Origin of the sequence: Nocardia mikamii NBRC 108933 (assembly GCF_001613505.1) — a bacterium.
Classification (GTDB): domain Bacteria; phylum Actinomycetota; class Actinomycetes; order Mycobacteriales; family Mycobacteriaceae; genus Nocardia; species Nocardia mikamii.
This window is the reverse complement of the sequence record NZ_BDCM01000012.1, coordinates 56,656-114,326: the sequence shown is the minus strand read 5'-3', so window position 1 is coordinate 114,326 and position 57,671 is coordinate 56,656. Positions and strand designations below refer to the sequence as shown.

The 57,671-nt window shown below is 69.1% G+C and carries 50 protein-coding genes (2 of these 50 only partly in view); 38 read left to right on the top strand and 12 right to left on the bottom strand.

What is annotated here, in order from left to right:
- From secF to NMI01S_RS15360, 4 genes are all read left to right on the top strand, one after another.
- Positions 1–760, top strand: partial view of a protein translocase subunit SecF gene (gene secF, locus NMI01S_RS15375; protein WP_062997810.1) — the 3' portion only. 443 nt of this gene lie to the left of the window's left edge; only the last 760 of its 1,203 coding nucleotides appear in the window; the start codon falls outside the window, past its left edge; the stop codon is at positions 758–760.
- Positions 760–2,496 (top strand): ABC transporter substrate-binding protein, encoded by a 1,737-nt coding sequence (locus NMI01S_RS15370; protein WP_062997808.1) that lies wholly within the window; start codon positions 760–762, stop codon positions 2,494–2,496. Before secF ends, NMI01S_RS15370 begins: the two co-directional genes overlap by 1 nt.
- Before the next feature lie 50 nt (positions 2,497–2,546).
- Positions 2,547–3,104 (top strand): adenine phosphoribosyltransferase, encoded by a 558-nt coding sequence (locus NMI01S_RS15365; RefSeq protein ID WP_373282197.1) that lies wholly within the window; start codon positions 2,547–2,549, stop codon positions 3,102–3,104.
- A 149-nt stretch (positions 3,105–3,253) separates the two neighbouring features.
- Positions 3,254–3,667, top strand: coding sequence for a hypothetical protein (locus NMI01S_RS15360; RefSeq protein WP_157126191.1), 414 nt, complete (start codon positions 3,254–3,256; stop codon positions 3,665–3,667).
- A 36-nt stretch (positions 3,668–3,703) separates the two neighbouring features.
- On the opposite strand, the gene NMI01S_RS15355 is transcribed toward NMI01S_RS15360, so the two are convergent.
- Positions 3,704–4,006 carry a hypothetical protein gene (locus NMI01S_RS15355; protein WP_051024720.1) on the bottom strand — a complete coding sequence of 101 codons (303 nt, stop codon included), beginning with the start codon at positions 4,004–4,006 and terminating at the stop codon, positions 3,704–3,706.
- A gap of 156 nt (positions 4,007–4,162) precedes the next feature.
- Here NMI01S_RS15355 and NMI01S_RS15350 point away from each other — a divergent pair, with 156 nt between their 5' ends.
- The 3 genes from NMI01S_RS15350 (at position 4,163) to NMI01S_RS15340 (ending at position 8,985) form a co-directional block, all read left to right on the top strand.
- Positions 4,163–4,606 carry a nitroreductase/quinone reductase family protein gene (locus tag NMI01S_RS15350; RefSeq protein ID WP_062997804.1) on the top strand — a complete coding sequence of 148 codons (444 nt, stop codon included), beginning with the start codon at positions 4,163–4,165 and terminating at the stop codon, positions 4,604–4,606.
- Between the two features lie 187 nt (positions 4,607–4,793).
- Positions 4,794–6,398 carry an ABC-F family ATP-binding cassette domain-containing protein gene (locus tag NMI01S_RS15345; RefSeq protein ID WP_062997802.1) on the top strand — a complete coding sequence of 535 codons (1,605 nt, stop codon included), beginning with the start codon at positions 4,794–4,796 and terminating at the stop codon, positions 6,396–6,398.
- Between the two features lie 295 nt (positions 6,399–6,693).
- Entirely contained in the window at positions 6,694–8,985 is a 2,292-nt protein-coding gene (locus NMI01S_RS15340) for a RelA/SpoT family protein (RefSeq protein ID WP_281186721.1), read from the top strand.
- Here NMI01S_RS15340 and NMI01S_RS15335 read toward each other — a convergent pair.
- Positions 8,961–9,839, bottom strand: a complete 879-nt coding sequence (locus NMI01S_RS15335; protein ID WP_062997798.1) for a DMT family transporter — start codon at positions 9,837–9,839, stop codon at positions 8,961–8,963. The genes NMI01S_RS15340 and NMI01S_RS15335 overlap by 25 nt on opposite strands.
- Positions 9,840–10,756: 917 nt before the next feature.
- Between NMI01S_RS15335 and NMI01S_RS35325 the strand changes: the two genes are divergently transcribed.
- The 14 genes from NMI01S_RS35325 (at position 10,757) to NMI01S_RS15255 (ending at position 26,208) form a co-directional block, all read left to right on the top strand.
- Complete coding sequence (locus NMI01S_RS35325; protein ID WP_062997792.1) at positions 10,757–11,881, top strand: DUF8176 domain-containing protein; 1,125 nt, start codon at positions 10,757–10,759, stop codon at positions 11,879–11,881.
- Between the two features lie 13 nt (positions 11,882–11,894).
- On the top strand, positions 11,895–12,767 hold the full coding sequence (locus NMI01S_RS15315; RefSeq protein ID WP_062997790.1) for a hypothetical protein: 873 nt from the start codon (positions 11,895–11,897) through the stop codon (positions 12,765–12,767).
- Positions 12,764–13,408: a P-loop NTPase family protein gene (locus NMI01S_RS15310; RefSeq protein WP_062997788.1), complete on the top strand. Its 645-nt coding sequence runs from the start codon at positions 12,764–12,766 to the stop codon at positions 13,406–13,408. Before NMI01S_RS15315 ends, NMI01S_RS15310 begins: the two co-directional genes overlap by 4 nt.
- 106 nt (positions 13,409–13,514) lie before the next feature.
- Positions 13,515–13,811 carry a hypothetical protein gene (locus NMI01S_RS15305; protein WP_030513931.1) on the top strand — a complete coding sequence of 99 codons (297 nt, stop codon included), beginning with the start codon at positions 13,515–13,517 and terminating at the stop codon, positions 13,809–13,811.
- The gene (locus tag NMI01S_RS15300) at positions 13,808–14,071 is read left to right on the top strand and encodes a hypothetical protein (protein ID WP_306304678.1); all 264 of its coding nucleotides are present in this window, start codon (positions 13,808–13,810) and stop codon (positions 14,069–14,071) included. The genes NMI01S_RS15305 and NMI01S_RS15300 overlap by 4 nt, the downstream gene beginning before the upstream one ends.
- A 99-nt stretch (positions 14,072–14,170) precedes the next feature.
- Complete coding sequence (locus NMI01S_RS15295) at positions 14,171–15,004, top strand: DUF8175 domain-containg protein (RefSeq protein WP_062997786.1); 834 nt, start codon at positions 14,171–14,173, stop codon at positions 15,002–15,004.
- 80 nt (positions 15,005–15,084) lie between these two features.
- Entirely contained in the window at positions 15,085–16,560 is a 1,476-nt protein-coding gene (locus NMI01S_RS15290; RefSeq protein WP_062998617.1) for a hypothetical protein, read from the top strand.
- The gene (locus NMI01S_RS15285) at positions 16,557–18,047 is read left to right on the top strand and encodes an SCO6880 family protein (protein ID WP_036502826.1); all 1,491 of its coding nucleotides are present in this window, start codon (positions 16,557–16,559) and stop codon (positions 18,045–18,047) included. Before NMI01S_RS15290 ends, NMI01S_RS15285 begins: the two co-directional genes overlap by 4 nt.
- 6 nt (positions 18,048–18,053) lie before the next feature.
- Positions 18,054–21,320 carry a hypothetical protein gene (locus NMI01S_RS35890; RefSeq protein WP_245716876.1) on the top strand — a complete coding sequence of 1,089 codons (3,267 nt, stop codon included), beginning with the start codon at positions 18,054–18,056 and terminating at the stop codon, positions 21,318–21,320.
- Positions 21,321–21,355: 35 nt separating this feature from the next.
- Positions 21,356–21,625 carry a transposase gene (locus NMI01S_RS15275; protein WP_227463133.1) on the top strand — a complete coding sequence of 90 codons (270 nt, stop codon included), beginning with the start codon at positions 21,356–21,358 and terminating at the stop codon, positions 21,623–21,625.
- Positions 21,626–21,635: 10 nt separating this feature from the next.
- A complete protein-coding gene (locus NMI01S_RS15270) occupies positions 21,636–23,339 on the top strand; it encodes a peptidoglycan DD-metalloendopeptidase family protein (RefSeq protein ID WP_062997784.1) in 1,704 nt (567 codons plus the stop codon).
- Positions 23,336–23,956 carry a hypothetical protein gene (locus NMI01S_RS15265; RefSeq protein WP_245716875.1) on the top strand — a complete coding sequence of 207 codons (621 nt, stop codon included), beginning with the start codon at positions 23,336–23,338 and terminating at the stop codon, positions 23,954–23,956. Before NMI01S_RS15270 ends, NMI01S_RS15265 begins: the two co-directional genes overlap by 4 nt.
- 36 nt (positions 23,957–23,992) lie before the next feature.
- Positions 23,993–25,825 (top strand): type IV secretory system conjugative DNA transfer family protein, encoded by a 1,833-nt coding sequence (locus NMI01S_RS15260; protein WP_062997780.1) that lies wholly within the window; start codon positions 23,993–23,995, stop codon positions 25,823–25,825.
- Complete coding sequence (locus NMI01S_RS15255) at positions 25,822–26,208, top strand: DUF4913 domain-containing protein (protein WP_245716874.1); 387 nt, start codon at positions 25,822–25,824, stop codon at positions 26,206–26,208. The genes NMI01S_RS15260 and NMI01S_RS15255 overlap by 4 nt, the downstream gene beginning before the upstream one ends.
- 91 nt (positions 26,209–26,299) lie before the next feature.
- Here NMI01S_RS15255 and NMI01S_RS15250 read toward each other — a convergent pair whose 3' ends face one another.
- Positions 26,300–26,869 carry a hypothetical protein gene (locus tag NMI01S_RS15250; protein ID WP_062997778.1) on the bottom strand — a complete coding sequence of 190 codons (570 nt, stop codon included), beginning with the start codon at positions 26,867–26,869 and terminating at the stop codon, positions 26,300–26,302.
- 199 nt (positions 26,870–27,068) lie between these two features.
- On the bottom strand, positions 27,069–27,935 hold the full coding sequence (locus NMI01S_RS15245; protein ID WP_062997776.1) for a peptidylprolyl isomerase: 867 nt from the start codon (positions 27,933–27,935) through the stop codon (positions 27,069–27,071).
- Between the two features lie 165 nt (positions 27,936–28,100).
- Between NMI01S_RS15245 and hisS the strand changes: the two genes are divergently transcribed.
- The 3 genes from hisS to NMI01S_RS15225 all read left to right on the top strand — a co-directional run bounded on the left by hisS (position 28,101) and on the right by NMI01S_RS15225 (position 31,838).
- Entirely contained in the window at positions 28,101–29,378 is a 1,278-nt protein-coding gene (gene hisS / locus NMI01S_RS15240; protein ID WP_062997774.1) for a histidine--tRNA ligase, read from the top strand.
- A 91-nt stretch (positions 29,379–29,469) separates the two neighbouring features.
- A complete protein-coding gene (locus tag NMI01S_RS15235) occupies positions 29,470–30,126 on the top strand; it encodes a hypothetical protein (protein WP_062997772.1) in 657 nt (218 codons plus the stop codon).
- A gap of 704 nt (positions 30,127–30,830) precedes the next feature.
- Positions 30,831–31,838 (top strand): malate dehydrogenase, encoded by a 1,008-nt coding sequence (locus NMI01S_RS15225; RefSeq protein WP_062997768.1) that lies wholly within the window; start codon positions 30,831–30,833, stop codon positions 31,836–31,838.
- Between the two features lie 25 nt (positions 31,839–31,863).
- On the opposite strand, the gene NMI01S_RS15220 is transcribed toward NMI01S_RS15225, so the two are convergent.
- The 3 genes from NMI01S_RS15220 to NMI01S_RS15210 all read right to left on the bottom strand — a co-directional run bounded on the left by NMI01S_RS15220 (position 31,864) and on the right by NMI01S_RS15210 (position 34,938).
- Positions 31,864–32,733: a TIGR03619 family F420-dependent LLM class oxidoreductase gene (locus NMI01S_RS15220; protein WP_062997766.1), complete on the bottom strand. Its 870-nt coding sequence runs from the start codon at positions 32,731–32,733 to the stop codon at positions 31,864–31,866.
- 207 nt (positions 32,734–32,940) lie between these two features.
- Positions 32,941–34,611 (bottom strand): hypothetical protein, encoded by a 1,671-nt coding sequence (locus tag NMI01S_RS15215; protein WP_062997764.1) that lies wholly within the window; start codon positions 34,609–34,611, stop codon positions 32,941–32,943.
- 3 nt (positions 34,612–34,614) lie between these two features.
- On the bottom strand, positions 34,615–34,938 hold the full coding sequence (locus NMI01S_RS15210) for a type VII secretion target (protein ID WP_062997762.1): 324 nt from the start codon (positions 34,936–34,938) through the stop codon (positions 34,615–34,617).
- Positions 34,939–35,111: 173 nt separating this feature from the next.
- On the opposite strand from NMI01S_RS15210, the gene NMI01S_RS15205 reads away from it, so the two are divergent.
- The 4 genes from NMI01S_RS15205 (at position 35,112) to NMI01S_RS15190 (ending at position 40,437) form a co-directional block, all read left to right on the top strand.
- Positions 35,112–36,104 (top strand): NAD-dependent epimerase/dehydratase family protein, encoded by a 993-nt coding sequence (locus NMI01S_RS15205; protein ID WP_062997760.1) that lies wholly within the window; start codon positions 35,112–35,114, stop codon positions 36,102–36,104.
- Positions 36,105–36,194: 90 nt separating this feature from the next.
- On the top strand, positions 36,195–37,238 hold the full coding sequence (locus NMI01S_RS15200) for an Rv2578c family radical SAM protein (RefSeq protein WP_062997758.1): 1,044 nt from the start codon (positions 36,195–36,197) through the stop codon (positions 37,236–37,238).
- 170 nt (positions 37,239–37,408) lie between these two features.
- Positions 37,409–39,361 (top strand): 2-oxoacid:acceptor oxidoreductase subunit alpha, encoded by a 1,953-nt coding sequence (locus tag NMI01S_RS15195; protein ID WP_062997756.1) that lies wholly within the window; start codon positions 37,409–37,411, stop codon positions 39,359–39,361.
- Positions 39,358–40,437, top strand: coding sequence for a 2-oxoacid:ferredoxin oxidoreductase subunit beta (locus tag NMI01S_RS15190; RefSeq protein WP_062997754.1), 1,080 nt, complete (start codon positions 39,358–39,360; stop codon positions 40,435–40,437). The genes NMI01S_RS15195 and NMI01S_RS15190 overlap by 4 nt, the downstream gene beginning before the upstream one ends.
- Positions 40,438–40,526: 89 nt before the next feature.
- Here NMI01S_RS15190 and NMI01S_RS15185 read toward each other — a convergent pair whose 3' ends face one another.
- Entirely contained in the window at positions 40,527–41,075 is a 549-nt protein-coding gene (locus tag NMI01S_RS15185; RefSeq protein WP_157126190.1) for a hypothetical protein, read from the bottom strand.
- 97 nt (positions 41,076–41,172) lie between these two features.
- Entirely contained in the window at positions 41,173–42,072 is a 900-nt protein-coding gene (ypfJ, locus tag NMI01S_RS15180) for a KPN_02809 family neutral zinc metallopeptidase (RefSeq protein ID WP_039779223.1), read from the bottom strand.
- 305 nt (positions 42,073–42,377) lie between these two features.
- Between ypfJ and aspS the strand changes: the two genes are divergently transcribed.
- On the top strand, positions 42,378–44,168 hold the full coding sequence (aspS, locus tag NMI01S_RS15175; protein WP_062998611.1) for an aspartate--tRNA ligase: 1,791 nt from the start codon (positions 42,378–42,380) through the stop codon (positions 44,166–44,168).
- Positions 44,169–44,284: 116 nt separating this feature from the next.
- The gene (locus NMI01S_RS15170) at positions 44,285–45,259 is read left to right on the top strand and encodes a DUF389 domain-containing protein (protein ID WP_062997750.1); all 975 of its coding nucleotides are present in this window, start codon (positions 44,285–44,287) and stop codon (positions 45,257–45,259) included.
- Positions 45,260–45,266: 7 nt separating this feature from the next.
- Here NMI01S_RS15170 and NMI01S_RS33740 read toward each other — a convergent pair whose 3' ends face one another.
- The gene (locus tag NMI01S_RS33740) at positions 45,267–46,322 is read right to left on the bottom strand and encodes a DUF2189 domain-containing protein (RefSeq protein WP_063920743.1); all 1,056 of its coding nucleotides are present in this window, start codon (positions 46,320–46,322) and stop codon (positions 45,267–45,269) included.
- A 249-nt stretch (positions 46,323–46,571) separates the two neighbouring features.
- Between NMI01S_RS33740 and NMI01S_RS15160 the strand changes: the two genes are divergently transcribed.
- Complete coding sequence (locus tag NMI01S_RS15160) at positions 46,572–47,741, top strand: phosphotransferase family protein (protein WP_062963788.1); 1,170 nt, start codon at positions 46,572–46,574, stop codon at positions 47,739–47,741.
- Between the two features lies 1 nt (position 47,742).
- Here NMI01S_RS15160 and NMI01S_RS15155 read toward each other — a convergent pair whose 3' ends face one another.
- Positions 47,743–48,702 (bottom strand): TauD/TfdA dioxygenase family protein, encoded by a 960-nt coding sequence (locus tag NMI01S_RS15155; RefSeq protein ID WP_084512989.1) that lies wholly within the window; start codon positions 48,700–48,702, stop codon positions 47,743–47,745.
- 67 nt (positions 48,703–48,769) lie between these two features.
- On the opposite strand from NMI01S_RS15155, the gene NMI01S_RS15150 reads away from it, so the two are divergent.
- From NMI01S_RS15150 to NMI01S_RS15120, 7 genes are all read left to right on the top strand, one after another.
- The gene (locus tag NMI01S_RS15150) at positions 48,770–49,360 is read left to right on the top strand and encodes a helix-turn-helix domain-containing protein (RefSeq protein ID WP_062997748.1); all 591 of its coding nucleotides are present in this window, start codon (positions 48,770–48,772) and stop codon (positions 49,358–49,360) included.
- A gap of 29 nt (positions 49,361–49,389) precedes the next feature.
- Positions 49,390–50,733, top strand: coding sequence for a replication-associated recombination protein A (locus NMI01S_RS15145; protein WP_157126189.1), 1,344 nt, complete (start codon positions 49,390–49,392; stop codon positions 50,731–50,733).
- A 63-nt stretch (positions 50,734–50,796) separates the two neighbouring features.
- On the top strand, positions 50,797–53,463 hold the full coding sequence (alaS, locus tag NMI01S_RS15140; protein WP_062997744.1) for an alanine--tRNA ligase: 2,667 nt from the start codon (positions 50,797–50,799) through the stop codon (positions 53,461–53,463).
- Positions 53,463–54,071 (top strand): Holliday junction resolvase RuvX, encoded by a 609-nt coding sequence (gene ruvX, locus NMI01S_RS15135; protein WP_084512988.1) that lies wholly within the window; start codon positions 53,463–53,465, stop codon positions 54,069–54,071. The genes alaS and ruvX overlap by 1 nt, the downstream gene beginning before the upstream one ends.
- A complete protein-coding gene (locus NMI01S_RS15130; protein ID WP_062997742.1) occupies positions 54,064–55,791 on the top strand; it encodes an endolytic transglycosylase MltG in 1,728 nt (575 codons plus the stop codon). Before ruvX ends, NMI01S_RS15130 begins: the two co-directional genes overlap by 8 nt.
- Positions 55,781–56,623, top strand: coding sequence for a shikimate dehydrogenase (locus NMI01S_RS15125; RefSeq protein ID WP_062997740.1), 843 nt, complete (start codon positions 55,781–55,783; stop codon positions 56,621–56,623). Before NMI01S_RS15130 ends, NMI01S_RS15125 begins: the two co-directional genes overlap by 11 nt.
- 48 nt (positions 56,624–56,671) lie before the next feature.
- Positions 56,672–57,145, top strand: a complete 474-nt coding sequence (locus tag NMI01S_RS15120; RefSeq protein ID WP_036502750.1) for a B-4DMT family transporter — start codon at positions 56,672–56,674, stop codon at positions 57,143–57,145.
- Positions 57,146–57,206: 61 nt separating this feature from the next.
- Here NMI01S_RS15120 and aroB read toward each other — a convergent pair whose 3' ends face one another.
- Positions 57,207–57,671 carry the 3' end of a 3-dehydroquinate synthase gene (gene aroB / locus NMI01S_RS15115; protein ID WP_062997738.1) on the bottom strand. It continues 672 nt past the right edge of the window, so only the last 465 of its 1,137 coding nucleotides appear in the window; the start codon falls outside the window, past its right edge; the stop codon is at positions 57,207–57,209.

Sequence of the window (57,671 nt, the reverse complement as noted above, 5' to 3'; positions counted from 1 at the left end):
CGGTACGGCCAGCCGCAGCGTCATCAGCGTCACCGAGATCAGCGAGACCTGGGGTGGGCAGATCACCCGCAAGGCGATCATCGCGCTGGTGGTGTTCGTCCTGTTGACGATGATCTACATCGCGATCCGATTCGAACGCGACATGTCGATCGCCGCGATCGGCTCGCTGTTCTTCAACCTGGTCGTCACCGCCGGCATCTATTCGATCGTCGGCTTCGAGGTGACGCCCGCCGCGGTGATCGGTCTGCTGACCATCCTGGGTTATGTGCTCTACGACAACGTCGTGGTGTTCGACAAGGTCGAGGAGAACACCCGCGGGGTGCTGCATCTGACCCGGCGCACCTACGGTGAACAGGCCAACCTCGCCGCCAATCAGACGCTGATGCGGTCGATCAACACCACGGTGATCGGCATCCTGCCCATCGTCGGCATGCTGGTGATCGCGGTTTGGCTGCTCGGTGTGGGCACGCTGAAGGATCTCGCGCTGGTGCAGCTGGTCGGCATGATCGTCGGCGCCTACTCGTCGATCTTCTTCGCCGTGCCGCTGCTGGTGTCGATCAAGGAGCGCTTCGGGCCGGTGGCCGCGCACACCCGCAAGGTGCTCGCCAAGCGCGCCGTCGGCGATTCCGGCCGCACGGGTGAGACGCTGGGTCGTCGCGCCCCCGGTGCCCCGGCCGCCACCCGCACCCGCGCCAGCGGTTCCGCCGCACCGAGACCCGGTGCCCGGCCCACCGGGAAGCGGCACAAGAGAACTCACTGATGAGGCGAAGGGGGTCGGATCGCGTGCGGCGGACGCTCCGGCGGACATTCGGTGTGATCGCGGCCGGTGCACTGCTCACCGGCGTGATCGCGGGTTGTTCCAGCAAGAACCAGGTGCCATCCATCGGATATGCCGTCGACGCGGTGCCGGCCACCTACAACGGCGGAAGTTCGGCCGGTGTCGCGGGCGGTTCCGCGGCACTGTTCTCCCGCGTGCTGACCGGGTTCTTCTACACCGGCCCGGACGGCCAGCCCGTCGCCGACACCGATGTCGGCACCGCGAACGAGGTGGCCGGCGAGGCACAGACCATCCGGTACCGGCTCAACCGCGACGCGGTGTACTCCGACGGGGTGCCCACCTCGTGCGACGATCTGGTGCTCGAATGGGCCGCGCGCAGTGGGCGGTTCACCAAACCCGGCCCGGGCGGCGCGATTCCGTTGTTCGACGCCGCCTCCACCACCGGCTATTCCGATATCGAGCGGGTCGAATGCCAGCCCGGCTCGAAGGACGCCACCGTGGTGTTCCGGCCCGACCATCACTTTCTGGCCTGGCAGACGCTGTTCAACGCCGGTGATCTGATGCCGGCGCACATCGCCGCCAAGGCGGCGGGCGTGCCGAACGTGGTGGCGGCCGTGCAGTCCGGCGACCAGGCCGCACTGGACCGGCTGGCGCAGTTCTGGAACACCGGCTGGAATCTGAAATCCGGTGACGTCAACGCCGACCTGCTGCCGTCGTCGGGGCCGTACCGCATCGAGTCCTACAGCGCCAGCGACGGCTTGGTGCTGGTGAAGAACGAGAAGTGGTGGGGCAACAAGCCCGCCACGCCCCGCATCGTGGTGTGGCCCAAGAACGCGGATCTGAAGAAGAAGATCTCCGACAACTCCGTCGAGGTGGTCGACATCGGGGCGGGCTCGGTGAAAGACCTGAGCTTGAACAAGTTCTCGGTGAATCAGGAACCGGGCCGCGGCGCCGAGCAGTTGGTGCTGTCCACCGCGGGTGTCTTCGCCTCCGACGACGCCCGGCGCGCGTTCGCGCTGTGTGTCCCGCGGCAGGCGTTGTTCGACACACTCGGGCATCCGGGTTTCGACAACAAATCCGGCCTGGGCTCGGGCCCGCTGAATTCTCGCACGGTACAGGCTGATTCGGTCTACTACCCGGCGATCACGGGACCGGCGGACAAATATCGTGCGGGCGACGCGCCGGGTGCGCGGCGGGCTCTCGCGGCGGCCGGGGTGGCCGATCCCACGATCCGGATCGGCTATCGCAGTCCCGACGACCGCCGTGCCCGCACCGTCGCGATGATCGCGGATGCCTGCAAGGCGGCGGGTGTGACCGTCGTCGACGCCGGTGCGGCGGACTTCACGTCCGCGCAACTGGGCGCCGGCAAGGTGGACGCCGTACTCGGCGGCACCGCGGCGGCCGTGGGCCCGGCCGGTTCGCTGCCGGGGATCGAGGCGACCGCGGCGCTGCGCACCGGTCAGGGCGTGAATTTCGGGCGCTTCGGCAACGGGCGTTACGATGCGATCGCGGATCAGCTTGCGGCGGACGACAATTCGGTGACGGTGTTGAATCTCGACACCGAGGCCGAGAATCTGCTGTGGAACGAGATGCCGTCGATCCCGCTGTTCAACACGCCTCGGACCGTCGCGTTCGGGAAGGGCCTGGAGAACGGGGTCGCGAGCCCCACCAAGGCCGGTGCGGGCTGGAATATGGACCGCTGGGTGTTGCGGCGGTGAGCGTCTTCGGACGCTGGATGAGGGAGCGGGTGTAGATGAGTAAGCACACGATGGTGGAAACGGCCGAGACCGCGGAGGAGAAGGTCGCGCGGACCGCCGAGGTGGTCGGGCGGCTGACGCGCTGGCACGACGATTTCCCCACCCCCGGTGTGCGTTTCGCGGACCTGACCCCGGTGTTCGCCGACGCCGAGGGCTTCCACGCGGTGATCGAATGCCTGGCCGCCTGTGCTCCCGACGCCGATCTGGTGGCCGGGGTGGACGCGCGCGGATTCCTGCTCGGCGCCGGTGTGGCGGCGCTGCTCGGGACCGGTGTGGTGGCGGTGCGCAAAGGCGGCAAGCTGCCCCCGCCGGTGCTCTCCCGCGAGTACACCCTCGAATACGGCTCTGCCGCATTGGAAATTCCGGCCGACGGCATCGACCTCACCGGCCGCAAGGTGTTGCTGCTCGACGACGTTCTCGCCACCGGCGGCACGCTGGCCGCCGCGGCGGAACTGTTCCGCACCGCCGGGGCGCAGGTGGCCGCGGCCGCGGTGGTACTCGAGATCGGCGAACTCGGCGGGCGCGCTCGTCAGGGCGACTATGCGCTGACCTCGATCGTGCAGGTGTGAGTCGCGTGTCGGTTGTGGGGCGCGCGCGGGGATCGTTATGCTGACGTGCGGCAAGGGGGCCCGGATGAACGACCGACGGACGATCGCATGAACGAGTACCGCAGTGCGCGCGACAGTGCCGGACCAGGACACGCAGACCGGTGGTGGCGATGAGCCGCAGCCGGCGTACCCGCATCGGGGCAGCGCTCGCCGGCGCGGTGGGCGTCGCCTTCGTCGTCGGCGCCGCGACCGCCGCGGCTACTCCTTCGGTGGCGCTGCGCGGCGGCGCCACCGTCACGGCCCGGGTCACGGGGGAGAAGGCCGGGCAGACCTGCCGGATCACCGGGTCGGGTATCGATATGCCGTGGCGTACGGTCGGTTCCGATGGTTCGGTTGAACTGGACAGCGGACCGGTTCCTTCGGGGCGGCACAACGCTCGCGTCGTATGCCAGGATCCGCGCACGGGCGCGGGCTCACAGCATGCGGTGGGTAAGGAAGAGGACGTCTTCACCGGGCATTGGGCTCCGGCCTTCGAATTCCTCCACCATCACCGGATGGAGTTCCTTACCCCGCACGAACGCTGATACCTTCCGACGCCGAGTCGATCCACTTCCGCGGCTCTAGATCCGCGCCAGCAGGCGGGCGATGATTCCGGTCACCACGAGCCAGAACACCGCTGCCAGACCGTAATTGATGATGACATCCCAATCGTGGGAGCCGGTGTTGAACAGGCCTGGGAAGAACAACGCCAGTGGTTCGGCCAGCCCCTTGATGAAGGTGAAGAACCGGTTGGTCTGGTTGGCGTCGAAGATCTGCAGCAGGATGTAGACGATCTCGATCAGTGCGAGGACACCGCCGATCGTGCTGACGATCGCCGCCAGCCCACCCGTGCGGTTTGTCCCATAGGTTCTATATCTGTACATGTCGGCCGAATACCCGCCTGACGGCGTTGAACGCAGCCGATTTTGTCCAGAGGTCTGGACTGCCAGAAATGTGAGCGCTGCTCTTGACAGGGGGGTGCCGGTGCGCAATGATCGAGTCATCGAAGAGAGCGCCGCTCACAAAAGCGAGGAGTAGTCATGAACACCACCCGATACATCGCGCCCACCGGTATCGACCCGATCATGAACCGGATGTTCAACGTCCTGCCGAAATGGGGCATCAGCGTGATGGGATCCCGGCTGCTGGCCGTGCGCGGTCGCACCTCCGGGGAGTGGCGGACCACGATGGTGAATGTCCTGCAGGATGCGGACGGGGCCAGATATCTGGTCGCTCCTCGTGGTCGCACCCAGTGGGTGCGCAATATCCGCGTCGCCGGCGGCGGGGAGCTGCGGCTGGGTCGTAAGACCGAGGCGTTCACGGTGACCGAGGTCGCCGACGCCGACAAGGTGCCGGTGCTGCGGCTGTACCTGAAGAAGTGGGGCTGGGAGGTCGGTAAATTCTTCGAGGGCGTGACCGCCGATGCCACCGACGCCGAACTCACCGCCATCGCGCCCGGCTTCCCCGTCTTCCGGATCAACTGAGTCACAACGACTTCCAGTGCCGGTGATGGATGTCACCGGCACTGTGATCTTGCGGCTCCTTCGCCGGTTCGCTAAAGTAGCCGAGTCTTGTTTCCGTTGATCGGAGTCGTGCCGTTGCTCTTCTGAGGTAGCCATCGCGTGGCCCGCACTTCTGCGCGCCATTCCCGCCACCCTCAGGAGCACGCATATGTCTATTTCGACGATTTCGCTGTCCGATCTCACCTTCGTCTGGCCCGACGGCACCCCGGTGTTCGACGGTCTCGACGCGGTCCTCGGACCCGGCCACATCGGTCTGGTGGGTAGTAACGGCGCCGGAAAATCCACCCTCTTGCGGCTGATCACCGGGGAATTGCGCCCTGTCCGCGGGTCGGTGACGGTCGCCGGGCGGCTCGGCTATCTGCGCCAGGACCTCGGATTGGCCGCAGGTCAGCGTGTCGATGCCGTCCTCGGTATCGGTGGCGTGCGGGCCGCGCTGCATCGCATCGAATCCGGCACGGGGACCGACGCCGATTTCGACCGGGTCGGAAACCGCTGGGATGTCGAGGAATCGGCGATCGCGCTGCTCGGGCGGCTGGGCCTGAACTACCTGGCCGACGATGTGGCACAACTGGATCGGCGCCTGGAGACCCTGTCCGGTGGTGAGACGGTACTGCTCGGACTGGTGGCCGAACTGCTGCGCGAGCCCGACGTGCTGTTGCTCGACGAACCCACCAACAATCTGGATTCCGCTGCCCGCCAACGGCTTTACGACGTGGTCGAAAGCTTCGCCGGCACCGTGCTCACCGTCAGCCACGACCGTGAACTGTTGCGGCGCGTCACCACCGTCGCCGAACTGCGCCGTGGGGAGATCCGCACGTTCGGCGGGAATTTCGACGACTACGAGCAGATCGTCGAGGCCGAACAGGAGGCCGCTCGCGCGGCGATCCGCGATGCCCGCAGCGATGTGCGCAAACAGTCGCGCGAACTGGTCGAGGCCAGGATCAAACTGGACCGGCGCCAGCGCTACGGGCAGAAGATGTGGGACACCAAACGCGAACCGAAGATCGTGATGGCCGAGCGCAAACGGCAGGCGCAGGTGTCGGCGGGCAAACTACGCAACAACCACATCGCCAAGGTGGAGGAGGCCCGGTCGACCCTGGAACAGGCCCAGGAACTGCTGCGCGACGATCGTGAGATCCGCGTCGACCTGCCCGGAACCAGGCTGTATCCCGGGCAGGACGTGGTGGCGATGGAAGGGGTGCGACTGGCCAACGGGCCGGTGGTCACGCTGCGGGTGAGCGGTCCCGAACGCATCGCGCTCACCGGGCGCAACGGCGCCGGCAAGACCACCCTGCTGCATCGGCTCGTCGCGGAACCGCCGAAGGTGCCGTGGCGGTTGCTGCCGCAGCGGCTCGACATCTTCGACGAGCGGCTGTCGGTCTTCGGCAACGTGTCCGCCGCCGCTCCGCACGCCGGTGCGGAACGGATTCGCGCACAGTTGGCGCGGTTCCTGTTCCGCGGCGGCGACGCCGATGTGGCGGCGGGCGCGCTCTCGGGTGGCGAGCGGTTGCGGGCCGCGCTGGCGATGCTGCTGCTCGCCGAACCGGCACCGAAACTGCTGCTGCTCGACGAGCCCACCAACAACCTGGACCTGCCCAGTCTCCGCCATCTCACCGAGGCGCTGACCAGCTTCGAGGGGGCGCTGATGGTGGTCAGCCACGACCCGCGCTTCCTCGACGAGATCGGCGTCACCCGCCGGCTGGAACTCACCCCGGACGGGTTGGTGGATGAATCGGGCTCCGGAACCGGTTGAACGAACGGGGTGCGTCGAGCCGGACCGGTGCGCCCATGGGAAAACACCTACTAAAGTGGGTGTTCTGGGCTGTTGAAGCGGTCGGCTAGGGTGTGGCGATCGAGGCGTGAGAGGTGGTGGCATGACTCAGCATCTGGAGAAGGCGAATGCCGGGAATTCGGCGGCCGGTGATGCCGCGCCCGCTGCCGCACCGGCAACTCCGCCGGCCGCCCCCGCCGCGCCGCATCCCGCGGCGCCGAAGTCCGGCGCCGACCGAGACGGTCAGCCGCAGGCCGCGTCCCCGTCCCCGCGCAACATGCCGATGAAGCAGCCGGGTGCACCGGCCGCGGTGCCGAGTTCGGCCTCGCGGCGGGTGCGGGCCCGGCTGGCCCGCCGGATGACCGGGCAGCGGGGTATCGCCGCGGTCAAGCCGGTGCTGGAGCCGCTGGCGACCGTGCACCGGGAGCTGTATCCCAAGGCGAATCTGCAGTTGCTGCAGCGCGCCTTCGACGTGGCCGACGAGAAGCACTCCCACCAGTTCCGCAAGTCCGGCGACCCGTACATCACCCACCCGCTGGCGGTGGCCAACATCCTCGCCGAGCTGGGGATGGACACCACCACGCTGGTGGCCGCCCTGCTGCACGACACCGTCGAGGACACCGGCTATTCGCTGGACGAGCTGACCGCGGATTTCGGATCCGAGGTCGCCCATCTCGTCGACGGCGTGACCAAGCTGGACAAGGTCAACCTGGGCGCGGCCGCGGAGGCCGAGACGATCCGCAAGATGATCATCGCGATGGCCCGCGATCCGCGGGTGCTGGTGATCAAGGTCGCCGACCGGTTGCACAATATGCGCACGATGCGCTTCCTGCCGCCGGAGAAACAGGCGAAGAAGGCGCGAGAGACGCTGGAAGTCATTGCGCCGCTGGCGCATCGGCTCGGTATGGCCACGGTCAAATGGGAGCTCGAGGATCTGGCGTTCGCGATCCTGCACCCGAAGAAGTACGACGAGATCGTGCGGCTGGTGGCCGACCGCGCCCCGTCCCGCGACACCTATCTGGCGCGGGTGCGGGCCGAGATCGTGAACACCCTGGCCGCGAGCCGGATCAACGCCATCGTCGAGGGCCGGCCCAAGCACTACTGGTCGATCTATCAGAAGATGATCGTCAAGGGTAAGGATTTCGACGACATCCACGACCTGGTCGGCATCCGGATCCTGTGCGACGAGGTACGCGACTGCTACGCCGCGGTCGGCGTGGTGCATTCGCTGTGGCAGCCGATGGCGGGCCGATTCAAGGACTACATCGCCCAGCCGCGCTACGGCGTGTACCAGTCGCTGCACACCACGGTGGTGGGCCCGGACGGCAAACCGCTGGAGGTGCAGATCCGCACCCAGGACATGCATCGCACCGCCGAATTCGGCATCGCCGCGCACTGGCGCTACAAGGAGACCAAGGGTAAACATTCCGGCGACGCCACCGAGGTCGACGATATGGCCTGGATGCGGCAGCTGCTGGACTGGCAGCGGGAGGCCGCGGACCCCGCGGAGTTCCTGGAGTCGCTGCGGTTCGACCTGAAATCCCCGGAGATCTTCGTGTTCACGCCGAAGGGCGATGTGATCACGCTGCCGCAGGAATCGACCCCGGTCGACTTCGCCTACGCCGTCCATACCGAGGTCGGCCACCGCTGCATCGGTGCGCGGGTCAACGGCAGGTTGGTGGCGCTGGAACGGCAGCTGGAGAACGGTGAGGTCGTCGAGATCTTCACCTCGAAGGCGCAGAACGCCGGTCCGAGCCGGGACTGGCAGAACTTCGTGGTGTCGCCGCGGGCGAAGGCCAAGATCCGGCAGTGGTTCGCCAAGGAACGTCGCGAGGAGGCGCTGGAGGCCGGTAAGGAGCAGATCTCCAAGGAAGTCCGCCGCTCCGGCCTGCCGCTGCAGCGGCTGATGAGCGTGGACGCGATGTCCGCGCTGGCGCACGAGCTGCACTATGCCGACATCTCCGCGCTGTACGCGGCGGTGGGGGAGAACCAGGTCTCGGCGCATCACGTCGTGCAACGCCTGATGGCGCAGCTCGGCGGCGTCGGCGACGTGGAAAACGAACTGGCCGAACGGAGTACGCCGTCGACGCTGCCGGCGCGGCAGCGCACCATCGGCGACGCCGGCGTCGAAATCCCCGGCGCCCCCGGGACGGTCGCGAAGCTGGCCAAATGCTGCACCCCGGTGCCGGGTGACGAGATCATGGGCTTCGTGACTCGCGGTGGCGCGGTGAGCGTGCACCGGACCGACTGCACGAACGCGGATTCGCTACGCGCGCAACAGGAACGGATCATCGAGGTCAAGTGGGCGCCGTCGCCGTCGTCGGTCTTCCTGGTGGCGATTCAGATCGAGGCACTGGACCGCACCCGGCTGCTGTCGGATGTGACCAAGGTGCTGGCCGACGAGAAGGTCAACATCCTGTCCGCGTCGGTGATGACCTCCGGTGACCGGGTGGCGATCAGCAAGTTCACCTTCGAGATGGGCGATCCGAAGCATCTCGGGCATCTGCTGAACGTGGTCCGCAACGTGGAGGGCGTCTACGACGTCTACCGGGTGACCTCGGCAGCCTGATCCGCCGGCGGCAGTTCGGCCTGGGCTCGCGACAGCTGGACCGCGGCCACGCACATCACCAGCACCGAGGCGATGACGACGACCGTGCCGGCCGTACCGGTCCGCAGTCGCTCGTCCAGCACGGTGAGACCGAGGAACGCGGCGCCGAGCGGTTCGGCGACGGTGAAGGCCGGTAGCGAGGCCGACAGTGCCCCGACCTGGTAGCCGCGCTGTTGCAGATAGAGCCCCACGATGCCCGCGGCGACCAGGGTGTACGTCTGCCAGTTGGTGAGCGCCGTGGTGAGACCGCGTCCGAACAGCTGGATGACGTGCTGGGTGAGCGCGGCGGAAACGCCGAACAGTAGACCGGCCGCGGCCCCCAGCATGAGTGCCTGCAATCCGGTTACCCGGATCACCACCGCGACAACGACCGCCGCGGCGATCACGCCGAGAACCAGAATCAGCGGCCACATCCAGGTCGACCACGGCGCGTCGGAGATGCCCTCGGTGGGATCGCCGACGACGAGGAAGCAGGCCAGCGCGGCCGAGAGCGCGACCGCGTGCGCCCACATGACCGGCGTGACCGGGCGGCGGCTGTAGTGCGCGGCCAGCGGTAACGCGAAGACCAGTGCGGTCACCAGAATCGGCTGCACGATCAGCACCGACCCCAGCGCCAGCGCCACGACCTGGAACACGAAGCCGCCGGCGTCACCGATGATGCCGGCCCACCAGCGCGGATTGCGAACGAGCTGGGCTACCAGCGCATCACCGGCCGGCACGTCGGCCGCCGCGCGTTGCTGGGCGACCGCCGACACGGCGAACAGCACGGCGCCGAGGAAGGCGCAGACGACCGCGGCGACGGGAAAGTTGCTCACTCGATCAGTGTGCCGCCCGCGATCGGGGGCCACAGCATCGGGATCGGTGTACCGATCCGAGGCGGGGTGATGCGGGGCCGGTGAAAGGGCCGGAGGACCGCGATACCGGCGAATTCACCGGCATCGAGCGGTGCGGTCCATCCGGATAGCCGGAATGCCTGTGAGCGAGCGAATGGCAATTGTTCGGCAACATATTTCGCGGCGGTATCCGGAGTCGCGACGAGTTGGCTTCGGCCAAGCGTGAATTGCGCGTTCGCCGCGATGTTGCCGAGCCTCCCGAAGGCTGTCCGCCCCGGTCGGCCGACCGGCCCGCGGCGAATCCTTCGCGCAGGTAGGAAGGTTCGGGGACCGCGATCGCGGATGTGTTCGGGCACCGACGGAGGGCCTGCACTCCGAGCCGGATTCTGTTACGGTTTATTGCGTTTCGGGGCGCGCGCGATGTTCGGCGACAACTCGAATCCACACCATGATCGCCGGACGGGTCGCAGTGGCACTCGACCCTCAGAACTGTTGCAGACAGCGGGTTTGAAGGGGGTCAGATCATGCTGACCGTGCTGACATGCTCGGCGGCGACCGTACCGGTCGCCTCGGGCCTCCGCCGCGGATGCGGCGCACCCACATCCGCGGCGGCCCTCGATCGGGCGTTCGAGATACCCCCGTTCACACCCCTTGACCTGCGTGGATGTGGTATCGCCCGAATCTCGGCGGCGTCGGACGGCGCGTCGAGTTCGCCGAATTCGTCGGGTACGGGACAATTTCCGTTCGGGAAGGGCCTCGGTGACGCCGCACCCGGTGGTGTGCCGTTGGCGTCGTCCCAAGGCGGTACCGCTGACAACAACTACCCGTTCTCCACGAACTGATCGCCGAGAGGGTCCGACGATGCTGCACGACGTGCCCGGCTCCGCGGGGATGAGGGAATGTTGAAGCCGTACAAAGAGGTCCAACGGTGGTTCCCGGCGCTGGAACCCGAACACGCCGTGCCCGCGGCCGCGCCGGGGGAATCCGACGCCGTCGACGACGAGGCGGAACCTGGAGCGGCGCGGTATCCGCACTACATCCGCGACACCGAGCCCGAACCGTTCGACATTCCGTTCGCCGACGAACCGGCCACGCGACGCAGCGAATTCGTCGGGGGCTGGACCGACTGGGTCGGCAGCCACGCGCCCGGGCCCGACGACGACTATCCCGTCCACGAGGGTGAGGTGCTGCGCCTGCCCCGCGACGCCGAGACCGGCGAGGGCCGGGCCCGTGGCCGCCGCCGGACGCGGGCGGCCGGTGCCGACGGCGACGATGCGGAGGGATCCGGGGCGCGTTCGCCGGTGGACGATTCCGACGAGCGCGACGACGTGGACACACCCGAGTGGATTCTGCCGCCCCGGCGCGAGCACGGCGACGGCGCGGGCCGGATCGTGCGCCGCGCCCCGGGCCCGGCCTCTCCGGCCCTGCGCGACTACATCCGCCCGAGCCGGTTGCGTGTCGCGCTCGTCTTGGCGGTAGCCGTGTTATTGCTGGTGGTCGCAGGCGGTTTCGCGCTGTACCTACTGCGCTCCGGCGACGACGGTAAACAGTCGATGGCGCCGCTGCCGGTACGGCCGGCCGTGGGCGACGAGGCTCCGATGCTGCGGCTCACCTCGGCGTTCGGCGCCGATTCCGGCGCACGGGTGGGTTCGGCGGCGCACTGCCCGACCGAACGGTCCGCGCGCGTGGTGCGCGGCGCCGAGGTCGGCGGCACCGATTCCGGGCCGGACGCGATCATGTGGTTCCAGCACGCCTTCTACGTCGAACGCTCGGCCGAGCGAGCGCGCGAGGTGGTGGCACCGAACGCGGCGGTCTCGCCGGCGCCGGTGATCCAGCGCGGCATCGCCTCGGTGCCGCTGGGCACCGAGTATTGCGTGCGGGTGGTCACATTGGACGAGAACAGGTATTCGGTGGAGGTGACCGAACGGCGGCCGGGCGCGACCCCCGCCACCTACGACAAGCAGTTGGTGACCACCGCGGTGGTCGGCGGCCGCACCCTGATCACGGGCATCACGGCCGGGTAAGAGGAGAGCTGAGATGGGACAGGACTGGAGCCGATGGCTCGACGAGACGTCCGACGCGGACGTCGCGGCGAGCTCGCGACCGCGTGGACGGGCGCCGGTGGTCCGGTTGCGCAAGGGTCGCCGTGACGACGGCGAGGGTGGCGGCCTGCCGCGCCCGATTCTGGTCGTCGGCGGCTGCGGTGGGGCTGGAACCACCACCACCGCCCTGGGACTCGCGGGCGAACTGGGCGCGGAGGCCGCGGCGGTGGCCGTCGACGCCACCGTCGCCGGCAGCGACCTGGCCCTGCGCGGCGCCGACGAACATCTGAGTCCGATCAGTCTGCAGCAGTGGCTGTACGGCCGCGGTGACGACGAGCCGGCGCCGCTGAAGGAATGTCTCTCCCAGGCGAGCTCCGGTATCGGCCTGCTGTGGCGCGACGCCTCCCCGCTGCGCCGCCGTGCCACCTATCTGACGGTGGCCCGGGCCGTCGCCGACGCCGGCTACACCCCGGTGTACGACGGCGGCAGCCCGATCGCCGCCCGTCAGCTGCGGCCGCTGCTCGAGGACGCGGAAGTGGCTCTGGTGCTGTCGATTCCGGCTCGCGCCGACGCCGCCAATCGTTTGCGGGTCACCCTCGAATGGCTCGACGACGAGTTCGGCGGCCACGCCGAGGGGCAGGGCGGCGGCATCGTCGGTGACACCACCATCGTGATCTCACATCAGTTGCCCGGCAACGACTCTCGCGTGGCCGATCACCTGCGCGAACATCTCACCGGCTGGGTCCGCGACATCCGCGAGATCCCCTACGACACCCACCTGGCGCGCGGAGAGCTGGTGCGCCACAACGCACTCGACGCCGAAACCCGGAGGGCGTACCGGCGGCTGCTGAGTGGGATGGCATCATGACCGCGGCCATGAAGGAACCTCGCTCCTCCGAAAACCCGCCTGCGGCAGGCGTTGTCGCACCGGCGGAGTCTCGTCGCGCGCCCATCTGGGACCGCCCGGTGCCCGGCGCCGGACGGGCGCCGCTGGTGTGGTTGCTGGGCGTGCACGGCGGCGCGGGAGCCAGTACCCTCGCGCATGTGCTTGCGCCTGCGGCGGATTCGCACCGGCGCTGGCCCGGTGTGTTCGAACGCGAATCACCTTTCGTGGTGCTGGTCGCCCGCGAGACCATCGCCGGGCTGACCCGCGCCCATGATCTGCTGCGCCAGCACCGGGCCGGACTCGCCGGGCCGAGCGAGGTGCTGGGCCTGGTGACCGTGGCCGCGCGCCCGGGCCGGATCCCGGCCGAGATCCGGCGCTACCGCGACGTGGTCGGCGCACTGGCCGGACAGGTGTGGCAGATGCCCTGGATCGAGGAGTGGACGCTGGTCGAACCCGACCAGCTGCCGGTGTGGTCGCCGAGCGACCCGCCGCCACAGCAGCGCAAGCGCAAACTCGATCCGCTGCAAGAAGTTCCGCACGAGGTGGACGCGCTGGGAATGAGCATCGTCGACCTGGTGCGGGAGACGGTCGGCGCCGGTTCGCAACAGGAGGAGCAACGATGATCGTGCCCGGACGTTGTGCTGCCACGACCACGCCGACAGCTGTTTCCGACGGTGTACCTCCGGTACCCGGCTTTGTATTCCGATCACCTATTGAGAAGGACGCTCGATGAGTACCATCCTGGCCGCTGTACACGAGACGTACGGCGTTGTTCTCGCTCAGGTCGGGAATCCGACACCCGAGACGCCGCCGGCCGCCGACAAGCTGATGAAACTGGTGCGCTACTTCACGTGGTTCGTGCTGCTGTCGGGCATCCTGGGCATCACCTACGCCGGTGGCCGCTTCGCGTGGGAGAAGTGGACCGGCGGCGGGCTGGAATCGCCGAAGATGGTGGCGGGCGCCATGATCGGCGGCATCGTCGCCACCAGTGCGGGCACGATCATGAACGCAGTCATCGGATCGTGAGGGGCGCCGCGATCGTGCTGGCCTACAAGCAGATGCCCGCGGACGTGATCGAACCGATCATGCAGCTGATCAACTGGTTACTGTGGTGCGTGCTGTTGCTGTGCCTGGCCTGGATGATCATCTCCGCGGGCCGGCTGTGGTCGGCGATGCGCGACGACATGGCCGTCAACGACGCCTCGCACGGCATCGTGATGAGCCTGATCGGCGCCATCGTGGCCAGTTCGGCAAGTGCGATCGCATTGACCCTGCTTCCTGCGTGAGCCGGTGACAGATTTCCGCATGCCCGCCGATGACACCACGGCGACAACCACATTCGACGAAACGACATCCGACGACGACCCGCGACGGGAGGTGACGGTATGAGCAACAAGGACACCTACGACGAGCGCAGCGGCATCTCCTTCGGTGTCATCGTCTCCGCGGCCGTGATCGCCCTGATCGTGATCGTCGGCGTCTTCGTCTACGTCGGCCGTGACACCTCCTCGTCCGATGCCCGGAAAGCGGATCCGCCGCCCTCGCCCGTCGCGGGCTCGGGCGCGACCGGATTCGCCGAACCCGATACGGATCTGTTCCGTCGCCGCGTCGATATACCCAACAATCCCGCGGGACAACCACTTCCGCAGAATCCCGCACAGCAGCACGACTCGTCGGATCCGGACTGGCTGACCGCGGCACCCGCCGGCACCACCGAACCACGTGGCTGGCAGCGGGTCTACGGCGCCTCGGTGCCGTTCTCCACCAGCGACGGTCCGACCCGGATCGACGACAAGGGACTGGCCGTCGGCTATTCCCACACACCGCAGGGGGCGGCATTGGCGGCGGCGCAGATCACCTATCGGCTCAACGCGCGGCCCGGAGACCGGGATCTGTACGTGCGTCAGGTGCGGGTCTCGGCTCAGCAGGTCGCGGCCTACGACAAGGCGCGCGGTGACGGCAAACTGCCCGACCAGCAGCCGGCCCGGATCACCAAGTACCTGGTCGCCCCCGACGCGTTCCAGATCGAGAACTACGCCGACGATATGGCGATCGTGCGGCTAGCCGCCCGCGGGCCGGTCAACGACGGCAAACAGGTGTGGGCGGCGATCCGGCTGGTCATGGTGTGGGACAACGGGGACTGGCGGCTCAAACCCACCGACAGCAGAGCCACGCCGAGCGAATACGTCGACACCCTGCAGGGGTGGACCCGATGGTGAGCACAGCGATTTCGAGAAAGGCACGAGAGTCAGCCGATGGTCCGGATCGATTCCCTGCGACGCATCGAGGAGTGGATCTCATGGTGAGGCGCATCGTCACGATCCTCGCGGTCGTGTTCACCGTCATGATCGCGACCCCGACGGTGGCCTACGGGCAGACCTACGGATTCGACCAGACCTGTAACGAGATCCACGACGATCTCGACGGTCTGGGCCTGCCCGGCGTATCGCTCGGCGACGCCGCCTCCGCGGCGTGCAAGGCCGGTAATGCCGCCACCCATCCCGGTGACGCCGCGAACGCGGTGAAGGACAAAGCGTGGGATTCCACCTTCGGCAAGGTGGTCGACTCGCTGATGAACGGCCTCGGCGAGGCGTTGATCCTGGCGCTGACCTTCTGGATGAAGGTGCCCAACGATCGCATCAGCGACGGCGGAGCGCTGTTCCAGAAGATCAACGACTACACCTATCAAGCGCAGATCCTGCTGCTGATCGTGTCGGTGATCCTGTCCGGCGCCAGACTCGCCGAAGCCAGACGCGGTGCGGCACTGAGCGAGGCCGCGGAATCGTTCCGGATGTTCGCCCGGGTGATCTTCAGTTCGTGGATGCTGGGCGCCGTCGTGGTCGCGGGTACGCAGGCCTCGGATCGCTTCTCGCAGTGGGTGATCGAGGACGCCACCAACGGCAATGCCCGTAGCCTCGCCGAGTTGATGGTGAAAACGTCCAAGCTGCAAGCGTTTTCGCCCGGCCTGGTGCTGATCATCGCGATCGTCGGCCTGCTCGGCGCGCTGGCGCAGATCGTGCTGGCCATCGTGCGCCAAGGCTTGCTGGTGGTGGCCGCCGGCGTGCTGCCGCTGGCCGCGGCGGCGTCGGGCACCAGTACCGGGCGGCAGGCCTATCCGAAGCTGATCGGCTGGATCATCGCCTTCATGCTGTGGAAACCGGTGGCCGCGATCGTGTACATGATCGCCTTCGTCGCCGCCGGTGACACCAACTCGACCACGCCGACCTCGGGCCTGCCCGACGCGGATCAAGCGCAGCGGATGCTGGTGGCCATCGTGCTGCTGTGCAGTGTGGCCTTCGTCCTGCCCGCGCTGATGCGACTGGTCACCCCGGCGGTGGCGATCGTCGGCAGCGGCGGCTCGGGTCTGGCCGCCACCGGTGGTCTGCTGCTGGGTGCGGCGGCGCTGGGCGCGGTCGGCACCAAGGCGGTCGGAGTGCGCGGCCAGGCGGCGGCCGGGGCACCGGGATATGTGGGCCGCAACGGCGGTCAGCGTCCGCCCGGCGGTACCGGTCGCGGCGGCAGTCCCCGGCCCGTTCCGCCGCGCGGCCCGCGCCCGGGCGGCGGTGGCGGGGGCCAGCAGGCGCCCGCGAGTCCACGCGCGCCCGGCGGTGCGGCGGCGGTACCATCCGGCGCGTCGCGAGCCATGAACAACATCGCGACGGCCCGGGCCGCGGGCGCGCATCTCAACCGCGCCGACGATGCCATGGGCGATATCGCCGGTGACCGCTGGGCCAACCGCGCACCCGACCTCGGCAGGAGCACCATTCCGCGATGACGACGACCGACACCTACGAGCGCCGCTCGTACGGGCTGTGGCAGAAGCCCCGCAGCGCAGGCCTTTTCGGGTTGCGCTGGGGGGAGACGGTGCTCGGCTTCGTCGTCGTCATCACCGCCCTGATGACGGCACTGGTCGCCGGGCCGAAACCGGCGCTGTTCGTCGCGATCATCGGTCTGGTCGTGATGGTTCCACTGGTGTGGCGGACGGGGGGCCGCTCCGGTTACGAGACGGGATTGATGATGTTCCATTGGTTGCGCGGCCGCAGCAAGGGCGAGCACGTCTATCGCGGCGGCCGGTTCTCCCGCATTCCCGGCGGCGTCGCGCGCCTGCCCGGACTGATGGCGCCCTCGCGGCTGTACGAGGGAATCGACGCCGGTGGCTACAGCTTCGGCATGATCCATCTGCCGCAGTTCGCGCAGTACACGGTCGTGCTCCGGGCCTGGCCGCAGGGCCACGAGGCGGTCGACCAGCCGGTGATCGATCGGTGGGTGTCCGCCTGGGGCACCTTCCTGGCCTCGCTGGGCCAGACCTCCGACATCGTCGCGGTGGTTCCGGTGATCGACACCGTCCCGGAGACCGGAAACCGTTTGCTCACCGAGGTTTCCACGATCACGCGGCCGGAATCGCCGGCGCTGGCACAGCAGGTGATGTACGAGCTGGCGACCGAATTGCCGCAGGAGCGTGTGCAATTGCTGCCGCGGGTGGCGCTCACGTTCAAGGCCACCACCGCCGAACGACGCAAGAATCCGGCCGAGGAGGCCGTCGAGATCGGCCGCCGGTTGCCGGGGATCTGCGCGGCGCTGGCCGAAGCGGGCGTGCGAGCGCAGCCGATGTCGGCCGACGAGGTGATCTCGTTCATCCGCCGCAGCTACGACCCGGCCGCGCAGGCCGATCTGGAAGTGGCCGCCGGTGAGATCGGCGGGCACGGGCTGGATTGGGCCGACGCGGGCCCGATCTCGCACGAGGAACGCTGGGATCAGTTCATCCACGACGGCGGTCGCTCGGTCACCTGGGAGATGGACGCCGCACCCGAGGGCGCGGTCGACGAGCGGGTGCTGCAGCGGCTGCTGGCGCCGAATCCGGAGGTGCCGCGCAAGCGGATCGCGATCGTCTACCGGCCGCATTCGGCCGCCGACGCCGCCGAGATCGTGGACGACGACTACAAGAACGCGCTGGTCGCGCAGCAGAGCGAACGGGGTGTGGTCTCCGCCTCGGCGACGCTGCGGGTCGGCGCCACCCAGCAGGCGCGCGAGGAACAGGCGCGCGGCCACGGCGTGACGCGGTTCGGCGCGCTCGTCACCATCACCGAACCGCTGCGCGGTGATCTGCCGCGGATCGAAGCGATTACCCGCGACCTGTCCACACAGGCCCGGTTGAAGATCCGGCGTTGCTACCGCTACCAGGCGGCGGCCTTCGCGGCCTCACTCGGCTGCGGGGTGATCCTGCCGGAACACGCGAGTATTCCCAAGGCATTGGCGGGGTGAGCGCAGATGGCAGGTGAGCACGAGCCACCGGTCCGCTACCGGGGCGAACCACCGCGCTACAGCGAGCGGGTGGTGGATCCGGAGAACCCGGTCCAGGCCCGGCCGCGCACGCGCACGGCCCACGACGACGAGTGGGGCGTCGAAGCCTACGCGCCCGGCCTGCCCCGCTCGGAATACGGTGGCGCACCTGCCGATTGGGACGACGTACCGCTGCGGCCGGCGCGGCGGCGAGCACGACGCGAGGAGGGCGAAAGCGCCCGCCCGGACGCCGCTGCGCCGCCGGAACGCGGTCGTGCGACGGGGCACTCGCGCACGGGTGCCGGTGTCGACGGTGCGGGACGCACCCGAGGCGCCGCGGCTCCCCGGCGGGAGACCGACCGGCGCCCGGCGCCCGAATCGGGTGCGGGCGAGGGTGCGCGCTCCGCGCGGAATACCGAATACGATGCGCCGCAAGGCCGTTCGGGCCGTGATCGGATCTCCGGCGAGCGTGGCTCGGGAAGTCCGCGCCGGCGCGGTGACGATGCGGCGAGGCCCGCATCCGGCGGCGGTGAGCCTTCGATGCGGCGGGCCGAGCCGGAGCCCGGCCGCCGTCGTCCGGCGAGCGGAGACCGGGACGGATCGGTCGGGCGCGACGAGAACCGTCGCGGGGCGAGCGGCGCCCGCGGCCGTGCGGGCGGGGACGCGATCGAGTCCGAGCGGAACCGGGGCGGCCGGTCGACGCCGGAATCGGCACGCGAGCGGTCCTACGGCGGGCGGGACATCGAACGGTCGAGTACGCACTCGCGCCGCGATGCCGAATCGGACGGTGGTCCGGCGCCGCGAGCGCAGAGCCGGACCGCGGGCGCGGAGGACAGCGCAGATCGCGAGAGCCTCGGTGCCGACCGCGGTACGGTGCCGCCACCGGCACCGAACGGCCCTCGACAGCAGGGGGCCGATACGGCCGACGGGCCGGCCCCGGCCGGAGCGGCTCAGCCGTCGGCCGGTGGGACGGACTCGCCGACAGTGCCGCGCCCGACGCCGAGCCGTCACGACTCGCCGGACCGGGGTGCGGATCTCGTGGACGGCGACCGCGCCGCTCGGGCCGAGCAGGCTCAGCGGGACGGCTCGCCCGGAGACGTGTCCGAATCCGCACGCTCCGGCGGTGAGACGGCTTCCACGCCGGACGTCGCCGACGACGATGCGGCGCACAGTGATTCGGCCGGGGCACGTACCCGGCGCCGGGTGGGCGGGCCGGAGGACCGGTCCGACGATCGAGAGATGTCCTATGCGCATGGCACCCCGCAACCGGCCGAACTGCCGGCCGGATTCGACCAGGTATCGCCCGAGACGCGCGGAGGGCGCTACATGACCGGCGACCACGAGCCGGCGCCGCGGCGGAGTACGCGTACCGAATACGGCGCGGGAACGGCGCGCCGGCGCGCGGAGACACCACCGGCCCGGCGCACGGGCCGGGGGCAGCGCACGCTGCGCGATCGCAACGGCTCGAAAATGGCCTCGTACGAACAGCTGTCGCGAGCGTCCCGATCGGAGGCCGAGGCGGGCAACCGGCGGGATCGGCGCAGCAAACCGGTCAAGAAGAAGAATCAGGGCCCGCCCCTGCTCGACGATGCGGCCCGGGCGCGGCTGGAGGCGGTGGCCCGCGAGGGCGCCGGATTGCGCGCCGCGTGGGCGGCGTTCCGGATCCGCACCGACGACCTGCGCCGTGTCAACGCCGCGGCCCGCATCGAATCGGTCGTCGAGGACGGATTCGACCGCGGCACGGCGCAATTGACCGATCGCGGCTATGTCGGCGCCGGCGGCGGCAGGATGAACGTGGTGGGCCGCCCGGTCGAATACCGCGCCACCACAGCGCAGGTCGCCGGGCTGTGGCCATGGTCGGTCGGCGCCGGCGCCCCGCTGATCGGCACCCCGCTCGGCTCGCATCTGCACACCGGGGCGCCGGTGTGCTTCGACCCGATGAACTGGTTCATGCGCGGCAGCTTCATCACCGCGCCGAGCCTGTTCGTACTGGGGCTCAACGGTTTCGGTAAATCCTCGCTGGTGCGCCGCATCGTGCTCGGCGGTGTCGCGCAGGGGATCACGCCACTGATCCTGGCCGATGTGAAACCGGACTATCGCAAGCTGGTGGAGATGGTCGGCGGGCAGGTCATCGACCTCGGCTACGGCCACGGCAAATTGAATCCGCTCGCGGGCGGTGTGCTCGGCTCGATCGTCCCGCTGCTGGATGACCTCCCCGCGCTGCAGTTGCAGGTGACCCAGGAACTGCGGGCCCGCCAGGTCACGTTGATCGCCGGTCTGGTCGAACTCGTGCGTGGCGCCCGGGTGCGCGACTACGAGGAGACCTTGATCTCCACGGCGCTGCGCATCCTGTACCGCGAGGGCAGCGGCTTCGCGCCGGAATCACCGCCCATCATGGAGGATCTGCTCGAGGTGGTGGTCGGCGGCGGCCAGGAGCTGATGCTCGACGCCGGCGCCGACAACACCGAGGAATACCACGAGGCCACCAAGGGCTTGCGGCGGTCGCTGCGGGCGCTGACCCAGGGGCCGTTCGGTGCGGTCTTCAACGGTCAGACCACCACGCCGATCGACACCTCCGCGGTCGCGGTCTGCATCGACGTCTCGCACATCCCGACCGGGGACAAGAAGCTCAAAGCCGGTGTGATGCTGGCCTGCTGGGCCGACGGGTTCGCCTCGGTGGAGGCCGCGCACGTCCTCGCCGACGGCAAACTGGGGCCGCAGCGGTACTTCCAGGTCGTCATGGACGAGCTGTGGCAGGTGCTGGGACTCGGTGACTTCATGGTCGACCGCGTCGACGAACTGACCCGACTGCAGCGCGGTATGGCGACCTCGCTGATCATGATCAGCCACACCATCAAGGACCTGCAATCGCTGGGATCCGAGGCCGCGATCGCCAAGGCGCTGGGCTTCCTGGAACGCGCGCGCGCCAAGATCTTCGGCGCGCTGCCGCCCGAGGAGATCAACCGCCTGGACTCGACGATCCCGTTCACCTCCGCCGAGGAGGAGATGGTCACCGGTTGGTCGGCCCCGCAGGCGCTGACCGGAGAGGCGCTCAAACCGGGGCAAGCCCGCCCGCCCGCGCCCGGCACGGGAAAGTTCCTGCTCAAGATCGGTGAGGATCGCCGCCCCGGCATCCCGTTCCACATGGAGTTCACCGTGTCGGAAAAAGAGAGCGGAATCCACGAGACCAACCAGCGTTTCAGCGAATTCACCGAATCCACGGCCCGGCGGGGCGACGAGGGGAGTGCCGCGTGATGCCGCACAGGTCATACCGGAGAGTGTCGCCGCAGGTGCGGAAGGCGGCGGTGGAACAGGTCGTCGCGCTCACCGACAAACTGCGCAGCGAGTCGGAGGCCTGCCGGGTCGTCGCCGAACAGATCGGCGTGCATACCAATTCGGTGCGCAACTGGGTGCGTGCCGCGGAGGGACCCAGCCTGGAACGGATGGACGCCGTGGCCCTGCGCCGCAAAGTGGCGCTGCTGCAACAGCAGTTGGCGGCCGCGGCGGAAATGAATCGCACCCTGGTGGAAACCCTGAACGAAACCCGCCGCGCGACATGACGGGTGCGCGGTGAACGCGAAAACCCTCACCGCCCTCGTGCTCGGCGGTGTCGTCTCTCTGATCACTCTCGTGGTGGTGATCGTGCTGCCCTCCTCGGAGGATCCGTGCGCCGATCAGCCGACCGCGCCCGGTTCGGGACTGCCGGACACCTCCGGCGCGCCGTGGGCGGCGCCCGCGACGGAGTCGGGTTCCACCACGCCGACCGCGACGACCGGCCCGCGCGGCTCGACCTCGGCTACCCCCAGCGTGGCGGATGTCCCTGCGGCACAGGTGAATCCGGGTGTGGCGGGCGCGCCGTCGCCGGCCGCGGGGATCGCGCCGATCCGGCGCACCTGGCCGCTGCCGGGCGGATCGTTCACGGTGTCGGACACGTTCGGCGCCCGCGGCGGCACCCATCTCGGTGTGGATCTGGCCGCGCCGGACGGCACCCCGGAGTTCGCGGTGGCGGACGGTGTCGTCGTCGCCGCCGGTCCGGCCTCGGGTTTCGGCAACTGGATCGTGATCGACTCCGTCGACGTCAACGGCCGTCCCTTCTCCGCCGTCTACGGCCACGAGTGGGCGAGCGGGGTGAAGGTGCGGGTCGGGCAGCGGGTGCGGGCCGGTCAGGAGGTCGGCGCGGTCGGATCGGCGGGCGAATCCACCGGTCCGCACCTGCATTTCGAGATCGTGCCCGGCGGGCGCCTGACAGGCGGGCACCAGATCGATCCGCTGCCATGGCTCGACGGCGCGTTGACGCCCAGCGGCGGCGGCGCCTTCCCCTATTCGGCGAACCCGCTGTGCAGCCGCGGATTCGGCAGCGCCGGCGGTGCACTCGCCGACGGCAAGGTGCCGCCGGAGCTCGAAATCTGGTATCGCCGTGCGGGTTCGCTGTGCCCGGAGATCGCGGCGTCGGTGCTGGCGGCCCAGGGCCGTCAGGAATCCGGGTTCCAGCGCGGGCTCACCTCGCCCGCCGGCGCCGAGGGACTGGCCCAATTCCTGCCCACCACGGCCCGGGCCACCGATCCCGACGACGGACGGCCGTACCTGCTCGACGCGGACGGCAACGGGCAGGCGAGCCTCTGGGACGACGGCGACGCGATCATCGCCCAGGGACGCTACATGTGCTCGATCGCCCATCAGGTCGAGCGGTGGATCGGTGAGGGCAAGGTGCACGGCGATGTGGTGCCGCTGTCACTGGCCGCCTACAACGCCGGCGAGGGTGCGGTCCTCGCCTCGGGCGGGCTGCCCAATCAGGTGGCCGCGCACTTCTCCGAAACCCGGCCCTACGTCACGAATATCCTCGCCATGGAGGCGCAGTACCGGGCGCCCGGATCGATGGGCCGATTCCAGCCCGGCCACGGTTCGGCGGGCGCCGACATCCTCGCCGCGGCCCAGCAGTGGATGGGCACCCCGTACGTGTGGGGTGGCGGTGGTCCGCAGGGACCGACCGGCGGTGGACTGGACGGGCCCGGCTTGACTTCGGCCGCGGTGTTCGCGGCCTCCTCGGGCGCGAAGACGTTGCCGCAGACCGCGGAACAACAGTGGGAGGCGGGTGCCGAGGTGCCGATGCGCAACGCCCAGCCGGGCGATCTGGTGTTCTCTCGGTTCGGGTTGCGCGGCCCGGCCGAGGTCGGCATCTACGCCGGCAACGGCCGGATGATCCGTGCCGGCGACCCCTCGGGTGTGAGCGAGGCGCCCGTCCCCGGTGACGCGCGGTTACGGAGGGTGTTGTGACGGCACGACGCGGTGCGGGACCGATAACCTGGAGACAGCGCCCGGCGTTCCGGGCGCCGGGCCGCCGACCTACGGCACGGGCCGTCTACGCGAACCTGGTGGTGATGCTGGTGGTGAGCGTCGCACTGCTGTCCGGTTGCGCGGGAGGGAGCGAGCAGGCCGAACCACCGGCATCGGCCACGTCGACGCCGCGTCAGCTCGAGGCCGCCCCGGCACCCGATCCCGGCACGCCCGACGGTGTCGCCGTCGCCGCGCTGCGCGAGATCTTCACCTGGTATCCGGCCACCGAGGCGCAAGGAGCGTCGTTGGCCCGGGCGCGGAAGTGGCTGGGCCCCAGCCTGCTTCGCACACTCGACGCGCCGCCGGGCGAGGAGACTCCGAAACCGACACTGCGCTGGGCCGAATGGGGGCGTTCGGGCGTGCGCGTGGAGGCCTTCACCTTCGCCTCCGGCGAACAGGCCCCGGGCAACGGCGATTCGGACCACCAGCAGTTCAAGATCGGTATCGAGCAGACCGCCGTGCACTCCGACGGTTCCCGCGAGACGCTACCCCCCACGACGGTGATCGCCACCGTCGTCCGCACCCCCGACGGCTGGCGGCTCGACGGATTCCGTTGAGCCACGGCTACATACTCGGTCACCTCAGGAGGCGAGATGGCGAAGAAGGTGAAGGACCCGGCCGATCCGGGACCGGACCTCGCCCTGTATCTGATCTACATCGGTTTCGCGGTGGTCGGCACCCTCTGGGTCGCACTGCATGTGGGCAACAAGCTGTCGACGGTGCCCCAGGACGTACCGATCAATCCGATCGCCTGCATCGCGAAGATCGCTCGCGGACAGCTGGAGTGGCCGACCGCCTCGACGGTGATCGTGCTGCTCGTCGTGCTGGTCGTCGCCGGCATCGTGTTCGTGCGGCGGGAGATGAAGAAGCGCCGCAGTCGCGGGAAGCTGCCCGTCGACGACAAGGCCCAGTACATGGGCAGCGGCGGGGCGATCGCGGCCCTCACCGAAGCCGGGGTCAGGGAGAAGGCTCAGCAGCTGGGAGTGCGGCTCGGCTACGAGGATTCGCCCGGCGTGCCGATCGGTGTCGGGGTGGTCGACGGTGTGATGCTGTTCGGCTCCTACGAGGATCTGCATCTCGACATCTGGGGTCCGCGCCAGGGTAAGACGACCTCTCGCGTGATTCCGGCGATCCTGTCGGCGATCGGCCCCGTGCTGGTGACCTCCAACAAACGCGATGTGGTCGACGCGACCCGAGATGTGCGGGAGGGCAAGGGGTCTCGTGCCTTCGTCTTCGACCCGCAGGGTGTCGCGGGGGAGACGCACGCCACCTGGTACTGGGATCCGCTGGGCTGGGTCGACGCCCGGCACGAGGGCTGTGAGATGCGCGCGGCCCGGCTGGCCGGCCATTTCGCCGATGCCGAGGACAGCGACGGCACTCCCGACAGCTACTTCGACCCCGAGGCCGAAGATCTGCTCGCCGGCCTGTTCCTCGCCGCGGCCGTGGCGAACCGGCCGATCACCCAGGTGTGGGAGTGGGTGACCGATCCGAGCAATACCGAATCGGTGCAGTTGTTGCGCGCCGCCAGCCACCACCTGGTCGCCTCCGGCCTCGCGCAGCAGTACAACACCGCCGAACGCGTCCGCGACAGCATCTTCGGCACCGCGAAGAAGATGGTGCGCTGCCTGAAACTGTCGAACGTGCACCAGTGGGTCACACCCGGCGGTGACCGCTACCAGTTCGACGAATGGGATTTCCTGGACCGGAATTCGACGCTGTACTGCCTCTCGCTGGAGGGACGCGGTTCGGCGGGTCCACTGGTCAGCGCCCTCACCGAAGCCGTCGTCGACGTCGCGATGCGCAAGGCGACCCACGAGCACATGGGCCGGCTGTCCATTCCGCTGCTCGCGGTGCTGGACGAGGCGGCCAATATCGTGCGCTGGAAGGATCTGCCGAAGCAGTACAGTCACTTCGGATCTCGCGGCATCGTCGTGATGACCGTGCTGCAGTCCTGGGCCCAGGGCGTGCGGTGCTGGGGGCAGGCCGGGATGGAGGCGCTGTGGGCGGCGGCCAATATCAAGGTCCTAGGCCCCGGAATCGACGATATGGCCTTCCTGGCCGCACGCTCGGAGGCGATCGGCGACTACGACTCCATCTCGTCGTCGGTCTCGGAATCCAAAGGCGGCAAGAGTTATTCGCGTTCGCTGGGGTCGTCGCGGACCCTGAATCCGAACGCACTGGCGACCCTGCCGCGCGGGCGGGCCGTGGTGTTCTCCTCGGGTGCGCCGGCGGTGCTCGTGCGCACCGTGCCGTGGTGGGAAGGGGAGTACGCTGCCGAGGTGCGCAAGTCGATCGAACAGCATGATCCGCAGCGCCGCACCACCATGAGTGATCTCGTGGGCGAGCGGACGGTCCTCGACGGCGGGTCGACGCCCGGTGAGCCGCCCGCGACCTACGGACAGCCCGAGGAGGTTCGCCCGCTGTGAACGACCAGCCCCAGGACATGATCTACTCGAACGTGGTCGAGTTCGTGGAGAACTACCTCAGCCTCATCTATCGGCGTCAGGTCACCGATCTCACCGATACGGTGTGGTGCCCCGAATGGTGGAAGCACGCCGAGGCGGCAATGCGACTCGAAGCCCTGTGGCGCGCATGGGAATACCTGCGCCAAGACCCGCAGACGGGCATGAGCGTGTGGTTCCTGGACCACGCCGACCCGCATATGGGGCGGCTGTTCGATCCGCGCGGGCCGTTCAAGTACTGCAGTGTGCGCAACGGTCACAAGGATATGCTCAGCCCCCTCCCGCTCACCCCGCCGCAGCAGGGCATGTTCGGCGAACCGAGCAAGGCCGATCCGAACAAGGGCTGATCCGCGACCTGTCTCCGCGACGTCGACGGTGTCCGAAAACGACTGTGCCGCCGCCCGTTCCGGGTCGGCGGCACAGTTGTGAGCGGGGCGTTCAGCGGGAGCGGTCGCGGCGTTCGCGTTCGCGCATCCGCTCGTCGTGTTCCCGCGCCCGGGTGACCCGCGGCGGTTCCTCCGGCCGGGTGCGGACCGCGGCCTGCGGCGGCTGCGCCTGACTGACATCCATCAGCATGCGCACGGCCGCCAATTCCGGCGCCACGCCGACGCGGGACAGATGGGCGGCCAAGGCCTGCCGCCGCTCGGGAGAGTCGTAGCGGGTCAGTTCGCGTTCACGTGCCTTCTGCCGGTCGGCGGCGACGCGGGCGCCGCGCGCCACCCGGGAGTGTTCCAGGCCCTTCTCCAGCGAGATACCGCGTTCCAGAGCGGGACGCTCGAGCATCCGGGCCAATTCCAGGTTGCGCGGATCCTTCGCCTTGGCTTCGCGGGCCTCGCGCAGCAACCGCTCGCGGGTCTCCTTGACCCGCTCCTGGGTGACCTTCACGCGCGCTTCGGCTTCGCGCTGACCACGTTCGCGGGTGCGCAGTGCGACCAGTGTCGCAAGCTGCAACATTTGCCTCATCAAAGCCGCTGTCTCGCGGCCGATGTCGTCGAGTTCCTCGGCCATTGCCTGCTCCCCGATGCTGCAGTTGTCTCTGTGGACGATTCTGATGCTTCGTATCGGACTCCGCCACACGAACGGTCGATTCGCCGTGGCGGCGCCCCACCTTCAGCGCAGTCCGTTCTACGAGATTACCAGCGCGGAGCAGGGCAGCCTAACCCCGGATCCGGTCCATCGCAGGCGGATCCGGGGCCGCGCCGGGGGCTCAGCTCAGTTGCATCGTCTTGACGGTGACCGGCTGCTTCGGCGCGCCGTCGCCGGTCGACGGATCCTCCACGCCGTCCTTGGCGATGGCGTCGAGCGTCTCGAGCCCGGCCTCGTCGACGGTGCCGAAGATGGTGTACTGCGGCGGCAGCTGGGAATCGCCGTACACGAGGAAGAACTGGCTGCCGTTGGTGTCGGGGCCGCTGTTGGCCATCGCCACCACGCCGCGCTTGTACTGCACCGGAACGCGCTGCGCGGTGGGGTCGCCGGGGGCGAATTGGTCGGTCGGGTATTCGTTGGGGAAGGCATACCCCGGCCCGCCGTTGCCCTGACCGCTGGGATCGCCGCACTGCAGCACTTTCAGGCCCTCGCCCGTGGTCAGGCGGTGGCAGGGGGTGCCGTCGTAGAACTTCTGCTGCACCAGGCTGACGAAACTGTTGACCGTGCAGGGGGATTCACCCGCGTTGAGCGAAATGCCGATCGGACCGCGGTTGGTGTCGATGGCGACCTTGGGGGAGCCGGCGGTCGAGACCTCGGTCTGCTCGGGCTTGTGCACCGGTTTGGCGGCCTGGCCACCATCGGTGTAGGCGCAGCTCACCGTCGCGGTCTTCGGCTTGGCCTCCGGCGGGGCAGCGGCCTGCGGCGTGGACGACAGCGAGGCGTCGGGGGTCTTGGCTGCGGCGTTGGGGGTGTCGTCGCCGCGGGTCAGGTAGTAGATCCCGACGCCGGCCGCGACGACCACGACCACACCGAGCGCCGATCCGGCGATCGCCAGCTGCTTACGCTTGCGCGCACGCTGCGCCTGTCGCTCCAGTCGGCGTTCCAGCTTGCGCTTGGCCGCCGCTCGTCGCTGTTCGTTGGTCGGCACTACCCGGTCCTCCCGTGTCGGTTGCGTATCGGCATAAGAGTGTGCCATCACTTCCTGAGACGACCCCTAACTTCCCCGGATCGTTCCGTACAATTGCCCAGCTCGGCCCTGTGGACGGAGAACCGGTTGGACTTGCCGCGTGCGGGTGGGGGAAACTGGACCATTGTGACCAAGACCAGCAGCTTCACCGCCCCGAAAGGGATTCCGGATTATGTGCCGCCCGCCTCGGCGGAGTTCGTCGCCGTACGGGACGGACTCGTGCGCGCCGCGCGACTGGCCGGATACGGGCATGTGGAGTTGCCGGTCTTCGAGGACACCGCGCTGTTCGCGCGCGGGGTGGGCGAATCGACCGATGTGGTCACCAAGGAGATGTACACCTTCGCCGACCGCGGTGAACGCAGTGTGACCCTGCGGCCGGAAGGCACCGCGGGCGTCATGCGGGCGGTGATCGAACACGGGCTCGACCGCGGCCAGCTGCCGGTCAAGCTGTGCTATTCCGGCCCGTTCTTCCGCTACGAGCGGCCTCAGGCCGGTCGCTACCGGCAGTTGCAGCAGGTGGGCGTGGAGGCGATCGGCGTCGATGATCCGGCGCTGGACGCCGAGGTGATCGCCGTCGCCGACGCGGGCTTCCGGTCGCTGGGGCTCGAGGGCTTCCGGCTCGAGATCACCTCGCTCGGCGACGAGACCTGCCGGCCGCAGTATCGGGAACTTCTGCAGGAATTCCTGTTCGCGCTGCCGTTGGACGAGGACACTCGCCGGCGCGCCGAGATCAACCCGCTGCGGGTGCTCGACGACAAGCGCAAGGAGGTCCGCGCCCTGACCGCCGACGCGCCGTTGATGCTCGACCACCTCTCCGACTCCGCGAAGGCCCACTTCGAGCAGGTGCTGGGCCACCTGGACGCGCTCGGCGTGCCGTACGTGATCAATCCGCGCATGGTGCGTGGCCTGGACTACTACACCAAGACCACCTTCGAGTTCGTCCACGACGGCCTGGGCGCGCAGTCCGGTATCGGCGGCGGTGGCCGCTACGACGGACTGATGGCGGAACTGGGCGGGCAGCCGCTGTCCGGGATCGGGTTCGGGCTCGGCGTCGACCGCACCATGCTGGCGTTGCAGGCCGAGGGCAAGAACGCGGGTGAACCGGCGCGGGTCGACGTTTTCGGCGTGCCGCTGGGGGAGTCCGCGATGGCCCGGCTGGTCGTGCTCGCGGCAGAACTGCGGGCGGCCGGAATCCGGGTCGACCTGGCCTACGGTGGGCGCGGCGTGAAGGGCGCGATGAAGGCGGCCGACCGGTCCGGCGCGGCGTTCGCCCTGGTCCTCGGCGACCGTGATCTGGCCGACGAACAGGTGGGCCTGAAGGACCTCGGCTCCGGCGACCAGCGTCAGATCCCGCTCGCCGAGGTCGTGGCGCAGGTGTCGGCGGCGCTGGCCGGGCAGCGGTAGTACGGTCCGAGCATGTCTCGAATTCCGTGGCGCGCATCGGTTTCCGGTCAGCGGCCCGTCCGGCTCGGCGCGCGCGGATGAGCGCGGCCTCGTGAACGACGCGAATTCCGCGGCGCCGCAACCGGTCGGTCTCGACCTCATCGCCCCGGAGCTGTACGCGCCGATGCTGCGGCGGCTGGCGCTGGGCGCGATCGGCGCGGGTGTCGTCGTCGGCGTGGTGGTGGGGCTGGTCGTGAGCTGGCCGGCCGGTGTGGTGGTCGGCGGAGTGCTCGGCGCGCCGACGGCGATCTACGCGCTGGCGGTCCGGCGGCGGCGAATGTGGTTGTCGGGCACCGTGATCGAGGCTCGCACGCTGGTGGGCCGGCGACGGCTCGACGTCGCCGCGGCCACGGGTGTCGAGGTGCTCGTGTATCCGGGGCGGCTGAGCCGGATCGCGCTGCGGATCACCGCCGATGGCCGGACCCAGACCGTGCCGCTGGCGATGTACACCGACGCCGGTAGCGGACGCGAACTGCATGTTCTGGGGTTGCGGAAGCTCGCCGACGCGCTGTCGTCGGCGGAACTGGCCGCGGCACTGGCTCTGGCCGGATTGCTCGTGGGGCAGTTGCGGGCCGAGGCCCGGGACGCGGGTCTGGAACAGCGGCCCCTGTACCGGGCGGTGCAGCTGGTGCGGATGCGTGACATCGTGCAGCCGGTGCGGCTGAGCGACAGCGATATCGCCACGCTGAGTCGCGATAGCGCAGCGTGAATGTCGCGCTCCGGACGGAACGGACGTAGTTCGCCGCTGCGGTGCGCGGCACGAACGATATACGGTCACCGTCCGGTAACGAGCCGGCCGTGGCGGCGCGGGTGGGTTTTTCGGCATCCACCCCGGTCAGCAACCTTTCGGCTTACTCTGGCTCGGTCGGGGTTCGGTTGCATGCCGGGCCTGTGACCACACTGGTACCCGAACCGGCGGGGGTTTGACCTTTCGTGTCTAGTAATACTCCGGCGCGCAGCGAACACTGAGACTTGGAAGGTTTCCAGGATCGAAAAGAGTTCCAACGAAGGGTTCGTCATGCACACCATCAAATTCCGTAAAGCGGCCGCTGTTGCCGCCCTCGCAGTGGCCCTAGGCGCCGTCGTCGCCCCCGCCGCATCTGCCGCGAGCCCATCGAGCACCTCTCCGACGGCCAGCGACATCGACGGTTCCGTCGCGATCTGCTTCCCCTTGGGCAGTGTCGTCTGGTGCATCTGAGCTGTCGCGAGAAGGGGTGCCGCCCGAGGGGTGGCACCCCTTCCGTGTGGGCAGGTGGCGGGCGAGGCCGCCGGACGGAACGTCGAAAACGGTTGCGGGAGGGTGAGGATCCGCTCGAGCTGTCTGGTTGCTCACGGTGCCGGGTTCCCGGCGGTGAGGGTCGTTAGGGTGAAGATCGAAGCCGACCGTCGAGTTCTCGTGAACAAGGAGTTGTCGTGAGCAATGCCGCCCGCACGCCCGTGACCGTCACCGTCACCGGAGCCGCCGGTCAGATCGCCTACGGGTTGCTGTTCCGCATCGCCTCCGGCGCCATGCTCGGGCCGCAGACGCCGGTGCGGCTGCGGTTGCTGGAAATCCCGGCGGCCGTCGGCGCCGTCGAAGGGGTGGCGATGGAACTCGAGGACGGCGCTTTCCCGCTGCTCGAATCGATACACATCAGCGACGATCCGTGGGTGGGATTCGACGGCGCCTCGGTCGCCGTCCTGGTCGGCGCCCGCCCGCGCACCGCCGGGATGGAGCGTTCGGATCTGCTGGCGGCCAACGGGCCGATCTTCACCGATCAGGGTGCGGCCATCAACGCCAGTGCGGCCGACGATGTGAAGGTGCTGGTGGTCGGAAATCCCGCCAATACCAACGCCTTCATCGCGATGAGCAATGCGCCCGACGTGCCGGCGGCGCGCTTCACCGCGCTGACCCGCCTCGACCACAACCGGGCCATCGCCCAGCTCGCCGCGCGCAGTGGCGCCCCGGGCTCGTCGATCACTCGAATGACGGTGTGGGGCAACCACTCCGCGACGCAGTATCCGGACATCAGCTACGCGCTGATCGGCGGGCGGCCGGCCGATCGTGTGATCGACGACCCGGCCTGGGTGCGCGAGACCTTCATCCCCACCGTTCAGCAGCGCGGTACCGCGATCATCGCCGCCCGCGGGGCGTCCTCGGCGGCCAGTGCGGCGAGTGCGGCCATCGACCACATCCACGACTGGGTGCTGGGCACGGCCACTGATGACTGGGTGTCGATGGCGGTGCCCTCCGACGGCTCCTACGGGGTGCCGGAAGGGCTCATCAGTTCGTTCCCGGTGACGTGTGCCGGTGGTGAGTACTCGATCGTGCCGGACCTGGAGATCGGCGAATTCTCGCGTGAGCGTATCGATCTCAGCGTCGCCGAGCTCGCGGCCGAGCGCGAGGCGGTGATCGATCTCGGCTTCGCCAAGCGCGGCTGAGCCGATCGACCGCTCGCGCCGCCGATCACACCTTGGCGATGACCTTCTCCGCGTACTTCTCCAGATGCGCGATCTTGTCCGCGAGCGGCTCGGTGTCGTCCCCGGCGACGTACGGGTAGCGGAAGCCGACGATCACATCGGTGACGCCCTTGTCCTCGAGCCGCTTGATGCCGTCGGTGGTGTAGGCGTCCAGCGAAGCCGCGTGGATCTCGAACGGCGTGGATGCGTCACGCTCGGAACGCAATTCGTTCAACCGGGCGAGCATGCGGTCGAGATCCTCGGGATCGCCGCCGGCGTGCATCCAGCCGTCGCACAGGCGCACGGCGCGTCGCAGCGCGGCATCGCTGTGCCCGCCGACCAGGATCGGGAGGGGTTCGGTGGCGCCCGGGGTGATCTTGATCTTCGGGATGTCGTAGAACTCGCCGTGGTATTCGAAGTAGTCGCCGCGCGAGAGGCCGCGGACGATTTCGATGCATTCGTCCATGCGCTTGCCGCGCCGCTCGAACGGCACGCCCATGATCTGGAAGTCCTCGGGCCACGGGCTGATGCCGACGCCCAGCGAGAAGCGGTTGCCGCTGAGGTAGGCGAGGGAGGCGGCCTGTTTGGCCACCAGCACCGGCGGCCGGATCGGCAGCTTCACCACGAAGGGCGTGAACCGCAGCGTCGTGGTCACCGCGGCCAGCGCCGCGGAGAGGATGAATGCCTCGATGAACGGCTTACCGTCGAGGAATTCCCGGTTGCCGTCCGGGGTGTACGGGTAGGTCGAATCCGACTCCGCGGGATAGGCGACGCTGTCGGCGATGGTCATACTGTGGAATCCGGCCGCCTCCGCGGCCTGCGCCAGCGGTACGTAGTGCGCCGGATCGGTCATCGCCTCCGCGTAGGTGAAACGCATCGGTGGTCCTCTCGGGTGTTGCCGATATGAAACTAGAACAGATTCTAGTTGTGCTGGCGATCCTAGTGGGATAGGCAGTGCGTTGTCCCGAGTTCGACCACTGATCGGTCGAATGAACCTGTTCTAAGTACGGCTCCCGACGGAAAGGGCCCGGACCGTACGGTCCGGGCCATCCGGGGCGATGATGCGGCTGCCGCGCCGCCGCGCTCAGAGCTGGTCGTTCTCGTAATCGCTGATGAGCTCGTCGGAATGGGTCTGGCCGATGACCTCGGGCGTGGTCTCTCCCAGCGGGCCGGTGAGGTCGGTGTTGCCGGTGAGGCTCTGGTAGTTCTGCACCGTGCGACCGCGATCGTCGTCGGCGTTGCGCTGCCCGGCCGCGGGTGTGCCGCCGCCCATGAAGCCCGAACCGGGCGTGCCCTGTCCGGGCGTACCGGGCATACCCGGGCCGAACGGCATACCGGGGATCCCGGGGCGGGCGCCGGGCACCGCGGAACCGAGGCCGGGCTTGGCCGCCGCGCCGCCGCCGGACGCGGCGCCGCCGAGTCCGCCGGTGAGGCCGCTCAGCGCGCCACCACCACTGCCGCTCATCGAACCCGGGTGCGCGCCGTTACCGCCGAAGGCGCTGGCATGCGTCGACGCGCCGGACAGGCCGGAGCCGCTCAGGTCGCCGAGGCCGGCGGCCTGGGTGTCCGCGCCGCCGCCCGACAGCAGGTTCTGGGCCTGCTCCACGATCGGTTGCCCGACGTTCTGCGCCACCGCCTGCGCCGCATTGGCCGCCTGCGGTGCGTACTGCCCGGCGAGCTGGTTGACCACATTCGCCAATTGGCCTGTGTAGCCGCCCAATTCGCCTCGGGTGGCGTTCACGATCGTGACCGCCTGCCCGAGATGTTCGGTAGCCGCGGCGATCAGCGTGGCCTGGCCCGGGGGAGTGAAAGCGACCGGAGCGAGCGCGCCGGCCTGGGTGGCGAAGGACTGGGCGACCTGAGTGAGCTGGACGTTGCCGCGCTGCACCACCGCCGCGGCCTCGTCGGTGAGTTTCGAGATGTCGAAGCCGCGCTGGCTGGCGTCCTCACCGTGGGCCTGCACCTGTTGTCCCGCGGTCTGGGCGCTGGTGGCCGACTGTCCTTGCCAGACCTGCTCTACCGACTTCATCGCACCCATGCCGATCTGCATGGCGCTCTGGATGACCTGGGAGGACTGGCTGAGCAGATCGGCGGGGTTGAGTGCCCCCATCACACCGGTGCCGAAACTCGACAGCAGGTCGAGGAACGGTTTGAACAGCACGTCGATCCCCGGCAGCGCGGGCAGCGCCATACCGCTCATCAGCGCGGCCACCGGATCGGCGGGCATGGGAGGCAGATTCGCCGGCACCGCCGCGGCGACCGGGGCGGCGGCCTGCTGGACCGCACCGGCGGCACCGTCGAGTGCGGCGGGCGCCTGATTCAGTGCGGCCTGAGCGCCGTCGAGCACGTGCTGCGCGCCGGGTACGCCGCCGAGCGCACCGGCGGCCTGATGCAACACGTCGTGGCCCGCGCCGAGCAGCGGCGACGCGGCGTCGCCCAGCACTCCGGCGTGGCCGTCGCCGGCATCGGGGGCACCCGAACCCCCGCCGGGCAGGTGCGGAGCGCCGATTCCGTGGGAACCGTTGTCCTCGAACTCTTTCCGTGCCGTGGTGAAGGCCGGTGCCGAGGCGGGCGGCGTATCCGGCGGCAGCTGCGGAAGCGGGATATCGGTGATCGGGCCCTGCTGTGCGGCCGAGGCCGGCGTGGCGTCCGGGATGGAGGCCGGTGCGGCGGGCGCGATCGGTGAGGTGTCGGCCGCGGGGGCGGCCGGGGCGGCGATGACGCCGCTGTCGGTACCGGAACCGATGGTGTGCACCGATCAGCCTCCGATCGCGTTGCCGATGGCGCCCAGGGCCCCGGCGGCGGCTGCGTCGTTGTCGCCGAGGATCGCGACGGTGCCGAATGCGGACTGCCCCAAGTGATTACATTTGGCCGACAGGTCGTTGACATCGCTGCAGTGCAGGACCTGCGCCGCCGCGAACATCGCCAGGTAGTCGGCGCCGATGAGCCCGAAAACGGGCGTCATCGCAGCTACGTGCGTCGCGGTGTCCATATCGGCCGCGCCCGCGATTTCGGTACCGATGCTCTGATGTGCCGCTCCGAACGCGCTGATCGCGCTCTGGTCGGCGGTGAGATCGCTCATCGAACTGCCCCCCAATCATCGTGGTCAACTATTCGTCAACGTCGAACAAGCCGCGCGACCGGGCGTCGACCGGTGGCTGGGCTGGGCTCAATATAACCGACCCGGCCGACGCGATTCGAGTCCGACAAACTAGAACTTGTTGCAAATTAGAACGGGTTCTATATTCTCGTCGCATGAAGGTCGCAGTCACCGGCGCAGCCGGCTTCCTTGGCACGAATCTGCTTCACCAGCTGGTGGAGCGCGGTCACGAGGTGACCGCCATCGACCGGGTTCGGCCCTCCGGTGCAACGGATCCGAGTGTGACCTGGGTGAGCGGCGACGTGCTGGACCCGGCGTCGATGCGTTCGGCTCTGGCCGGTGCGGAGGTGGTCTACCACCTGGTCGCCGTGATCACCCTCGCGCATCGCAACGACCTGGCCTGGCGGGTGAACACCGAAGGTGTGCGCGTGGTGGCCGAAGCCGCGCTGGCGGTCGGCGCCCGGCGCATGGTGCACGCCAGTTCGATCCACGCCTTCAACCAGTACAGCTGCGGCGGCCGCATCGACGAGAACGCGCCGCGCTCCGTCGATCCGGCGTTGCCCGTCTACGACCGCTCCAAATTCCAGGGCGAGGTGGAATTGCGCGCGGTCGTCGACCGGGGTCTGGACGCCGTGATCTGCAATCCGACCGGCGTGTACGGCCCAGTCGACCACTCCGACTCCCGGATCAACACCACGCTGTGGGACGCCGCGCGCGGACGGGTGCCGGTGATGATCGGCGGCGGATTCGATCTGGTCGACGTGCGTGACGTCGCCACCGGCCTGATTCTCGCCGGCGAGCGCGGGCGCACCGGCGAGAACTATCTGCTCTCCGGCGCGATGGTGACGATGCTCGAGGTCACCCAGCTCGCCGCTCAGGTCAACGGGAAGCGCGGCCCGCGTTTCGCCATTCCGGCCAAGGTGATCTCCGGGGCGCTGCCGGTGCTGGAACCGATCGGGAAGCTGCTGGGCAGCGACCGGGTGTCGCGGGCGGCGATGGGGGCACTGCTGTCGGCGCCCGAGATCGACGGGACCAAGGCGCGCACCGAACTCGGCTACCTGCCCCGGCCGACCGAGGAAACCGTACGTGACCTGGTGGCCTTCTATAAGGGTGAGTCCGTGCGCACGGTCGCGAGCAGTATGGCCTGACGGTCGTTCCGGGACGGCGCCGCGGCATGCACGGGGTGCGTGCGCGGCGCGGTCCTTGACATCGTATCGAACGGGTGTTCGACTGGACGGGTGCGATGGCAGAACCAGAACCCGGCAGCCGACGACGGCGCGCTCCCAGGGCTGGAGCGTGCCGGATTCGTCCGCAGCGTGCAGACACCTGACTTCGAGGGCGTCACCTTTCACGAAGTGCTGTGCAAGAGTGCGCTGAACAAGGTGCCGCAGCGTTCGGCGGTGCCGTTCGAATGGACGATCAATCCGATGCGCGGCTGTTCGCACGCCTGCCGATACTGCTTCGCCCGCCCCACCCACGAATATCTGGACCTGGACGCCGGGCGTGATTTCGACAGCCAGATCGTGGTCAAGACGAACGTGGCCGCGGTGCTGCGCCAGGAATTGCGCCGGCGCTCGTGGCGGCGCGACCCGGTCGCACTGGGCACCAACACCGATCCCTACCAGCGGGCCGAGGGGCGTTACCGCCTGATGCCGGGGATCATCGCCGCCCTCACCGACGCGGATACGCCGTTCTCCATCCTCACCAAGGGCACGCTGCTGCGGCGGGACCTGCCGATCCTGGTGGAAGCGGCCCGCGTGGTCCCGGTGAGTCTGGCCGTGTCGATCGCGACGGTCGACGAGGAACTGCACCGCGCGGTCGAGCCGGGTACGCCCGCCCCCCGGGCGCGGCTGGAACTGGTGCGGACACTCGCCGAGGCCGGATTCGACGTGAACGTGATGGTGGCTCCTGTCATTCCGTATCTCACCGACGACCTCGACCACCTGGACCGGTTGCTCGGCGCGATCGCGGCGTCCGGCGGAGCGCGGGCCACGGTGCTGCCCATGCATCTGCGCGGAAGTACCCGGGGCTGGTTCCTGCAATGGCTGGCCGAACGTCACCCGGCGCTGCTGCGGCGATACCGGCAGTTGTACGGTCGTGGGGCGTACGTCACACCGGAGTACTCTGCGTGGTTACGGCAGCGAGTGGATCCGCTGCTGGCCCGGTATCGGCTCGATCGGCACCGGGACCTACCGGCGCGGGGCCGGGCCGCGGGCCCCTCCGAGCCGGACGGTGACGTGCAGGCAATACGGTCCGACCCGCAGTTGGCGTTGTTCGGTTGATCGCTCCGCCGGATACCGGCGGACCCACCGGCCCCTGGGGGCCCGGTCGCTCGCGGCCGAAATTCGTTGTACCGCATGCTCGCCGGGTTGTTCGTTCCACGGATTCTCCGGCGAGCCGCGGAGTAACTTGGCGTGTGGTACCTCATCCTACGAGGAAGTGATGCAGGCGCATGGTGTCGAATCAGGGCGTTGACGGCCCCACCGGCAGCGAAAAATTGGAGAAGGTCGTCATCCGCTTCGCCGGTGATTCCGGCGACGGTATGCAGCTGACCGGAGACCGATTCACCCACGAGGCGGCCGCCTTCGGCAACGACCTCGCCACCCAGCCGAACTTTCCGGCCGAGATCCGCGCACCCCAGGGCACTCTGCCCGGGGTGTCGTCGTTCCAGATCCAGATCGCCGACTACGACATCCTCACCGCGGGCGATCAGCCCGACGTGCTGGTGGCCATGAATCCGGCCGCCCTCAAAGCGAACATCGACGATCTCGCACGGGGCGCGACGGTCATCGTCAATACCGACGAGTTCACCAAACGCACCCTCGCGAAGGTCGGCTACGAACGAGATCCGCTGACCGACGACAGTCTCGGTGACTTCGTGGTGCACCGGGTGCCGATGACGTCGCTGACACTGACCGCCACCGAACCGACCGGGGTCGGCAAGAAGGACGGCCAGCGCGCGAAGAACATGTTCGCCCTGGGGCTGCTGTCATGGATGTACGGCCGCCCGCTCGGCGGCACTGAGGCCTTCATGCGCGAGAAGTTCGCCGCCACACCCGAAATCGGCGAGGCCAACGTGCTCGCGTTCCGGGCCGGCTGGAACTACGGCGAAACGACCGAAACCTTCGCCACCACCTACGAAGTCGCGCCCGCCGCACTGCCGCCGGGCACCTACCGGCAGATCACCGGCAATACCGCCCTCGCCTACGGCGTGATCGCAGCGGGGCAACTGTCCGGGCTGCCGGTTTTCCTCGGCACCTATCCGATCACGCCGGCCTCCGACATCCTGCACGAACTGAGCAAGCACAAGAACTTCGGCGTCACCACCTTCCAGGCCGAGGACGAGATCGCGGGAATCGGTGCGGCACTGGGTGCTTCGATCGGTGGCGCGCTCGGCGTGACCAGTACCTCGGGCCCCGGGCTGGCGCTCAAGAGCGAGACGATCGGCTTGGCGGTGATGACGGAACTGCCGCTGGTGATCGTCGACGTCCAGCGCGGCGGACCCTCGACCGGCCTGCCCACCAAGACCGAACAGGCCGATCTGCTCCAGGCGCTGTACGGGCGCAACGGCGAATCGCCCGTGGCCGTGGTGGCGCCGCGCTCGCCGGCGGACTGTTTCGCGGCCGCGGTGGACGCGGCGCGGATCGCGCTCACCTACCGCACCCCGGTACTGCTGCTGTCCGACGGCGCCATCGCCAACGGATCCGAGCCGTGGTCGATTCCACGGGTCCGCGACCTCGAGCCGATCGATCCGGCATTCGAACCACCGGCAGAAGAGGGTGCGACGGACGGGCAACCGTTCCAGCCCTACGCGCGCGACCCGGAAACCCTCGCCAGGCCCCTGGCCAGGCCCGGAACCGCGGGCCGCGCCCACCGGATCGGCGGCCTGGAGAAGGCCGACGGCAGCGGCAACATCTCCTACGATCCGGCCAACCACGAATTGATGGTCCGCCTGCGTCAGGCGAAGATCGACGGCATCGCGGTACCCGACCTCGAGGTCGACGACCCCGACGGCACGGCCGATCTGCTGCTGATCGGCTGGGGCAGTTCCTACGGCCCGATCGGAGAGGCGTGCCGGCGAGCGCGCCGCCGCGGCGTACCGGTCGCACAGGCCCACCTGCGCCACCTCAACCCGCTGCCCGCCAACACCGGCGAGGTGTTGCGCCGCTATCGCCGGGTGGTCGCGCCGGAGATGAACGGCGGCCAGCTGGCGTTGCTGCTGCGCGGCAGATATCTGGTCGACGTGCAGCCGTGGACGAAGGTGGCCGGGACCGCCTTCTCCGCCCAGGAGCTGGTCGGCGTGATCGACGCGGCACTGGACGGATCCATCGGCGAGCTGGAACAGAACAAGGCCTTCGATGCCCGGGCCCGGGCGACCTATCGCACGACAGGGGGATACCGATGACCATCGTCGACACCTCGCTCATCGGCGCCGATCTCGGCCTGACCGGAGTCTCCGGAGTGCCCGGCGCGGACGGCCCGCAGAAGGTCAAGGACTTCACCTCCGATCAGGAGGTGCGGTGGTGCCCCGGATGCGGTGACTACGTCATTCTCGCGACCGTGCGCGGTTTCCTCGCCGAGCTGGGCTTGCGGCGCGAAAACCTGATGTTCGTCTCCGGCATCGGATGTTCCAGCCGGTTCCCGTACTACCTGGACGCCTACGGCATCCACTCCATTCACGGCCGTGCCCCGGCGATCGCCACCGGACTCGCGGTGACCAGGCCGGATCTGTCGGTCTGGGTCGTCACCGGCGACGGCGACGCCCTGTCGATCGGCGGCAACCACCTCATCCACGCGCTGCGCCGCAACGTGAACATGACAATCCTGCTGTTCAACAACCGGATCTACGGCCTGACCAAGGGCCAGTACTCACCGACCTCCGAACCGGGGAAGGTGACCAAGTCGACGCCGCTCGGCTCGATCGACCACCCGTTCAACACGCTGTCGGTGGCGTTGGGAGCCGAGGCGAGTTTCGCCGCGCGCGCCCTCGACTCCGACCGCGCCGGGCTCACCGAGGTGCTGCGCGCCGCAGCCGAGCATCGCGGCACCTCGTTCGTGGAGATCCTGCAGGACTGCCCGATCTTCAACGACGGCTCCTTCGACGCGCTGCGCCGCGACAACGCCGAATCCCACCTGATCCGCTTGCGGCACGGGGAACCGATCCGCTTCGGCGCGGACGGCGAATTCGCGGTGGTGCGCAACGGTTTCGGGCTCGAGGTGGTCGCGGCGTCGGAGGTCGCCGAGAGTGAGATCGTGGTGCACGACGCCCATTGCGAACGGTCCGAATACGCCTACGCGCTCTCGCGGTTGACCTCCCAGGATCTGACCCACGTGCCGATCGGCATCTTCCGCGACGTCACCCGTCCCACCTACGACGACGGGGTCCGGGCGCAGACCGCGGTGGCGGTCGAACGCGCACCGGTCGGGCCGCGGTCGCTGCAGGATCTGCTCAACGGCCGCGAGACCTGGACCGTCGGCTGACCCGCGGGGTCGGCAGCCCGTACCGATTGCGCCCCTGAGCTTTTCGGCGCCCCGATCGCGAGGACGCGATCGGGGCCTTGGGGCCGCGATCAGCGGTCGGCGACGAACGCGTCGACCAACTTCTTGCACAGGTCCGAGAACCGGGTGCGGTCTGCTTTCTGGGCGTCGGTGAGTCCGTCGGTGCCGCCGGGGGAGTACACCACCAGGTGCACGTCCTGGTCGGGTGTGGCGCCCAGGAAATCGAGCAGGGTGGACCCGCCGCTGCCGTCGGTGGGCATGCCCAGATCCGCGGCGGCCAGTTTCTTCGCCTCCTCGGCGGCGGCATGGACCGCGTCGAGGGAGACGTGTCCGTTGCGCTGCCGCGGCGCCTTGTCGGCCGGACGGTCCGGATCGGCGGCGTCGGGACTGTTCACCGCATGCCCGTCCGAATAGACGAGCAGTGTCGGCGCCGGCGTCACCCCGGCGTGCTCCCCGCCCGGAATCGTGGTCAGCGCCACCGACAGTCCGGCCGTGGGTTCGTCGGCAACGGCCGTCATCGCACCGCCGGCCACCGCCAGCGCCGCGGCGCATACCGCCACCGCCACCCGCACACCCGGCACTGTTCGTCTCGCACCGCCGATAACCCGCATGTCGTTCACTCCTGCCCTCCACCCGTCCCGGTCTCGCCGATCATTGTGCCCGCACCGCTGCCGACATCCGCCCGACCCGCCCGTTCGAATGCGCGCCCGCCCCGGCTCAGCGCAGTGCCGGCGGATTGTTCAGATCCGGTGCCGAGAAGGTGTCACATGCCGCGACCTGGCCGTTCCGGTAGCCGGTCAGGAACCACTTCTGCCGCTCGTTCGACGAACCGTGCGTCCACCCTTCCGGATTCACCCGTCCGGTGGCGGCCTTCTGGATCCGGTCGTCGCCGACCGCCGCCGCGGCGGAGAGCGCGTCTTGGATGTCGCTGTCGGACAACGGCTTCAGCAGCGGCTGGGAACCACCGGGGGCCGGGGTCTTGTCCGCGTAACTCGCCCACAGGCCCGCGTAACAGTCGGCCTGCAATTCGAGGCGAACCGATCCGGAATCGGGGCCCTTGGGATCGCGCTGCGCGCGCCCGCTGTCGCCCAGCAGGTTCTGGATGTGATGGCCGAATTCGTGCGCCACCACGTACTCCTCGGCCAGCGGACCACCCGCCGCGCCGAACTTGTCCCGCAGTTCCTGGAAGAACCCGGTGTCGAAATATGCCTTGCGGTCCGCCGGACAGTAGAAGGGGCCGACCGCGCTGGTCGCGTTGCCGCATCGGGTGGCGACCGACCCGGTGAACAGCGTCACACCGGGCTTCGTGTACTGCACCCGGGTCTGACGCGGCAGGACCCCGCCCCAGACGCCGTCGAGACTCTGCGCGGTCAGCACCACTCGGCATTGCGCGTACCGGTTCGCGTCACCGTTGGTTTTGCAGACGGAGGTGTCGACGCCACCGGTCTGCGTTCCCGAGGTTCCGCTGCCGAGCAGATTGCCCGGATTCACACCGAACAGCACCGCGAGAATCAGCACGATCAAGCCACCGCCACCGCCCAAGGCGAGCTTGGGGCCCATTCCGCCGCCGGTGGAGACCCGGTCCGGATCGATATCCATACCTTCGTTGAAGGTCATCGTTGCTGCTCCTGTGGATCGAGTGGGCTGTTCGGCGCTCGGTCAGCCGAAAACAACCCCTACAGCTTGGCATGAGCGTCGGGGGCTCGAGGGCCGAGTAGCTGTCGTGTCCGCCGAGCGCCCGACGACGAATGCTGCGGCGTCGCGGCGGATCCGTGGTGCCGGCCGTGTTCGCCGGCTGTCCGCGACGCGGCGGCACGCGGGGGAGTCGGATATCGGTTTCCGTCCGGCCGCCGCGCCTCACTACCATGGGGGCGCACCAGGTCATCCCGTGCCCGGTGCACCGTGTCGTCGAAAGGATTCCCGTGCTGCGCACCCACTTGGCTGGTTCGCTGCGAAGCGAGCACGCCGGTCTGACCGTCACCCTCACCGGCTGGGTGGCCCGGCGGCGAGACCACGGTGGCGTGATCTTCATTGATCTGCGCGATGCGTCGGGGGTCGCGCAGGTGGTCTTCCGCGAGGGTGTGCCGGCCGAACAGGCCCACAAACTGCGGGCGGAGTACTGCGTGCAGGTCACCGGTGTGGTCGAAGGGCGTCCGGACGGCAGCGAGAACCCGAACCTGCCCACCGGTGCGGTCGAGGTGAACGTCACCGAACTCGTGGTGCTCAACGAGGCCGCGCCGCTGCCGTTCCAGCTCGATGAGCAGCCCGGCGAAGAGGCGCGCCTGAAGTACCGCTACCTCGACCTGCGCCGCGAGGGCCCCGCGCACGCCATCCGGCTGCGGTCGAAGGTCAACGCCGCCGCCCGCGAGGTGCTGGCTCATCACGCCTTCGTCGAGGTCGAGACCCCGACGATGACGCGGTCCACCCCCGAGGGCGCGCGTGACTTCCTGGTGCCCGCCCGGCTGCAGCCCGGCAAGTTCTACGCCCTGCCGCAGAGCCCGCAGCTGTTCAAGCAGTTGCTGATGGTCTCGGGGGTGGAGCGGTACTACCAGATCGCCCGCTGCTACCGCGACGAGGATTTCCGCGCCGACCGCCAGCCCGAGTTCACCCAGCTCGACCTGGAGATGAGCTTCGTGACGCAGGAGGATGTGATCCTGCTGGCCGAGGACATCCTGGTCGCGCTGTGGAAACTGGTCGGCCACGAGATCCCCACGCCGATTCCGCACATGACCTACGCCGAGGCGATGCGCCGCTACGGCAGCGACAAGCCGGATCTGCGGTTCGGCATCGAGATCACCGAATGCGCCGAATACTTCAAGGACACCTCCTTCCGGGTCTTCCAGGCGCCCTATGTCGGCGCGGTCGTGATGCCGGGCGGGGCGAGCCAGCCGCGGCGCCAGCTCGACGCCTGGCAGGAATGGGCCAAGCAGCGCGGGGCGAAGGGCTTGGCGTACATCCTGGTCGGTGAGGACGGCACCCTCGGCGGCCCGGTCGCCAAGAACCTGTCCGACGCCGAACGCGAGGGCCTGGCCAAGCACGTCGGCGCGGCGCCGGGCGACTGCATCTTCTTCGGCGCCGGAGAGGTGAAATCGAGCCGGGCGCTGCTGGGCGCGGCGCGTGGCGAGATCGCGCGCAAGTGCGGACTGATCGACGAGGACGCGTGGGCGTTCGTGTGGATCGTGGACGCGCCGATGTTCGAGCCCGCCGCCGACGCCACCGCGAGCGGCGATGTGGCACTCGGACATTCGGCCTGGACCGCGGTGCACCATGCGTTCACCTCGCCGAAGCCGGAGTCCATCGACACCTTCGACACCGATCCGGGCGCGGCGCTGGCCTATGCCTACGACATCGTCTGCAACGGCAACGAGATCGGCGGCGGCAGTATCCGCATCCATCGCCGTGACGTGCAGGAGCGGGTGTTCAAGGTGATGGGCATCAGCCACGACGAGGCGCAGGAGAAGTTCGGATTCCTGTTGGACGCCTTCGCCTTCGGCGCGCCGCCGCACGGTGGAATCGCCTTCGGCTGGGACCGTATCACCGCGCTGCTGGCCGGGGTGGATTCGATTCGCGAGGTCATCGCGTTCCCGAAGTCCGGTGGCGGCGTGGACCCGCTGACGGAGGCGCCTGCGCCCATCACCGCGCAGCAGCGCAAGGAAGCCGGCCTCGACGTGGTGCTCGACGAGCACGGCAAGCCGAAGGCCGCCTCGGCCTGATCCGCAACCGGAGGTGCCGCCGCGGTTGTGGGCGGTCGCGGCCGCGCACCGGCTAGTCTGCAGATCGTCCGGCGCCACCCGGTGCCGGACGCTCGTGCCGACGACAGGGGACTGGGGTGCTGCACCTGCGGGCGGTCTGCCCACCGGAGTCGACCGACGCCGCGGTGACCGCGCTGCGGGCCGAACCCGGCGCCACGCTGATCACCGTGCAGCGCGGCGCCTCGGTCGAGCCGCCCGGTGATCTGGTCCAAGCCGATATCGCTCGCGAATCGGCCAACGATGTGCTGGCCGGTCTGCGCGGGCTGGGTATCGGCGACTACGGCGGCATCATGCTCTCGCCGGTGGAAACGGTGCTGTCGGCCCCGGCCGACCGCGCGGTCGAGGCGGCGCCGGGCGATCCGTCGGATGCGATCGTCTGGGAGGAGCTGCTCGCTCAGACCCACGAGGAATCGACGCTCAACCCCACCTTCCTGTCCTTCATCACGATCGCATGCCTGCTGGCCGTCGTCGGTGTGGCCACCGATTCCCCGGTGACCGTCGTCGGCGCCATGGTGGTCGGACCCGAGTTCGGGCCGCTCGCCGCCGTCGCGGTCGCGGTGGTGCGCAGGGATTTCCGTCTCGCCCGTCGTTCGATCCTGGCCCTGCTGATCGGCTTTCCCGTGGCGATGGGGATCGCGACGCTGGCGTCGCTGGTGTGGGAACAGTTCGGCTGGATCACCGTCGACCGCATCCACGCCATCCGCAATGTGGACTTCATCTACGAGGTGGGCCCGTTCTCGCTGGTGGTGGCGCTGCTGGCGGGTGCGGCGGGGATGATGTCGCTGGTGACCGCGAAATCGGCGGCGCTGGTCGGCGTGTTCATCTCGGTGACGACGATTCCGGCGGCCGGTTTCGCCGCGGTCGCCGCCACCGTCGGTGAATGGCACAAGGCATTCGAGTCGATCGGCCAGCTGGGAGTGAACATGGTCGGCATCGTCGTGGCGGGCATCATCGTGCTGCGATTGCGTCCCCATCACGGGCACGCACTGGGCCCGCCACGTCCGAAGCGACCGAACATACTGTCGCGCTGGTGGTTCGGCGGCGACGATTGAGAAATGCTCAGGCGATCAGGCCGCCGGTGAGCGTCCGGTAGGAGTAGGTGACCGCAATGACGGTGAGCGGTCCCACCACCAGCAGGCCGATACCGCACAGCGCGGTGGCGACGATCGTCAGCGCGGCCACGGTCAGGGCCAGCAACAGCGTCGGCACGAAATTCGAGACCACCAGCTGCACACTGGATTTGATCGCGCTGAACGGATCGAGATCCTGGTCGATCACGTAGTGCAGCGAGAACATGCACAAATAGCCCACGACGAGGGCCGGCACGATGCACAGCACCGCGCCGACGCAGGCCGCCACGAAGACGAGCAGCGCGGTGATCAGCACGTTGCCGGCGTTGACGAAGCCGAAGAACGACGCGAAATCCGGTGGCGTGCCGTCGGTTTCGTACAGGGCGCCGCGGATCATCGCCGCCTGTAGCAGCCAGACCACGACCGCTGCGAGCAAGCCGATCAGCACCACCGGCATCAGCGAATTCATATGCGTGACGTTCACCACCACGGTCACCATCAGATAGGCGACGAATCCGACGAGCGTAATGGCGACCCACGGAATCGGGTTGGCGCGGAAGCGATCCCACGCGAAGCTGAGCGCCCGGCCGACATTGAGTCCCGGCGCCACGGCGTATCCCGGCGGCGCGCCGTACCCGGGCGCGCCCTGGGGCGGCATGCCGTTATCCGGTGCGCCCCAGCTCTGGTCGGCGGGCGGCGGATAGGCGCCCGGTGGGACGCTGCCGGGCGGGCCGTAGGTGGGGCCGGGCTGACCGTGCGCTCCGGGTGGCGACGCCACCGGGGGCACCCCGCCCGGGGTGACCTGGGGCGGCTCGCCCGGAGCCCCGCCGTACTGCGGTGCGCCGTACTGTGGTGCGCCGGAGCCCTCGAACTGCGGATACCCCGTGGCTCCGGCCATTTCGGGCCGGCCCGGCGTTGCGGAATGTTCGCCTGGTCCGGCGGCGGGTCGGGCGGGACCGGTGGGGTGCTGCCCGGGCCGGCTCTGCGGTCGCCGCTCACCGCCTTCGCCGGTGTCGCGGGGTGCGGACTGCGGGGAGTCGGTCATCGTCGGACCTTTCGAATCACCTGGGTTCTGGTGCGGCACACTGCAGTTGAGATTTCGACACAACCGGACACGGCCGGGCGTGTCAAGCGACGGGCCGTGGCATCGGGCCGGATCCGCGACCCGGCCGCCGATGAGCGTAATGAGCATCTCGGTCCGGCCGCAGCCGCTCGGCGGGGACACGCCGACGACGCGCGAAAGGTTGCCGAACCGCTCGCTGAAAGTGACCTGGAGCGAGTAACTTGGTTGGCGATGACCGCACTATTGGCCGAACGCGCCGCCGAAGTCGTGTCCGCGGCACAACAGTTGCTCACGAAGCGCATGGGTGCTGCGGTGAAGCTGAGCGATCCGATCGAACTCAGCGGCAGTGGCAGGACGACGGTGCTGCGCGTACGCGTAGCGGAGAACTCGTTCTCACTTCCTCGTACCCTGATCGTCAAGCAGGTCCGTGGCGCCGCACAGGAGCGCCGGATCGGCGGCTTGGCACCCGGGGTCGCGAGTATCGATTCGGCGTTCCTGCGCGAGGCGGTGTCCTACCAGTTCACCACCGCGCTCAGCAGCGAGCACCGTCCCGGCGCCTATCTGCTGGCGCACAGCCTGCCGGATCGGCTGCTGATCCTCAGCGATCTGGGTGAGAACATGTCGCTCACCTCGGTGCTGCAAACCGGCGCCGAACCCGCTACCCGCAACGCCCAGATGGCGTTCGCGCAGGCGCTGGGCCGCATGCACGCCGCCACGGTCGGCCGGGAGGCCGATTTCGTGGCGCTGCTGCGGCGGGTGGAAGTGGTGCACCGGGTCGACGGCATCGCCCAGCAGGCCGAGGCCGCGATCGGTGAGGTACCCGGAATGCTGGCCCGCGAGGTCGGCATCGACGTGCCGGGCGAGATCGCGGAACGCATCGTACGAGGCAATCGCTTGTTCTCCGCGGGCCGCTTCCGGGCGTTCAGCCCCTCGGACCTGTGTCCGGACAATGTGATCCTCAACGACGAGGGTGCCCGGTTCCTCGACTACGAATGGGGTGGTTTCCGCGACGCCACCCTCGACATCGCCTATGCGCTGGTCTCGTTCCCGGGCTGCCTGTGCGATTTCGAACTCTCCCGCGAGCGCGCGCATCAGATGGTCGAGGCCTGGCGCTCGGAGGTCGTGGGTGTGTGGCCCGCGCTCGCCGACGACGACCTGCTGGCCGAACGCATCCTCGAGGCCCGGCTCATCTGGGTGTGGCTGACGACCTTCTGGTTCCTGCCCGCCGATCACACCCGCATCGCCGCGGCCCGCGAACACGGCCTGTCGGTGCCGCGCTCGGCGGCGCTGATCAACCGCTGGGCGGCGCTGGCCGAGGATGCGCGCTGCACCGGCGACGACACGCTCGGCGACTTCGCCGAGCATGTCTCCGCCACGCTCGAGGAACTCTGGGAGAAGTGACTCAGCGGGCCGGTCGCGGTCCCACGATCGAGGCCCGTTCCATGATTCGCGTCTGCGGCCAGTAGTCGCTGGCGGCGTAGTGCTGCACGGCCCGGTTGTCCCAGAAGGCGACGGTGTCGGGCTCCCAGTGCAGCCGCACCTGGTGTTCGGGGTAGTCGGCCTGGCGGCAGAGCCGGTCCAGCAGGTCGTGGCTCGCCTCGGGGGCCAAGCCGTCGATCCGGTCCACGAAGATCCGGTTGACGTACAGGTGCCGGCGGCCGGTCGCCTCGTGCGTGCACACCACCGGGTGACTGACCGGCGGATGCTGGGCCCGCATCGCCTCCTGCGCCTCGGCAGTCTGCCCGCGCCCGAATGCGCGGGTGTAGTCGTGGGTCGCGGTGAGGTCGTCGATCCGGTTTCGCGTCTCGGCGTCGAGTGCCTCGTAGGCGGCGTACATATCCGAGAACAGCGTGTCGCCGCCGATCTCGGGAACGGCGACGGCGTGCAGGATCGCGCCCATCGACGGCTGCGGCCGCCAGGTCACGTCGTGATGCCAGATGTTCTCGACGCCGGCCATGGCCGGGGTCTTCTCGAAGCGGACCAGTTCCGGCTGCTCGGTATTGGACGGGATGAACGGATGGACCTCGAGGGTGCCGAAGCGCGCCGCGAACGCGACGTGGCGGGCGGGTGTGAGCGGTTGCCCGCGGAAGAACAGCACCTTGTATTCGTGCAGTGCCCGGCGCAGTTCGGCGATCACCTCCGCGGGCAGCTCGCGGGTCAGATCCACGCCGCTGATCTCCGCGCCGAGGGTGACGCCGGCCTGCCGGGCGTCGAAGTGCTGCCAGCGCAGTGCGGCCAGGCGGTCGCGTTCGGCGACGAGATGGGTGAACGGGCCCGCGATCAGCGGAAATCCCGGCAGTTGAAACGAGCTCACGGGGTAGTGCGCGCGCGGTTCGGCCTCCGCGGCGGTGGTCTGCGTCATGGCGGTTCCTTCGGCGATCGGATGACTGTAGTCGATTGACTACACCGGTATTCGCTACTGTAGCCCGATGTCCGAGAACCCGCCATCGACTCCGCGTCGCGACGACTCCGGCGCCGCACCGGTCGGTCGCGACGCGGTCGTCGCGGCGGTCACGGAGGCCGCCGCCGACCTGTTCGCCGAACGCGGCCCGGCCGCGACCTCGATTCGCGACATCGCCGAGCGTGCCGGGGTCAATCACGGCCTCGTCTTCCGGCATCTCGGTGCGAAGGATCGGCTGGTCGGGGCCGTGCTGAGCTATCTCGGGGAGCAGTCGGGCGCAGTGGCCGCCGCCGGGCAGCTCACCGCCTCCGATCCCCGGCTGCGCCGCCATCTGACCGTGCTGGCCCGCTGCATCCTCGACGGCTATCCGGTCGGCGAGCTGCAGGAACAGTTCCCGGTGATGACGATGCTGATCGAGCATGTGCGGCCGCAGATGGACAGCGACCGCGCCGCCGGACTGGCGGTGGCCCATCTGGCCGCCTTCACCATGGGCTGGCAGCTGCTCGAGCCGTTCCTGCGCAGCGCCGCGGGCCTGCGCGAGCTGACCGATGCCGAACTGCGGGCGTCGATCGAGGCGCAGGCCGGGCGAATACTGCGGCCCGACCCCGCCTCGCCCTGAGTGTCGGTGCCCATCGGTACCGTCGAGGCGTGAGCGAAGGGTTGTTCGAGGCGCCGGAGCTGGAGGAAGTGTCCGGCGCATCCGCCGCATTGCCGCCGGCGGGCAGGATGTCGCCGCTGGCGGTGCGGATGCGGCCCGCGAGCCTGGACGAGGTGGTCGGCCAGCAGCACCTGCTCGGCCCCGGATCGCCGCTGCGCCGGTTGATCGAGGGTTCGGGTGCGGCATCGGTGCTGCTCTACGGCCCGCCGGGAACGGGCAAGACGACGCTGGCCGCGCTCATCTCGACCGCGACCGGCCGCCGTTTCGAGGCGTTGTCGGCGTTGTCGGCGGGCGTCAAGGAGGTGCGGGCGGTCATCGACCTGGCCCGGCGGCGGCTGCTCGCGGGGGAGCAGACCGTGCTGTTCATCGACGAGGTGCACCGGTTCTCCAAAACCCAGCAGGACGCCCTGCTGGCCGCGGTCGAGAACCGGGTGGTGCTGCTGGTCGGGGCGACCACGGAGAACCCGTCGTTCTCGGTGGTGTCGCCGCTGCTGTCACGGTCGCTGGTGTTGCAGTTGACGTCGTTGTCGGACAACGATATTCGCACCGTACTGCGTCGCGCGATCGACGACGAGCGAGGTTTGGCCGGGCAGTACACCGTCACCGAGGCGGCGCTCGACCACATCGTCCGCATCGCCGGCGGTGACGCGCGCCGATCGCTGACCGCCCTGGAGGCTTCGGCGGAATCGTCGCTCGACGGCACGGTGGACGTGGATCTGGTAGAGGCCAGCGTCGACAAGGCCGCGGTGCGCTACGACCGCGCCGGCGACCAGCATTACGACGTGATCAGCGCGTTCATCAAATCGCTGCGGGGCTCCGACGTCGACGCGGCGCTGCACTACCTGGCCCGGATGATCAGCGCGGGCGAGGATCCACGCTTCATCGCGCGGCGATTGATGATTCAGGCGTCCGAGGACGTCGGCATGGCCGATCCCACCGCCCTGCAGACCGCGGTCGCCGCCGCGCAGGTGGTCCAGCTGGTCGGGATGCCGGAGGCGCAGTTGGCGCTCGCGCATGCGACCATCCACGTCGCCACCGCGCCCAAATCGGGTGCCGTCGCGGCGGCCATCGGCGCGGCCATGTCCGATATCGCGGCCGGGAAGGCCGGTGCGGTGCCGCCCCACCTGCGCGACGGGCATTACGCGGGCGCGGCGAAACTCGGCAACGCGCAGGGCTACAAATACCCGCACGATCACCCGGACGGGATCCTCGCCCAGCAGTATCCGCCCGACGAACTGGTCGGCGCCGACTACTACACCGCGACCGACCACGGCTATGAGCGTGAGATCGGGCCGCGGGTCACCAAGTTGCGCCGCATCGTCCGAGGTCGCTGAGCCGTGGGCGTGCCGCACGACCGCTGAAAACCGGCTGGACCGCGCCCGGTAGGCTGGATATTCGTGCAGACCCACGAGATCCGACGGCGTTTCCTGGACCACTTCGTCCGTGCCGGCCACACCGAGGTACCCAGTGCCTCGTTGATCCTGCCGGACCCGAACCTGCTGTTCGTCAATGCGGGCATGGTCCAGTTCAAGCCGTATTTCCTGGGCCAGGAGGCGCCGCCGTTCGCGCGCGCGACCAGCGTGCAGAAGTGCGTGCGCACCGGCGATATCGAAGAGGTCGGCGTCACCACGCGTCACAACACCTTCTTCCAGATGGCGGGCAACTTCTCCTTCGGTGACTACTTCAAGGAAGGTGCCATCACCTTCGCCTGGGAGCTGATCAGCAAGTCTCAGGAGGAGGGCGGATTCGGCTTCGATCCGGAGCGGATCTGGGTCACCGCCTACGAGAGCGACCCCGAGGCCGCCGAGATCTGGCATCGCGTCGCCGGAATTCCGACCGAGCGCATCCAGTTCCGCGACGGCAAGGACAACTACTGGGATATGGGCGTGCCCGGTCCCGGCGGCCCGTGCTCGGAGATCTACTACGACCGCGGACCCGAATACGGCGCCGAGGGCGGCCCGGTCGCCGACGAGGATCGCTACCTCGAGATCTGGAATCTCGTGTTCATGCAGGACATCCGCGGTGAGCAGAGCCCCAAGCTGGGCTATCCGCCGGTCGGATCGCTGCCGAAGAAGAACATCGATACCGGCATGGGCATCGAACGCGTCGCGATGCTGCTGCAGGGCGTGGACAACGTCTACGAAACCGATCTGCTGCGCCCGATCATCTCCAAGGCCGAGGAGCTGACCGGTAAGAGCTACGGTGTCGAACACGCCGACGACGTGCGCTTCCGGGTCATCGCCGACCACGCCCGCACCTCGGCGATGCTGATCGCCGACGGCGTCAATCCCGGCAACGACGGCCGCGGCTACGTGCTGCGCCGGTTGCTGCGCCGGATCGTGCGCTCGGCCCGGCTGCTGGGCGCCGAGAAGCCGGTGATCGGCGAATTCATGAAGGTCGTCAGCGAGCTGATGTCGCCCTCGTACCCGGAACTGGCCACGGATTTCACCCGCATCGAGACCGTCGCCGTCGGTGAGGAGACCGCCTTCCTCAAGACGCTGAGCACCGGCTCGAAACTGTTCGACGACGCGGTCGCCGAGGTGAAGGCCACCGGTGGGCGCACGATCGCGGGCAGTGAGGCGTTCACCCTGCACGACACCTACGGTTTCCCGATCGATCTGACCCTGGAGATGGCCGCCGAGGCCGGGCTCGAGGTCGACGAGTCGGGCTTCCGCACGCTGATGGCCGAGCAGCGGCAGCGAGCCAAGGACGATGCGCAGGCGCGCAAACACGCCCACGCCGACCTGTCGATCTACAAGGAGTTGGTCGACCGGGGCGCCACCGAATTCACCGGCTTCGACGAACTGGCTACCGAGGCACGGGTTCTCGCCCTCATCGCCGACGGTGTGCGGGTCCCCACCGCGACCGCGGGGCAGGATGTCGAGGTCATCCTCGATCGCAGTCCGCTCTATGCCGAATCCGGTGGTCAGATCGCCGACCGTGGCAGCCTCACCGCTTCGGGCACGGAACTGCGCGTCAACGACGTGCAGAAGATCGCCAAGAAGCTGTGGGTGCACAAGACCACCGTCGAGCGCGGGCAGATCACCGAGGGCGATGCCGTACTCGCCCAGGTCGACCCGGCGTGGCGGCGCGGCGCCACCCAGGGCCACTCCGGCACGCACATGGTGCATGCCGCGTTGCGGCAGGTGCTGGGCCCCAACGCGGTTCAGGCCGGTTCGCTGAACAAGCCCGGATATCTGCGGTTCGACTTCAACTGGCAGGGCCAGCTCTCGGAGTCGCAGAAGGCCGATATCGAGGCCGTGTCCAACGATGCGGTGGGCTCGGACTTCCCGGTGAACACCTTCGTCACCGATCTGCCCAAGGCCAAGGCGATGGGCGCGCTGGCGTTGTTCGGCGAGAACTACGGGTCCGAGGTGCGGGTCGTCGAGATCGGCGGGCCGTTCTCGATGGAATTGTGCGGCGGTACCCACGTCGAGCATTCGTCGCAGATCGGGCCGATCACACTGCTCGGTGAATCGTCGGTGGGTTCCGGCGTGCGCCGCGTGGAGGCCTTCGTCGGGCTGGATTCCTACAAGTATCTGGCCAAGGAGCGGGCCCTGCTGGCCGGTGTGGCCGCCTCGCTGAAGGTGCCTTCGGAAGATGTGCCGGCCCGGGTCGAGCAACTGGTGGAACGGCTGAAGGTCGCCGAGAAGGAACTCGAGCGCACCAAGGCCGCGGCCGTGCTGTCGCAGGCCGGTACCTACGTCGAGCAGGCGCAACGGGTCGGCAAGGTGCTGCTGGTCGCGGCCGCGGCGCCGAAGGGTGTCGGCGCGGGCGATCTGCGGACCCTCGCCACCGATATCCGCGGCCGATTCGGCAGTGAACCGGCGGTGGTCGTGCTGCTCGGCAACGCCGACGGCAAGGTGCCGTTCGTGGTCGCGGTGAACAAGCCCGCCCAGGAACTCGGTGTGAAGGCCGGTGAACTGGTCGGCAGCTTCGGTCCGAGTATCGCCGGCCGCGGCGGCGGTAAGCCCGAGATGGCGCAGGGCGCCGGCTCGGATCCGTCCGGTATCGAGGCCGGCCTGGCCGGCGTGCGCGCGCGGGTGGCCGAGATCGCTGCCTGATGGACAATTCCGAGAATTCGGAGCCCTCGGAACCGGAGCCGTCCCGATCGGGGGCGGCTCCGGAAGCCGGGGGCGCCCGGCCGGACGACATCCCGGCCGAACGCCCCAGCGCGCGGACCGATCCCGGTCGCGGCCGGCGGATCGGCATCGACGTGGGAACCGTGCGCATCGGAGTGGCCGCCAGTGACCCGGACGGGATCCTGGCGACGCCGGTGGAGACGGTTCCGACCGTCAAGGGTGGAAAACGAGGTCCGGCAACCGATCTGATCCGGGTAGCCGAGATTGTGCGGGAATACGAGGCGGTCGAGGTAATCGTCGGTCTGCCACGCACATTACGTGGGGCCAGTGGCTCGTCCGCCCAGTTGGCCGCTCGGTTCGCGCGGCGTTTGCGGGACATGATTCCTGGTGTGCCGATACGACTTTCCGACGAACGTTTGACTACGGTGTCAGCTGCACGTGCATTGCGGGACAGTGGAGTTCGCGCGCGCGGCCGGCGGCAGGTGATCGACCAGGCGGCCGCCGTGTCGATCCTGCAAGGGTGGTTGGACGAACGGAGTGCGGTGTTGAACTCGGCCGGTGCAGACGAGGCCAGGTGGTCGGATGAGTGACCGCTGGTCCCGGGCCGGAGAACGCTCGCGCCGGCGCGCCGACGAGCAGCAGCGGCGCTACCGGCGCGGCGGTGCGCACCGTAGCACCACCGACGAGTGGGACGACTACGAGGACGACGACACCGCCGTCATTCCGCGCTACGTCGACGAGGACGAAGCGGCCGCCCACTACGCCGAGCCCGCCGCCGGATACGACGCTCGTTACGACCACGAGCTCGCCGACGCCGGATACCCGGATCCCGATTACGCCGACCCGGACTACGCCGACGACTACGCCGAACCGGAGTACGAGCGGACCGGCCGCAGCGGCCATCGGTATCGCCGCGACGAGTACGACTCCGAGACCGATATCGAACCGATCGCCGACGTGGAACCGGAACCGGCGCCCGCCGCCAGGCGCGGCACCCGGGCGGGCGCGGCCTCGCTGCGGGAGGCGCAGCGGGGGAGCCGGCGCGGTGCCGCCGGTAAGTCCGCGGGGGAACAGAAGGCGCGCGGCACGGTCCGGCCGGCGCGGTCGGGCTCGTCCGGCGGGCGCGGTCGCCGCACCCGCGTGGCCTCCCGTAAGGCGGCCGAGCGGCAGCGCCGGCGCCGGAATCTGGTCGTTCTGGGCTGCGTGTTCGTCGTCCTGTTCGTGGTGGCCGGCGGCTACGCCGGATACAAGTTCATCCGTTCCATGGGCGGACCCGAGGATTTCGACGGATCGCCCGGCCCGCTGGCCGTGGTCCAGGTGCACACCGGTGACACCGCCGAACAGATCGCGCAGACCATGGTCGAGAAGGGGATCGTGCGCAGCAGCGGGGCCTTCTATCAAGCGGCCGTGCGCAATTCGGGCATCACGTCGGTGCAGCCGGGCTATTACGCGGTGCCGACACACAGCAAGGGCACCGACGCGGTCGCGGCCCTGCTGAAGAAGACCTCCCGGGTGGGCAATGTGGTGGTCTCCGAAGGCCGGCGGCTGCACGACTCCACCGACGTGAACACCGGCGCCCGCAACGAGGGCATCTACCGCAAGATCGCCGACGCGAGTTGTGTCGGGACCGGTGCGGACAAGAAATGCGTCACCTACGAACAACTCGATGCCGCCGGGGCGACCGCCGACGCGACCGCCCTGGGCGTTCCGGCGTGGGCCGTCGACGCCGTGCGCAAGGTTCCCGATCGCACCCGCCAGCTCGAGGGGATGATCGCCGCGGGCACCTGGGATTTCGATCCGTCCGGCACGCCCGAGCAGATTCTGGCGCAGCTGGTGAGCGAGAGCGCCGCCGGATACGAGACGACCGGAGTGTTGCAGTCGGGGGCGACGAACAAACTGAACCCGTACCAGACGCTGATCGCGGCTTCGCTGGTCGAGCGGGAGGCGTTGCCGCAGGACATGTCGAAGGTGGCCCGGGTGATCGTGAACCGGCTCGCGGTCGATCAGCCGCTGCAGCTCGATTCCACGGTCAACTACACCCTCGACCGCACCGAGGTCGCCACCACGGACGCCGACCGAGCCCGCAAGACTCCGTGGAACACCTACGCCATGCCGGGGCTGCCGGCGACGCCGATCTCCTCACCGTCGCTGGATGCCATGCGCGCGGTGGAGAATCCGGCGCCGGGACCGTGGCTGTACTTCGTCACCGTCGACAAGCAGGGCACCACCATGTTCGCCGAAAGCTACAGCGAACATCTGCGCAACATCCAGCGCGCCCAGCAGAGCGGAATTCTCGACAGTGGCCGATAACGGGACGGGGTCACAGGCATCGGGACGCAAGGCCGCGGTGCTGGGCAGCCCGATCGCGCATTCGCGGTCACCGCAACTGCATCTGGCCGCCTATCGGGCGCTGGGGCTGGACTGGACCTACGAGCGCATCGAATGCACCGGCGAGCAACTGCCCGCCCTCGTCGACGGCTTGGATTCGTCCTGGGTGGGGCTGTCGGTGACGATGCCCGGCAAGGTCGCGGCCCTGAACTACGCCGGCGAGCGGACCGAGCGCGCCGTTCTGGTCGGTTCCGCCAACACCTTGGTGCGCACCTCGAACGGGTGGCGAGCCGATTGCACTGATGTGGACGGCGTACGCGGTGCGTTGCAGGGCGGCGGCGTGGAATCGGTGCGCCGCTCGGTCGTGCTCGGTGCGGGCGGTACCGCGCGACCGGCACTGCTGGCGCTGTCCGAACTCGGCGCCGAGACGGTCACCGTGGTCGCCCGCGACGCCGAGCGGGCCGAGCCGACCCTCGCCCTGGCTCGCCGGCTGGGAATGGCGACCGAGTTCGCCGACTTCGACGCCGATCGGGTGCGCGCGGCATGTGCGCGTGCCGACGCGGTGGTCAGCACGGTGCCGGCCGCCGGTGCGGCGGTGGTGGCCGACGCGGTCGCGGCGGCGCCGGTGGTGCTGGACGCGATCTACGATCCGTGGCCGACCCCGCTCGCGTCCGCCGTGCGGCGTGCGGGGCATACCGTCGTCAGCGGGCTGCAGATGCTGCTGAATCAGGCCTACGGCCAGGTCGAACAGTTCACCGGCCGGCCCGCGCCGCGGGCGGCGATGGCAGCGGCTCTGGATCTTCGTGACTTCTAGAACGGGTTCCAATTCGATGACGTCACAACACAGGCTAAGGTGATCGACATGAATTCGTGGGTGTTGCGCGCCATAGTCCTCGGTGCGCTGACCGTCGTACTGCGAACCCTGCTGGGTTTCGGCATGATCTACTCGCCGACCAACGGCTCGTGGATGCGCATCCTGTGCTTGATCGTGCTGGTCGTCGCGGGCGTGGCCTGGGGACTGATCGACGGTCGCAGTGATCGGCGGGCCAATCCCGATCCGGAGCGCGGCGGCGCCGACCTCACCATGCGCTGGCTGAAGGCCGGTGTGGTCGGTGGTGTGGGCAGCGGGCTGGTGGCGTGGCTGCTGGATTTCGTGCCGAAGTTCGATCTCGGCGACAACGGTCTGCTGTTCGAGCTGACCGCCGGTGCCTCGTTCATCGTGCTGATGATCTTCATTCCGGCGATGGTCGGCGTGGCGATCGGCCGCTTCCTGGTGGGCCGGGATCGGCGCAAGAGCGAATCCTCGGTGCCTCCGGCGGCGGCCTCCCCGGCCTGATCGCCGGCTGATCGGCTCATCCGGGCCGCGGGATCGTCTCCGCGGCCCGGATTTTCGTGTCCTAGAGCAGAATTCCGCCGGCGGGGCTGTCCTCGCGGGCGATGGTCGCGTAGGCCGCGGCCAGCAGCGACGGGTCGGGACCCTCCAGGCGGCCGGGCTTGGCCAGACCGTCGAGGACGACGAATCGAAGAATGCCCGAGCGGGTCTTCTTGTCGGTCTGCATGCTTTCCAGCAGCTGCGGCAATGCGTCGGCATCGTAGGTGGTCGGCAGCCCGATGCTCTCCAGGATCGCGCGATGGCGATCGGCGGTGGCGTCGTCGAGGCGCCCGGCGAGCCGCCCCAGTTCGGCCGCGAAGACCAGACCGACCGACACCGCAGCGCCGTGGCGCCACCGGTAGCGTTCCCGGCGTTCGATCGCGTGGCCGAGGGTGTGGCCGTAGTTGAGAATCTCGCGCAGGCTCGCCTCCTTGAGGTCGGCGGCCACCACATCGGCCTTCACCTGGATCGCGCGGCGAACCAGCTCCGG

Excerpts from the sequence above, each read along its gene's own strand:
- NMI01S_RS15370 (WP_062997808.1), top strand. The coding sequence starts at position 760 with ATGAGGCGAAGGGGGTCGGATCGCGTGCGGCGGACGCTCCGGCGGACA.
- NMI01S_RS15365 (WP_373282197.1), top strand. The coding sequence starts at position 2,547 with ATGGTGGAAACGGCCGAGACCGCGGAGGAGAAGGTCGCGCGGACCGCC.
- NMI01S_RS15360 (WP_157126191.1), top strand. The coding sequence starts at position 3,254 with ATGAGCCGCAGCCGGCGTACCCGCATCGGGGCAGCGCTCGCCGGCGCG.
- NMI01S_RS15355 (WP_051024720.1), bottom strand. The coding sequence starts at position 4,006 with ATGTACAGATATAGAACCTATGGGACAAACCGCACGGGTGGGCTGGCG.
- NMI01S_RS15350 (WP_062997804.1), top strand. The coding sequence starts at position 4,163 with ATGAACACCACCCGATACATCGCGCCCACCGGTATCGACCCGATCATG.
- NMI01S_RS15345 (WP_062997802.1), top strand. The coding sequence starts at position 4,794 with ATGTCTATTTCGACGATTTCGCTGTCCGATCTCACCTTCGTCTGGCCC.
- NMI01S_RS15340 (WP_281186721.1), top strand. The coding sequence starts at position 6,694 with ATGCCGATGAAGCAGCCGGGTGCACCGGCCGCGGTGCCGAGTTCGGCC.
- NMI01S_RS35325 (WP_062997792.1), top strand. The coding sequence starts at position 10,757 with ATGTTGAAGCCGTACAAAGAGGTCCAACGGTGGTTCCCGGCGCTGGAA.
- NMI01S_RS15315 (WP_062997790.1), top strand. The coding sequence starts at position 11,895 with ATGGGACAGGACTGGAGCCGATGGCTCGACGAGACGTCCGACGCGGAC.
- NMI01S_RS15310 (WP_062997788.1), top strand. The coding sequence starts at position 12,764 with ATGACCGCGGCCATGAAGGAACCTCGCTCCTCCGAAAACCCGCCTGCG.
- NMI01S_RS15305 (WP_030513931.1), top strand. The coding sequence starts at position 13,515 with ATGAGTACCATCCTGGCCGCTGTACACGAGACGTACGGCGTTGTTCTC.
- NMI01S_RS15295 (WP_062997786.1), top strand. The coding sequence starts at position 14,171 with ATGAGCAACAAGGACACCTACGACGAGCGCAGCGGCATCTCCTTCGGT.
- NMI01S_RS15290 (WP_062998617.1), top strand. The coding sequence starts at position 15,085 with ATGGTGAGGCGCATCGTCACGATCCTCGCGGTCGTGTTCACCGTCATG.
- NMI01S_RS15285 (WP_036502826.1), top strand. The coding sequence starts at position 16,557 with ATGACGACGACCGACACCTACGAGCGCCGCTCGTACGGGCTGTGGCAG.
- NMI01S_RS35890 (WP_245716876.1), top strand. The coding sequence starts at position 18,054 with ATGGCAGGTGAGCACGAGCCACCGGTCCGCTACCGGGGCGAACCACCG.
- NMI01S_RS15260 (WP_062997780.1), top strand. The coding sequence starts at position 23,993 with ATGGCGAAGAAGGTGAAGGACCCGGCCGATCCGGGACCGGACCTCGCC.
- NMI01S_RS15250 (WP_062997778.1), bottom strand. The coding sequence starts at position 26,869 with ATGGCCGAGGAACTCGACGACATCGGCCGCGAGACAGCGGCTTTGATG.
- NMI01S_RS15220 (WP_062997766.1), bottom strand. The coding sequence starts at position 32,733 with ATGCGTTTCACCTACGCGGAGGCGATGACCGATCCGGCGCACTACGTA.
- NMI01S_RS15210 (WP_062997762.1), bottom strand. The coding sequence starts at position 34,938 with ATGAGCGATCTCACCGCCGACCAGAGCGCGATCAGCGCGTTCGGAGCG.
- NMI01S_RS15205 (WP_062997760.1), top strand. The coding sequence starts at position 35,112 with ATGAAGGTCGCAGTCACCGGCGCAGCCGGCTTCCTTGGCACGAATCTG.
- NMI01S_RS15195 (WP_062997756.1), top strand. The coding sequence starts at position 37,409 with ATGGTGTCGAATCAGGGCGTTGACGGCCCCACCGGCAGCGAAAAATTG.
- NMI01S_RS15190 (WP_062997754.1), top strand. The coding sequence starts at position 39,358 with ATGACCATCGTCGACACCTCGCTCATCGGCGCCGATCTCGGCCTGACC.
- ypfJ (WP_039779223.1), bottom strand. The coding sequence starts at position 42,072 with ATGACCTTCAACGAAGGTATGGATATCGATCCGGACCGGGTCTCCACC.
- NMI01S_RS33740 (WP_063920743.1), bottom strand. The coding sequence starts at position 46,322 with ATGACCGACTCCCCGCAGTCCGCACCCCGCGACACCGGCGAAGGCGGT.
- NMI01S_RS15160 (WP_062963788.1), top strand. The coding sequence starts at position 46,572 with ATGACCGCACTATTGGCCGAACGCGCCGCCGAAGTCGTGTCCGCGGCA.
- NMI01S_RS15155 (WP_084512989.1), bottom strand. The coding sequence starts at position 48,702 with ATGACGCAGACCACCGCCGCGGAGGCCGAACCGCGCGCGCACTACCCC.
- NMI01S_RS15150 (WP_062997748.1), top strand. The coding sequence starts at position 48,770 with ATGTCCGAGAACCCGCCATCGACTCCGCGTCGCGACGACTCCGGCGCC.
- ruvX (WP_084512988.1), top strand. The coding sequence starts at position 53,463 with ATGGACAATTCCGAGAATTCGGAGCCCTCGGAACCGGAGCCGTCCCGA.
- NMI01S_RS15130 (WP_062997742.1), top strand. The coding sequence starts at position 54,064 with ATGAGTGACCGCTGGTCCCGGGCCGGAGAACGCTCGCGCCGGCGCGCC.
- NMI01S_RS15120 (WP_036502750.1), top strand. The coding sequence starts at position 56,672 with ATGAATTCGTGGGTGTTGCGCGCCATAGTCCTCGGTGCGCTGACCGTC.